Below are 46442 nucleotides of genomic sequence, written 5' to 3'. Positions count from 1 at the left end.
CGAGCCGTACCGGTGGCCAGGTCCCACACCCGCACCGTCCCGTCACCACCTGCGGTGACAACAACCGACTCGCCGTCGAAGGTCGCGCACGCCACCGCCGCCACCGGCCCGTCGTGGCCGGTCAGGGTTGCGCGAGCCGTACCGGTGGCCAGGTCCCACACCCGCACCGTCCCGTCACCACCTGCGGTGACAACAACCGACTCGCCGTCGAAGGTCGCGCACGCCACTGCCGCCACGTCGTCGCTCAGGACGGCACGAGACGCGCCGGTAGTCAGGTTCGACACCCGGACTGCCCGGCCAAGGCCGACTGTGACGGCGACCGGCTGGCCGTTGAGGGTGGTACACGCCACCGCGTCCACCGCCTTGTTGTGACCGGTCGGGATGGCACGGACCGTGCCGGCGGCGAGATCCCACACCCGCAGCGTCCGGTCGTAGCGCCCGGCTGTGACGGCCACCGGCCGGCTACCGATCGTCGTGCAGCCCACCCACACCGCCCATCCCCCCTTGTGGCCGGTCAGGGTGCCGCGAGCCGTGCCGGTGGCCAGATCCCATACCCGCACAGTCCCGTGATCGTCGGCGGTGATGACGACCGACCGGCCATCAACGATCGTGCACGCCGCCCCGGTTATATCGGCAGAGTGGCCGGCGTCCGACATTTGCTGTCCGTACGCAAAAGCGACGTCCCAAAGCCGCACGGCCCGGTCGTCACCACCAACGGTGACAACGATTGGCTGCCCGTCGATGGTCGTGCACGCCAGCGCGTTGACCTTCCCGTTGTGGCCGGTCAAGGTGGCACGGACCGTGCGAGTCGCCAGATCCCATACCCGCACCGCGTGGTCGTAGCGGCCGGCGGTGACGGCGACCGGTGTGCCGTCGATAGTCGTGCACGCCACGGCCTGCAAGGTTCCTCTTTGACTGGTGAAGGTGGCAACGACCGCGGCGGTGGTCAGATCCCACACCCACAAAGTCTTGTCGACGGCGGTGACAGCGACCGGCCGACTGTCGACGGTTGTGCATGCCACCTCAGCCATCCGGCTTTTATCGCCGGTCAGGACGGCACGGACTGTGCCGGTGGCCAGATCCCACACCCTCAACGTCTTGTCGACAGTGCTGACGGTGACGGCAACAGGGCAGCCGTCGATGGCCGTGCACGCCACCGCGTCCACAGTTCCCTTGTGGCCGGTCAAGGTGGCACGGACCGTGGCGGTGGCCAGATCCCACACCAACACCGTCTCCTCCTCGCGGCCGACAGTGACGGCGATTGGTTGGCCGTCAACTGCCGTGCACGCCACCGCGGCCACCGGCCCGACGTGGCCGGTCAGGGTGGCACGGACCGTGGCGGTGTCCAGATCCCACACCCGCACCGTGATCTCGTCGCCGGCGGTGACGGCGACTGGCCGGCCATCGATGGTCGTGCACGCCACCGCCGCCACCCGCCGGGTGTGGCCGGTCAGGGTGGCACGAGCCGTGGCGGTGGCCAGATCCCACACCCGCACCGTCCCGTCACCGCCGGCGGTGACAGCGACTGGCTCGCCGTCGATGGTCGTGCACGCCACCGTGTGCACCGCCTCCTCGTGGCCGGTCAGGGTGGCACGCAAGGCTGGGCTGGTTTGTTGTCCGGTGGCCCAACGGGGTTTCCAATCCAGGGGCTCGGCGAGCGCGCGATGCTGGCGGGGTGCAGCGAACCGTGCTGCGTCCGTGGCCAAGACCTGACGCCGGCGGGCCGGGCTGAGATGGCGATGCAGGCCAGCGGACGCGCGGTAGATCGCCCGTGTGAGGTGAGCGTCGGCCGCGGTCACGCTGTGCAATGTGGTCAGTAGCTCGTCGGGCTCGGCGTGCACCAGGTAGTCGGTGTCGGTGATGATCTCGTCCAGCAGGCCGCACCGGGCGGCGTGGGTCGCCAAGTGCCGCCGGATGTAGGGGTGAGCGCGGGCCCAGTCCCGTGTGCCATCGGAGTTGCGCGGGACCCGGGACAGCAGCAGATGGCTGAACGCGCGGTGGATCTCGGTGTGGTGCGTGCCGTCGCGCAGGTGCTCGGCCAAGGCCTGGTGGTAGAGGCGGTAGGCCGAGCGGCCTGATTCGGTGGCCTCGATGACGTACGAGCCGGCGTGATGACGCAGCCAGAGCAGGTCGTCGTCGGTGTAGGTCACCGCGGCGATGTGGGAGGCGAGCGGGGCCCAGATGTCTTCCCAGGGCAGTCCTTGGCCTTCGGCGAACGCCAACGGGCGCAACAGATCCCGTGCCCGTTCGGCCTGCGCACCCAACCGAGCCCGCAGGTCGCGGCGCATCGCGTCGCCGGGCATGCGGGGCAGTGCCAGCCGCCAGCTGGGGTCACGCGGGTCGGGGACAGCTGGATCAGCGGCCAAAGTACTGCTGGTGATGCGGGCGACCAGGAACGAGGGCTCGGACGCCGCAGCGACAGCCCGAGCGACGGCGCGGATGGTTCCGGGCTTCTGCTGCCGATAGGGACTATCGGGGGCGGCGTCGAGCAGACCGCGGGCCGCGTAGGCGGTCAGCGCGTCCAGGTCGGCGTACCGAGGGGCATCCAGGTCGATACAGTCCTCGCGCCCCAGGCCGAGGGCGTCCAGCAGATGCGGGCGGGTCCCGACCAACAGACGCAGGCGGCCTTGAGCGTGCTCGGCCAGCGGGCACAGCACACGACGGGTGAGCTCGCCAGGGTCGGCAGCCTCGTCGAGGGCGTCGACCAGCACAGTCAGGGGTGCCGTACGCCCGGCGAGCTGGTCCAGAAGTTCCCCGGGTTTCTCCGCGCGCAGACGAGCAGCCGCCGCGATACCGTGCAGCACCTGCTGGGTAGTGAGGTTCTGGGCGTAGATGACAACATCGACGGTGTTCGGTCCAGGAATGGCCGTATCGGGCACACCAAGACTGTGCAGCGGCACGGTGAGCCGCCGCTCAGGATGGGTCAGGGCCGCGATGAGGCCCAGGACAGCTGTCTTGCCCGATCCTGGGGCCGCGGTCACCGCCAGCAGCGGCCGGTCGGGATCGTGGTGGTTCAGCCAGCTGGTGATATCGGTCAGAGCGGCACGGCGCCCGGAGAACCACCATCCCTGGGCAGGATTGTGGCCGCCCATCGCCCGTACCAGCAGCCGGGTGCGGAACTCGAGGTCACGCCGCTCGGCCTCAGCGTCCCATTGGCTGGCCTGCTGGATGGCCAGATCCACCTCGCTCATGTGCGGGTCGTGGCGTGGATTGGGCAGAAACGGCGGGACCGCACCGTCCAGCAACGCGAGTGTGGCGCTGATGGTCTGAAACCCCGGCCGTTGCGGATTGTCGTTCATCGCCTGAACCACAGCATCGATTGCCAGCGCCGCGGGGGCGTAGCCCGCGGTCGGCAAGCTTTCCACCGCCTGTCGAAGCAGCCGGGGAAATGCGCCGGTCTGTGCCTGTTCTGCGGGCTGGGCCGAGGTGATCACGACCAGGCCGCTGCCGCCGCGTTGGCCCCAGTGCTGTGTCATGCGTGTGAGCGCGGCGCCGGCCAGGTCGTTGCCGCCCTTACCGGAGTAGCAGGCGTCCAGCATCAGCAGCACCCGCCGCGCGGGCGTGCCCAGCAGCATCTTGCGGGCCAGCTCAACCGTGGGCAGAGCGTCGTCAACATCCTCGGGTTCGGTGTCCGCTGTCAGCAGCACGTGGTCTCCGCTGTCGTCGAGCACCTCACCGTGCCCGGCGATGTACACCGCGATCATGTCGCTGGGCTGCCGCTCCGATGAGCGGCAGAAGGCCCGCAATTGGCTGGTCAACTGATCCCTGGTCGGGTCCAGCCCCAGATCGCTGACATGCGAGTAGCCCAAGGAGCCGGTGAACAGATCGATGATCTCCTTGCGCGCCTCGACCAGGCCGGGGCGATCCCACTGCGGTGCGTTGCGGTAGTGCGCTACCGCGGTCGCGATCAGGAACCGCCGACCATCGCCATCATTGTCACCGGTCACCAAGACCGCCTGTGATCGCGCTGCCGGTGAGCTTCTCGGTCAGGTACGCCGTGGCGTCGTGCGCGTGCGCGCCGTTGTGAACGATCGCGTTGCGCACCTGGTCACCGAACCGGACACGCAGATCTTTCTGCAATGCCACCACGTCGCCCCGATCCGCCACGTTGGTCCACACCAGAGCATCCGGACCCGGCCAGCTTCCGAGTCCCTGCTGCGGCGGGGGCTCCAGTCGCTCGAAGATCAGGTTCGAGATCCCCAACGGCGACCCGAGCGTCACCAATGCCCGCACCGGGTGATCAGGCATCGCGCACAGCGCTTCGTATGCCACGACCGACCCCAGCGAATGCGCGACTACCACCCGGGTATCCGGCGTGATCCGTGCCGCGACCCGAGCTCGCGCGGCACGCCGACGATCGGTCTCCTGCAGGTAGCGGCTGACTTGCTTGAGATCGAACACCAACGCCCGCAGCGCGACACCGGCGAAGAACTTCGATCGCGACAGCTGACGCAGAGCCGCCTGTGCCGATCCGGGAATTCGCATCAAGGTGTCCGCGCCTGGCCCGGCTACGGCTTCGTCGACCGCGGCGGCCTCGCGCCACCAGGTAAGCAGCAGATCTTGCTCGATACCGGGCTCGACGTCCTTGGCACTGTAGAGGGGATCGCCGACAGCCAGTAACGTTCCGGCGGGGCGGAACAGGTCACCGTAGAACGCCATCGCCACATCACCAACCGGCACCGGTTCACTGCCAGCGCGGGTCATCCCGTCGGCCATCGCCGGCCACCAATCCCGCAGTAGCGACTGTTCACCCCGCACCTGCTGCGCTATGCCATGCACGCAGACCACCCGAGCCATACCGCCCCCTCATCCACGCCCACATCGCCTGCCGGCCACATCGCCACGCTACTGAGGCCGATCGGACAGCCGACAAGTGATTCGCAGCCCGCCGACCCAAACGGGTGATGTCGGCGCCCATCGGAACCGCGGACCTCGCGGTTGATCGCCACGGCAAACGGGGCACGGGGATCGCGGGTAGCCGGGCTGCTACCGGCAGCGCAGGCATACTCCCCTCCGGGGACGGGGTTGCAATGTCATGCCGCATAGCCTGCGTTCGCGGGGACAGACCCGACAGGGCGAATCGGCCGAGAAAGCTGTCCGCGCTTGATGTCGACTGTCCGCGGGGAGCTCCGGTCGCGTGAATGACGCGCTGTCGGGCGGCTGGGCATTATGCCTGGCTGGATGTCTGGTCGTCGTGTGCAGGCGGGTGAATCATCTGTACGTTCGAGATGCCACCTTGGTTCAGACAGTCCTCGGCGAGGTCGTGCACGTGCCAGTAGAAGTCCTCCGAGGACTCCAGCGCGTTCACAGTCATCTCGACGGGCGTGTACCGGTGAAGAGGAATCGACACACCGTCGTAGTCAAAGCCCGTGTTGTCCGTGGTCAGGATCGTGAGCGGCGTGTCGCCTCTCCAATCGATCCCGACCCGAATGTCATACTCGGTGTCGCTCGTCGCTTCCGCGGTCGTGCGGATGAGAGCCATCAGGTCTGCGATCGCGCACTCGATCGCGGTCGATCTGATCTGTCGGCCTTCGAGCGATTCGCCGCTACGTGCCGGGTGCCCGCCGACGGCGGCTGCGAGAGTAACCGAGCCGTCGTGGTGGATGCTGATCCACGACTCCTTCCAGGCAGAACGACCTTCCGTCGCCGTGTTCACTGCGACCCATCGGCGCAGACCGGGGCGAGGGTTGAGTCGGTCCACGCTCTCCAGTGGATGAGTCCCACTTCTCGCTGCATACACCAAGGCCAAACCCTCAGTCTTTGACAGAACCTGCCGAGCGTCGTCTCGAGTGAGGCGCATCCGGAGAGTTGGGACGCGCGGGTGCGCAACCGCGATGAGCCATGCACGAGTCTTGCTGTTGCGGCCGGTAGCAGCGTCAGCGAATAGGGCGTCTAGCGCCTCAGTCGCGTGCCGGCGCTCGTCAAAGCGAGCTCGGTACATGGCCTCGATCTGACGCTCCTTCATCCACACGGTGTCGGAGTCGTTGCGTACCGGCGCACCGAAGTACTCGTTCTTGTAGATCAGATGTGGCCCGTCGACGCTCGCAGGGACCTCGACGATCACAGCCCGTTCGCCCTCAGAGCCAAGGCTGTGCACGTTTAGACCGAAGACCGGCGGAGAAATCGCGGTGATCGCCACGCTACGCAGCGAACGCTCGTAGGTCTCGTCGAAAGCACCCACGTCAACCCGGCTGACCGCGGCCTTCTGCGACTCGCGCACGCCGAACACGATCACACCGCCACCGCTGTTGGCCATCGCCGCAACGTCTTTGGGGAAGTCGGTCTGCGCCAGTCCCTTCGCCGGCGGCAGTTCGGACTTCCAGTCGAGGTCACTCGACTCAGTGACACCCGAGGCCACAGCTCGGTTGAGGAGATCGTCGCTCAGCGGTCCGGGGTCGGCCCCGACCGCCCGATGAAGAGCTGTGAAGGTCATCAGGCAAGAGTAGGGACGAGGCCCTAGGAGAAACCGGTTTGAGCCACGGCGAGTCCGGCGACGGGCGTGGATGGGGGCTGATCCTCGACGCCGAAGATGCCCACTCCCACCGATGCTCGGCGCTGTACGAAGCCGCGCCGGCGAGCCGCTTCACTCCACTAAGCCAGCTCACTTAAGGCGAGACGCGCTACCCTCCGGAGTTGACTGGAAACGCACTGCGGCGGGAGTTCGACGATGGAGCAGGCGGCGGAGATCACGATTCTCGACGGAGTTCAGCTCGACACCGAACGGCGGTTCCTCCATGACTGGTTCCGGACTGCTCCCGGTTTCCGCGGATCGGTACGCACACCGGCGCCGCCTCCGGAGCCGGGAAAGCTCGGTGGCGTCTCCGACGTGCTGGTCGTGGTCTTCGGGGCCGGCGGAACCGCCACGTTGTTCGTCAAGCTCATGGCGGACTGGCTCGTCGCCCGTCGCCCCAAGCTGCGCATCAAGGTCACCGGTCCCGACGGCCGGACCGTCGAGGTCGAAACAGAGAACCTGACCGGAGATCAGCTCGCCGACGTGGTGTCGACGGTCGTGCACCCCGAAGACAGGGCATGAGCGTCCCACATGCCGCCGCGTCCTCGGCTGTGCTGGTCGGGAGTAGCCGCTTCGCCGACCACGAGCTTCTCAACGTGCCCTCGATCCGCACGAACATTCACGACCTCGCCTTCGAGCTCTCGCTCGAAGGGCACGGTTTCCTGGCCTCGAGCAGGATCACGTCGGTGATCGACAAGGAACTGGCCGAGGTCGGCGGCGCGGTGCGGCAGGCCTGTGCCACCGCGACCGATCTCCTCGTCGTGTACTACGCGGGCCACGGCCACCTCGATCACGCTGGCGAGCTGTACTTGAGCCTGCCTGGGACGTCACCGGATCTCCTGGCCTGGACGGCCATGCCGTGTGCGGCGTTGCTCGCGGAGATCGACGCTTCGCCCGCACGGCAACGGATCCTGATCCTGGACTGCTGCTACGCGGGCCGCGCGGCGCTCGGAAGGGAACCTCAGGAAGACCTCATTCAGCAACTGCCCGAACCGGAACGGACCTTTGTGCTCGCCGCGACACCAGCCCACACCCGTGCCGACGCACCCGTCGGTGCCCGGTACACCGCCTTCACCGGCGAGCTGATCGAGCTGCTACGTCACGGCGCGCCCGGAGGCCCTGACCTCCTCGACGCGGAGTACGTCTGCAACCGGCTGCAGACCCGGCTCACCCGTCGTGGACTGCCGGCGCCCTGCCGCAAGGCGACCGGCGGCATCCGGCCGGTCCTGATCGGGCGGAACCCCGCCGTCGGTACCTTCGTGCCGGAAGAACCACAGTCAAGCGTCGAAGACCACGTGGAGCGCGGGACCCCGGTCCCGCCGGCCCGGACAGAGAGGCTGTCATGGGTTCCTGATCCCGCGGGAGACGTAGTCCGGCGGCTGGACTCGATCGTGGAACAGGCACATGCCGCGGACGGGATGGGCGGAGCCGGCCGCCCGGAACGCGCATCCGCGCTCCTCGAAGATCTGATCGCCGACGCTTCCCTGCTCGTGGCCGAGAACGACCACCACGTCGTTCAGTTGAAAATCAAGCGGGCCGGATGGCTGAGGCGAGCAGGCGCAATAGACGACTGCCTCGAGGTGTGCGAAGACGTCCTGTCCGGATACGACGAACTGGATCTCGACAACCGGTGGACACGGGCCGTGGTCATCGACTACGCCCACGTCCTCGGCGAGTCCGGGGACATCACCAAGGCGAACGAGTACGTCGACCTGGTCACAGCCGAGACTGGTGGCCTCGTCAACGACTACGACCTCGAGCCGGTCGTTGAACTTCGCCTGGCACGGATCGAGTGGGAACGCTGCGGTGGCGACCTGGAGCAGGCGGCCCGATTAGCCGCCGACCTTCTGGGCTATATGAGGGTCCGCAACGGCTTCTCCGGCGAGCTGACCTGGCAGGTCGAGAGGGTCTACACGAAACTGATCAAGAAGATCGGCCAGCGCCGCGGGCTAAGGCTTCGGCTGCGTGCGGCGCGCACCACGGCAGGCACCATCCTCAAAGACAACTGGTGACCCTGCTCCACACAGCCCCGGGCGCTGGCACGCATTCCGAGGCGTAGCGAGGAAGTGACTGGACTGCATCGCGCCGGGCGCCTCGCCGATGATGATCACTGTGGCGAGCTCTCGAACCGGCATTACGCGCACGATGAGAGCCCGGGTTCCGCATTGATGTTTCGTCGGCGACGGAGTGCCCTGCTGAAGGTCACCGTGGCGGACACTCCGGCTCCGCTGATGGAACTGGTCCTTGCGCTGATGACGTTGCAGCGCCGCGACCATCGCCACGTCTTCGGTGGCTGGCGAAGACGGACGGCACGTGGTCTGCCCGTGCGGGCCGAGCCGCTACTGCAGTTGTTGTCTCCGACCGGTATCGGACCGCTGTTCCTCGACCCGCCGAGTGCCGGGCTGGAGGATGGCTTGTCTCAGGTTCTCGCTACCGACCGAGCGGTCGTCGAGGCGGAGTTACGACGGATCTGTGCGGTCGACCGGCCGCGGACCGCCTGGATTCGGCAGCTTGCCGCACAGGATCGCCACGCCTGGCGCATTCTCGAGCACGCCGTAAGGGAAGCGCATAGGCATATTTTGGCCGCGGAGTGGCCACGGCTCCAGGTCGCCTTCTACGCCGAAGCCGCCTGGCGCGCGCATTTCCTTGCCCGGCATGGACTCGAGCGCACCTTCACCAGTCTGTCCGCTGGGTTGCGGTGGCGTGACATGAGCCTGGAGATCGATTCGGCCGACGTCGACAGGGAAGTGACGTTGCGCGGCGAAGGCGTGGTGCTCCTGCCGTCACTGCTGTGGGCTGGCCGGGTTCTAGTGGCGCCGCAGCCTGCAGGACCGGCGCTGGTCATTTACCCCGGCCGTCACGCCGCTTCCCTTGCACGATGCCGACACGGTCGGCGATCCTCTCGCAGCACTGCTGGGCGGCACGCGAGCGGACATCTTGCGTGCTTTGACGAAGCCGCACACCACGACCGAACTCGCGCGCACTCTGCACGTCTCCGTGCCCGCGGCATCGATGCAAGCCAGGACTCTGCGTGACGCCCGGCTGATCACCACCCATCGCGACGGCAAAGCCGTCCTGCATTGGTGCACGCCACTCGGCGTCGATTTGATCGCCACTCCAGCAGCCGAGCCCATGAATCACCGCGGCGCGGTCGCGGGGTAGATAACGCAACCGGTCGGTGCGGAGTCGCTGTATGGCTTCGCGTTGGCCCGACGAGAGATCCGGAAGCCTCGACGAGGGTTGCTGGTCGGAGGTGGCCGGGCCGCCGTTCCCGCGTCAGAACTGGTTCGCTGGGCGGCGGCAGTGGGGCCATCTGCGGCCATAGGGGCATGCCGTGCGCGCCACGTCCAAGAGAGAGCCGAATCTGTCCGATGCTATATGCACGGCGCGTCAATTTTTGCAACGGTTTGTGCGCCCTTGAGGCTTTGTCCGGGTGAATCGGAGAAGGGACGTCAAGGGCGCGACCGCGTGGTTCAGGACTTCTTGCGAGGTGCACGCTTGCGCTTGACGGGGGCCTGTTCGGCGACGGGTTCGGCGGGGGCCGACTCGGCGTTGTCGAACGCTTCGTAGATCTCGTTGGGAATGCGGCCGCGTTCGGCGATCGCGTAGCCGTTGGCCGACGCCCAGGCGCGGACCTGCTGGTTGCGTTCGCGGTCGGTGGGCTTCGCCGTACCACCGGCCACGGTGGACTGTCCGGTTGCGACCTTCACCTTGCGTCCGCCGACTCGCCTGCTGGCGTCGATGAAGCGCTCGAGCTCTTCGCGCAGGGCGCCGGCGTTGTCATCGGAGAGATCGATCTCGTAGGTGACGCCGTCGAGCGCGAAGGGCACGGTCTGGGTGGCTTCGCCACCGTCGATGTCGTCGACGATCTGGACGGATACCTTTTGTGCCATCGAAAGTGCCTTCCGCTAGGTCATGCCGCGCCATCTCGGATTGGCGCAGTGTCAATAATCCTAGGCGTACGAAGTGTCCGGCATGGTGACGGCATCGGTACGGTGTTGCGCGGCGTCAGGCGGCAACCGTTGAGTAGCTTCCTGGTTCCGTGAGCAGACTGCGGCAGATTACGTCGTTGATCACGCTGGGCTCGTCTTCGATGTCGAGGAACGCGTCTCCGCCTGCAGTTCCAAGTCGTTGGCGGAAATATGCGCCGTGCAGATTACGGACGTGTCCGAGGAACCGTCGGCGCTGGTTCCCGCATCGGCCCCGCAGGTTGGCGGTAGAAAGTAGTGCATGGTGGAGTCGAACAACGAGATCGGTGGAGAAGTCCCTGGCTTCGCGCTACAAGCGCGGAATGTCTACGTCGCCGGGGCGGTGCCTACCGCGTTGGCCGGACTTCCGCCAGCCAACGCGGACTTCACCGGCCGGACGGCGGATCTCGCCCGGATAGCGGATGTTCTGCGGCCGTCGCCGGAAGGCGCCCCGGTCGTAGTGTCTTCGGTAGCCGGCCTCGCTGGGGTCGGCAAGACCACGCTCGCGGTCAAGTCGGCACACGATGCCGTCAGCGCAGGGTGGTTCCCTGGAGGTGTGCTGTTCGTCGACATGCAGGGCTACTCGGCGGGCAACCGGCTCGATCCCGGTGAGGCGTTGTCGATGCTCCTGCAGGCTCTCGGTGTTGCGGGCGAGCACATCCCACCTGCGTTGTCGGCGCGTGAGGTGCTATACCGGTCCCAGCTCGCGGGGCGGAAGGCCCGGGTGCTCGTCCTGGTGGACAACGCGTCGTCTGCCGACCAGGTTCGGCCGCTGGTGCCGAGTTCCCCTCACCGTGTACTGGTGACCAGCAGGCACACGCTCGGTGACCTGCACGGGGCCAGAAAGGTCGATCTCGACGTCCTGCCCGGGACGGAAGCGGTGGCGATGCTGGACACGGCCGTGCGCACGGCGAATCCGGCGGACCTCCGGGTCATGGAGGAACCCGAAGCGGCCGGCGAGGTCGCCGAATTCTGTGGCTATCTGCCGCTGGCGTTGAGCATTGTCGCCGCGATCCTGGTCAGCGACCCGGACCAGCCGATCAGTGAGATGGCGGCAGCGCTGAGGTCCTCGACCACTCGACTCAACGAACTCAGCTATGACCGCGATCTCGCTGTGCACGCAGCGTTCGAGTTGTCATACGCCCGCCTGGAGCGCGACGACGCTCGACTGTTCCGCCTATTGTCGCTGAACCGGGGGCCGCAGATCAGTGTCGAAGCTGCGGCTGCATTGGCCGATCTGGCGCAACGGGACACCGCGAAGATACTGGGTAGGTTGCGCAGAGCGCACATGATCGAGCAGGGCGAGCCTCGCGGCTGGTTCCGGTTCCACGACTTGCTACGGCTCTACGCGGAGCACTGTGCGGCCGTCGACGAGTCCGGCGATGCGTGCGAGGCCGCTGTGGTCCGCCTACTGGACTACTACGTTGACGCCATGCGGTTGGTCGACGAGGAACTCGTGCCGTCGCCCGAGGCCCTTCCGGAGGCCCGCGCCTGGTTCCGGGCGGAACGGACGAATGTTGTTGACGCCATCACTTTGGCTCACGAGTCAGGTCGATATGAGCAGGTCACGCAGTTGGCTTTTGCGCTCAGCGGGTATCTGCTCTTCCAACGCGACTGGGAGGTTTGGCGCACCGTCTATCAACTCGCGCTCCACGCGGCCCAGCAACTGAAGGATCGACCCGGCGAGGCAACCGCCCTTCTCGGTCTGGGCAGAGCCGCTCGCCACCAGCGCGACTTCGACACAGCCCGCACTCACTACCACACAGCCCTGCTCGTGTACCGCACGCTCGACGACCACCGCGGCGAAGCCCGCGCGCTGCACCACCTCGGCTCGATACTGCGCCTGCAAGGTGACTATGGCACCGCCCGTGTCCACTACGACGACGCGCTCGCTCTCTACCGCAGCCTCGGCAAACGGCACGGTGAAGCCGACATCGCACACAACCTGGGCACAATGGCACGCCGCCAGAAGCACCACGACCAAGCTCGCCCCCACTACCTCGAAGCGTTGGCTATCAGTCGCGAGATCGGCGATCACCGCCGCGAGGCACGCGCTCTGGAACAACTCGGCAAGACAGCTAGGGACCAAGGAGACCTGACGCGAGCCCGCAGTCATTGGCAAGCGGCGATCGTGGCATACGAACGCGCGAACGACCGAGCCTATGCCACAGGGCTGCGCCGACGAATGGCACGTGATCTCCCAGCCGGTTGACGCCTACTTGGACGATGTGGCGCCAGTCGTTGTCGTCGGTGGCGTCCAGGCGGGCACGTCGAGACCGCACTTGATCTACGTTGGCCATCCCGGTCGCCGTGCCCGACACTGGGCTCAGCGTCAAAGTCCAGGTGACGTTCGAGTGTCGCGAAGTAGGAGGGCGCGGCGCACATGGACGAGAAAGAAGGCTGTCGAGTTGAGGCGCCCTCCGAGGGTGACAGCTCTCTAGCCGCTGCCGGAGTGCCTGCCGCGTAACCAGAACTTCGCCGATCCCGCCGGCTCGGACGAGGCCATTCTCGATGAGCCTCCGCATCAGTAGCCCGCTCCGACACGAAGGCCGCAGGGGGCGAGAGATCCCAGATCAGGCTCAAACACACCTCGGCATCGACGTCGGCAGGCCCCAACTGTCGCCAGCCATCGTGACTGCACCACGCGAAGCCGCCCCTGCACATCAACCCGTTACGCGCACTGCCAACGTCCTCTTGTGCCCCCGGGCGGATGTCGTTGCTCCGAAGAGCGTGCGCATCAGCTCAGCTAAGCGATTTCTGGTCTGACTGGACGATGCCACCGCGATCGGCTGGGTTAGTTGGAGGGCGTGGGAGGCGCCGTTGATGAATTCTAAGCCGCTACGAACTCGGCCTCCGCGGACGTCGATGGCCTGCTCGTCCGAATCGGGCCGGTCAACTGGTTGACGTTGCCGCGTGTGTCGTTGGTGCCGATACCTCGGCAGTGGCCTCCAGGAGCTCGGGTGTTCACTGGCCGGAAGACTGCCTCTATCTGCCTGGAAAATACGGACAGATAGAGGCAGTCGAACCGAATTCTTAGGCGTGCGCCTTGGTCAGTCCGACGTTGTTGTCCCAGCCACCCAGATAGGCGCCTTCGGCACCGAAGTCGATGTTGAAGTCATGTGCCGAGTTCAGTGCGCGGTTGGTGACGTGTGCGTATCTGCAGTTGTTGTCGCCGAGAATCGACGACATGTTCGCCTTCCAGTAGGAGTCGGGTTCGACGCGGTAGCCGGCCGAGTCGCACGGTCCTGCGCTTCCGTAGATCGTGGTCATGCTGCCTGCGGCATTGCGGTTGTAGTTCCCGTTCGAGTACCAGTACATCAGGGGAGTGGCCTCGGCGATCGCCGAGATGGCGTGCCCGTCACCCTGGGACGTGAGTCCGGCAGCGGCCGCGGCAGGTGATACCTCGGAGCACGACTTCGCCAGGACGGGCGACACGTCGCCGTTCTGGGCCGGTCCGACCACCCAGGCGCAGTAGCGTCCCGTTGAGTCATCGCTCACGGTGGCCGCCGAAGCGGAGGTGCCGCACAGCGACGCGAACGCAAGCGTCGCCACGCCAACGGTGAACATCTTCGATACGCGCTTCATTTCAACCCTCTCGACATACCTCAATTGGATGCAACCCTCGAAATTGAACGCATAGCGCACCCCTGACAGTTCTTCCACGTTCCGCCGTAGGCGTATGAACATGGTGAAAAAGGAAGAAACCAAGGGCTATTGGTGGTTCAAAGAGCCGAGGAGAAGGCTGTCGTAATTGCGGCAGCTTGAACAGGCTCACTTTTGTTGCTGCTAGCTGAGCTTGAGTATGAGCTGCGGTACGGTTAGAATGCAGACGTGCCTTGCATTGGAAGCCCTCCCCAGTAGAACCGCTTCACGCTAATAATTGCGCTCAATTAACCTTGCCACTAGATCAACATGCGCGAACACCACCGAACGAGTGTGATCGGGGTCACGGGAAACTATTTATCATGTTCTTATGAATGGTGAGTGTTTGTAGCGGATAGCTACGAATTCCTCTAACCTGGATCCGCTGAGCGGAGGTTTCTCGGCGGTGCAGGGATCAAAGGTGTCGAATCGCGACGAGAGGCTGGGCTTCGCGACGGCCTTACCGGTCGTCGACGAGGTGCTTCCTGAGGCGGTAGGAGCTAATGCTGCAGTCTGATCAGGACTTCCTCGAGGATGTCCGGTGCCGACACGACCAGGAAGCCGAGACCTCCCAAGGGGATTGCGTAGGCTGCAACCTGGATGCCTTGGCGCACCGAGCGAATCCCTCGAAAGCCCACGAAGCCGATCGCGACTACCGTCGCGAAAAGCAGGACGCCGATACCTGAGCGGCCGGACTGCCTGACAACGTCAGCGGCCAGCACTCCGACTACCGCCGCGGTCGCCACTGTGCCGCGGATATCGGTTCGCCCGATCGCACTGAGCAGGAACCCGGCGAGCAGGCCGCCGGCGATCGCCAGCGCGCACCACAGCACTGTCGTCGACACGTCGATCTGGTACGGCATGCCCGCATATTTGATGCCGTAAACCAGGGCCTTGCCCCAGTAGAAGGCAAGAACGGCCGCGATCAGCGCTCCAACCGCCCGAATCATCGCGCGTCGACGAGGTGCGCCGGCGGTTACCGCTACAACCAGTACGATCCAGATGGTGAAGCTGTGCGCCAGTGGTCTCAGCAGGTCGCTGTAGTAGGCGTAAGCGCCTACGGCGCCAGATGCCACTCCCGCCAGGATTGCGCCGAGGTCGGAGGCGCGAAAATAGGCCGACCGGGGGGTGCGTGTCGCATCGTCCTCAGTCTCAACCGGCACATTTACCCCCAGCTAGTGCATGTAGCGACGACTTGCGGCCTTCCGCAAGGAGCGACGAGTCGGACACCATCCGTAGTCACCTCTTGGGAAGCATACCGTCATGATCAAAATCTGGACGTGATGCGGCCGTTCGCACGACGCCGCGTCCGCGAGCTGTCCCCATGCCAATGGCGAAGCGGGCGCGCAGCGTTTCGCCGCTGCTCCGGCGAAGGTGGCGAGACCTCGCCGCACGCCTGCATTTCGCTCTTCAGTCGCAAGGTCGCCCGCCGGATATCGGTGGCCGTCCCGGCCACCGGTGAGCCGCACCGGCCACCGTGCCGGATCGGGAGCCCGCGCCCGTCGGTCATGGTGCCGACTTGGGGGTTGCCGACCGTGTGCGCGGAATGACGAGACACGGGTGTGAGGTTCGACTACGCTAGCCGCTCGGCCGGTTACGCTCGTGTGTCGATCACGAGATAACGCGGCCTGGCCGATGGGGCGGCCAGCAGGGGAGATGTCGGGCGACGGGGAGGGCGAGCCGGCGTGTCGTTAAATGTGGCCAAGCTGCGGCAGCAGGCTGGTGAGCTTGATGCTGAACTGGAGCAGGCCCGGTTTACCGGTAGATCGGCTGACGGTATCGCGTCGGCGGTGGTAACTGGTCAGGGCAAGCTGGTGGACTTGACGATCGCGGATCATGTGATCCGGAGTACGCATCCGCAGCGGCTGGGGCCCGCGGTCCTGGAGGCCGTGTCGGCGGCTCGGCGTGAGGCCGCACGAGCCGGTGTTGTCAAGGTGCTTGCGGTGGTGGACAAGGACCAGGAATGGGTTCCCGATCCCGCCCGCGGATCGGCACCTGGACGGCAGGAAGACTCTGTTCCTTCGACTGCTCCCCGAGCCGGCGTGACAGCCGAGCCTCGTGCAGTTCGCCGAGATGCCGAAGAGGTCGAGGAAGAGAGTTTCGATCAGCTCGACTTCTTGGACGACGATCTCGAGGATGAGGGGCGGGATCGCTGGTGAGCTACGAGGACGAGCTGTATCACCTGGCGCGCGAGATCGACGCGACGGTGGCCGCGGTCGAGCAGGCCGCGACGGGTGCGGCGCGGGATCGTGTCACGTGGACGTTGCCGGGTGAGCTGGGGTCGGTGACGGTGACGGGTGCGGGTGAGCTGGTCGATGTGGCGGTGGACGTGGCCGCGATGAAGGCCTACAGCGCGGCGAGCCTGTCTCGTCAGCTGCTGCTGGGCATCCAGCGGGCCGAGGAGACCGCGGCCCAGCGGTATACGGCGGCCATCGCGGCCGTTCGGGATGAGGAGCGGCTGGTATGAGCTTTCCGGATCCGTTCGACCCCGGACCTGGTCAGGGCTATCACGTCTATCCCGAGAAGCTGTGGGCCGCGGCCGACACGATCGCCGAGGCGGCGGGACTGCTGCAGAACTTCGCGATTGTGGACCTGGCGAACGTCGCGCTCGGCCCCTACGACCTCGGTTTGCCGGGGACGGCGACGAACCTGATGCCCGGGCTCAACGGCCTGGGGACGGTGGACCGGTACAACGCGGCCATCAACACGATCCAGCGGATCACGGCCGAGAACTCGACCCAGCTGGCTGTGCTGAGCGCGGCCTTGGGCAAGGCCGCTAACCATTACGAGCAGCTGGATCAGGAAGCGTATGAGCGGATGAAGAAGCTGGAGGGTGAGATCAAGTGACCACCCCCGATCCCGGGCAGGCCGCCGCAGAACTCACCACGATGACCTATCCGGAGGCCGCAGACGCGAAGATCCGGGAGTACGCGGACCTGATCGGCGCGCACGGGATCATCGGGCTGCTCGACAAGCTCCGCGTGTTCGTCGCCGGTGACCTGCAGAAAACGCTGGATCTCGCGGACGTGTTCGCCAGGCAGAACAAGCTGAAGGACGCGGCCGAGAAGGTCAATGATGCCAAGCTGTCGCTCCATGCCGCGTGGCATGGCGATGCGTTCGACCAGTACTCGATGTATTCCGGAATGGTCGTCGACAGCCTGAACAAGGGCCAGGCCTCCGTCACGAGCCTGACCAAAACGGTGAGCACGGTCGCGATTACGGTGATCGACACGTACAAGAACCTGTTGCTCGCGCTCGGGAACTGTGCGGCCAACCTCGCGCAGCTGAGCGGGAAGTTCGCAATCGTTCTCGGGTCCGTGGTCGTCCCGCCGTTGGCGGTGTTGTCGGCTAAGGACTTCGTGGACGCGATCAACTCGGCCTTCGAGAAGTTCTGGCGTGACTGCAACACGCTCCTCGCCAGCATGATCACCAACATCGGGGCGCTGGTCGGGAGCGGTCTCGAGCTGACGGCCATCGAAACCACCTTCCCCAAGATCCCGGATGTCGGCACGAGTGCCGAGGTGGTCGGGGAACCCCGCCGCTGGCGGATCAAACCGGGAGCCGATCCTTCGTGAAGCCACGTCTGTCCCAAAGGCTTGCCATGCTGATCGTCGGCGGGCTGGTGGTGCTGGCCGGCTGCGGCACGAGCCCGCCGCCTCCGCCACCGGAACCGTCGGTGTCGGTCCCGCCGATCCCCGCACAGCTGAACGGCGCCAAGTTCAAGGCGGATCCGTGCACGGCGATCACCGTGGAACAGCTGCAGAGCATCGGCTTCAGTGACAACGGCACCAAGCAACGCGGCAGGGACGGGGAATGCGTTGTCGCGTTCGGCCGGTCGGTCGAGGTGACCGCATCGTGGCATCCGGTGCTGGAGGCCAACATCAGCACGCTGTACCGCGATCACGCTCGGGGCCGCCACAACTCGAAAAACTGGGAAGAAGTCACCATCAACGGCTACCCCGCAGTGATCACGGAAATCGAGGAGAACATCCCGACCAAGAAGGACGAGGGACCTCTGGCGTGCAGGCTGGCTCTCGGCGTTGACGACGCCACACTGGTCTACGTCGGCGCCAACACACGCGGCCGTGCGGAAGCCGGTCCCTGGCGGAACGATCCCTGCGGCGCGGCCAAGAAGATCTCCGAGTTCGTCCTCTACAACCTCCGCAGCTAGGTGCGGTGGCCTGGCTCAGAACCAGGAGGCGGAAGCCAGCCGGGGATGTGCCGCGAAGCTCTCGTGGCTGCTCGTAGATTCCGCGCCGTGAGTGGCTGCCATCATCAGCGTGCTGTCCCGTACGAACGTCTGTACCATCGCGAAAAACGAGTAGCAGGGCAGGTAGTGCATGCCGCGCAGGCTTAGGTCTGCGCGATGGATGGCCAGGTCTGGAGCAGCCATCGCTCGTGTCGATAGTCGAGATCCGGGAAGTCGGCGTTCGCGGTGGGAGTGCTGCTGCGGAACGCGCGTAACTGGAAAGGGCCGGGGACGGGAAGGTCGATGATGACGTCCGCCGGCGAGCCGGTGACGGAGCCGAGGACGACGCGGCCCGTATCCACGGTGAAGGCCCCGTCGAACCGATCTTCGAACGGAGACGTGGGTGGCGCGGGTTCTGCCGTCCAGAGCTCGAAGTCGACCACGACATCCGTCATCTCACCCATGGTGAAGAACTTGCCTCCTCCGTGGCCGCTGACAGCGATGGTCCCGTCTGTCTGCGATGGCAGGTGTGAGGCCCGGGCTTCGGTGGATTCGACGTCGAACAGCATGAACTGGTGGTAGTCGATCCAGGGGCTTCCGGTCTCGCGAAGAAGGAGGACGGGTTCGGTCATTGAGGTCCTTGCTGTGCGTGGGTCGTTGCCAAAGCTTTCCGTGACCTGTCCCCGTTCGGCGGCGATCCGGCGGGCTTCCTCCAGCGACCCGGTCCGAGCAGGCAGCGGCCGTTGTTGCTGCAGGCGCGGCGTCGGTTCGTTGATGCCGGCGAACCCCGCCGACCACGACCACTGCGGAGCCGTCGGTGTCACCGTTGGAGGCAGATGCCGCTCCAGGCGTCACAAGCGACTCAACCACGAAACCCGTCACCGTCAGCGCAAGTAACTACGAAATACGCGTCGTTTCACAACAAGTACTCCCCATAGCTTATGTTCCGATCAGAACGCATGAACATGAAGGGGCAACAAGTTCCCCGGAACTCCCCGACAGTTTCCCCAGGACACTTCTCCTCAGTTCGCCGCCGATGCTAGTGAGAACAGAACAATATGGTCGAGCGCCGTCACCCAGAAGGACGCCCCACGATCAGTAGCTTCTGCCGACGGCGGCTGTTTTCTGAGGCATGCGGATAGACAGATTTTCCGGGAATCGCAGTAATGTGGATCGGATCCACGCTATCTCGTAAAAGTAAGCCGCCGAGTCAGCTATGCCAGCAGGCCTGCGTCGGCGGGGAACCCGGCCGCCGATCGGTGGATTGCCAGCTGCTGCCCATGGTGTTCCCGCTGGCTTGCCCGCTCCAGCTGGCCGACGCGACCTAGGTCCCGAGTGGCGTAGGGCGGTGCGATTCGAATGCTTGGAACACGCTCGGCCAGGCAGGTGAACCGCTGCTTTTTCCCTTGACGGGCGCAGCTGCGATAAGAATACAGTGATCACTGGCGATCGACACCGGGGAGGTGTCAGTGAGCGGGACATTCTTAGATCGCCTGCCCGCATTGACTAGCCATTAATCCGTTTCTTCTTGGGGAATGATGATGCGCAGAAGCGTGAAATCTATAGCAGTCTTAGTCTGCACTTTTTTGACCGTAACACTAGCGAGCGCCACTGCCGCGAATGCCGATACAGTAGGTGAAAGATCTTGCCTGCAAGCCGCCAAGGCGTTAAAACTGCAGGCTCGCACCGACTTTATCTGCTTCGATGGCTTCGCCAACGTGTCCGCAGCAATCGACGGCCAAAAGAAAGAGTTTGTGGTCAACGAGGCGAGTCACGAATACCGCGAAACGACGGGTAAGAATGATCAGGACAGGCAAGCCCTCGTTTCGGAGATCACGAGCAGCAATGAATTGCTCATGGACGACGGCGTCTATGTCGACTCCCCTTATCGCGGGCGTGCGGAGTACACTGCCCACTACGGTCAGTCAAGTGGCGGCCTCCCAAGCTGGTCGACCACCATCTTTGTGCGCCAAATCATCAGCCTTCAGTCGGCGAACCATTGGTACGAGTACTATTGGTCGCAGAACGACAATAGAATGATCGCGATCAGCGCCGTTGTTCAAATGAAGCGCTACATTTACTGGCCGGGCACTGATGTTGTCGCGGACACTGTCCCCCTGGGAAACAGTGTATTTGCAACTAATGACAAGAAGTCCACTTATCTGCAGACCGAGTATTCGGATCGTCAGTTCTTCTACTTCAACATGACAAACGTCAAGGTCAACGACCTGGCTGCTGGGGTAGTATTCAACCTTGGCGGAGATGCTTTCGGTCCGAAATTCGAATGTAAACCACCTGGTGGATGCATCTACCCCAACGGCGAGGAAGCTAAGCCCTGAACTGTCCGGCAATGTTGAAAGTATTCGGCTCGGGTAGCCATGTGGATGACCAATCGACAACTTCAATGGTGATCCATTGTAGATCCATCTCTCGGATGATTTTACTTTCCAGGTCGACAGTAAGAGTTCCCGTAGTTTCAGGTTGATCTATTTTTTCCACTGTCACGACAACAAGCGAATTGCCTGCTTTGTGGGCATTGACGGGTCGCCAGTCGTCAGTGGACCTGCCAAGAATCGGGGCCTTTTCCGGCAATATCGGATAGAGCGGGAAAGGGACGAGGAGGCTCGTCTCGGCAGGACGTGAACTTTGGCTGCCATGCACGGGCACCGTCCACTCGGTGGTCCCGTCATTCACCCGGAGCCCGTGGCTATTTTCCACCCGCCACCGCGCAGGGAAGGGGCGACGCGTAATGGCGACGGCACTGGTGACCTCAGCTCCGGTTTTCTCCCTGTAGACCACAGTTCCGGCGCCGGCAGTTGGCTCATGGTCTAGCAATGCTCCGAACGCTTCACCCAGTGCGCGCACTCTGTCTCCTCATTTTGTTGCTCACTTGTCAGGAACGAGAGTACCGGAAAGGACGTTTGGTTAGCGAACTGGCAGGATGTTGCCACTGCGTACGAGGTGGCAACATCCTGCTTCCTTAGCTATCCAGAAGACGTGGTTGAGCTTGGAGTTTGCCGAAAACTCAGCGGGGCACCACATCTAAGAGGGTGATGGCCTTACTGTCATTATCCGCTCGCTACTTACTATTGTGTCTTAAACTCACTCCGATCTTGAAGGCCGGGTGATCGTGATGGGTAAACGCCGAGCCGGTGCCGCCTATGTGCGGTGGGTCCTTTGACGGAGGTGTCTGCTGCCTGCGCGGCGATCACTTCTGTGTCCAGCGCGCCGTTCACGCGCAGGCGTTCGCCGACGAGTCTGCGTGCACACCAAAGACAGGTGGGCACGGACCCGGTCGCCCTAAGGAACTCCACCCCGGAAACCCTCGTGCCCGCCAGGAGGCACCGCTGCAGCCCGCTGAGACCGCCGGAGACACCCGCTACCGGGCCGTCGAGGGCAGGGAGACTGGCCATGCCGACACCCGATCCGGCACGGCGATCACCGATCCGGGCTCCGCGCTCACCCCCGCCGTTCTCCATGCCGCCCGAGTTGCGGCGTCCACCCGTACCGCCGTTCAACACGGCACAACGTGACCGGCGCTCCTGCATCTTCGGCCTGACCGTCCGCTAGGTCCACCTGGAGAGGGCCGTCGGCTGACAGCACGTGGTCCCGGCACCTTCACCAGATGCCGGGGTCGTCTGCCAGGACCCAAGTCCACGAGGTAAGCCGGCCGTTGAACCGCGGCCCCGTAGGTTTATCGAGAACGGGGTCTCACCTGAGCCCAGGGGCGAGTGGTGAGTTCGTTGATGTGATGTGCGAGTGCGTCGATCTGGCCGAGTAGTTGGTCGAGGTCGACGTTCAGGTCGAGGTGCCGGACGTGGATGCGGATTCCGGCGGTGGGCAGGACGTGGGTTGTGCCGTTACGTGGGCCGTCGGCGTAGATGAGGGTCGCGTCGGGGAGGTTGGCCGCGGTCGCGTAGGCCAGGGTTTGGTAGAGGTGTTGCGCGTCGCCGTGGCCGGTGTCGAGGCGGTATTTGAGTTCGCCGACGAAGCGGCAGTGGCCGTCGATCCAGTGGCTCAAGTCCGGCTGGACGTGCAGTGCTCGCTTGTGGTCGAGGTGAAGTGCCGAGTCAGCGCCTGCCGGGAAGTCGTGTTCGGCCAGGCCGAGCGCCCGCCGCGTGCTTGTGCGGACGAACTTCTCGAATACCTCTGTCATTCTGACGGCGAACCCGGGGACGGTGATCCTTCCTGGGCCGAGCTCGGGCTCGGTGCCGAGGAGAATGAGCCGGGCGAGTTCGACCGCCGGCCTGTAGTGCTCGTTGAGCCGGGTCCATCGGACTACCGGTAACGACCCAAGGTTGCGGGGCACCGGGGTGACCGACTCGAACATGCGCTGTTGCCGGGCGATCGATCGGCGGACCGTGTGTGACTCGACCGGGACCTGCGCGAGCAGGTCGAGTGCTGTGCGCAGCAGCTGGTTCTCGGGGATGTCCTCGTCGTGTGTTTGGTAGGTCACCGCGAGCGGGAGGTCACGTCCGGGTGAGACCCGCAGTTGTTCGGCGAAGTCGATGCGGCCGCGGACGGTGTGGAGCCGTTCTCGATGGTCGCGGTATCCGCGGAGGAGGCCGGTGCGGACGGCCTGGTCGCACATGTGCGTGAAGACCGCTGCCATGGCGTCGGTCAAGGATTCGGCGGTGCCGAGCGCGGCCTCGTGCGTCCACGACGGATCCACGGCATGGGTGATCAGGAACAGCACGCGGGCGATGGGTAGCTTCGGGGCCACGACGATCGCGGTGTCGCCGACGATGACCATGCCGACCCGGTCCTGGGCCCGTACGTTGTACTGTCCGTCGCCGTTGTCGGTGCGTGTGACGAGGCATTTGAACGTCGTGCGCAGGACGGTGACTTCGGCCAGCGTGAGCGGTACGTCGCGCCGCTCACGGTACTCATGAAAGTGGAGTGTCCTCATCGGCGCCGCCTGTCACCTCCTTCCGTAGAGCCGTGAGTGAGAGTTCCTCCAGTTTGTGTGTCCGGCCGTGGAAATGGTCGCGCAGTGTCGGGAGGACGGCGTGGTCCCAGATCAGCTCGAGCCAGGCGTCGTCGATCGGCGTGTCCCGGAAGAAGTGACTCGGGCCGATGGCCGCGTCCGGGTCGGCGATCTTCTCGTTGGCCTTCTCGACAGCGTCGGCGATCCACCGGTACTCGTGCTGATGCTTGTCCAGGTAGCGGCGCAGTACTCCGGCCACGGGTTCGGTGTGGGGAGCGAAGTCCACGAAGTAGAACCGGCGCCGCAGCGCGCTGTCGAGCAGAGCGATCGACCGGTCCGCGGTGTTCATCGTGGCGATCAGCAGCAGGTTGGGCGGCAGGGTGATGGGCTGCTGGCGGTAGATCAGGTGGGCGGTCTGATCGCGGTATTCCAGGAGGAAGTAGAGCTCGCCGAACACGCGGGCGACGTTGGCGCGGTTCAGTTCGTCGATGATCAGGACGTGGTCGTGGTCCGGGTTCTTGCGTGCCTGGTCGGCGATGGTGAGCAGTGGGCCGGGGGTGAGGGTGAAGCCGTTTCCGTCCTGGCGGGGACGGTAGCCCTCGACGAAGTCCTCGTAGGAGTAGGTGGGATGGAACTGCACGAGCCGCACCCGGTCCGCTGAGCCGGCGAGCGACTTCGCGAGTGTGCGGGCAACATGGGTCTTGCCGGTGCCTGGGGTACCTTGGAAGATCACCTGCTTCTTGTCCCTTAGCAGGGCGACGACCTTGTCGAGGAACGCCTCGTCCAGATACAGGTGCTCAGCGACTTCACTCAGCGGGCTGTCAGGCTCCTCGACAGAGACGGGACTGGCCTCGTCACCTGTGGCCGGCGCGGCCGGGAGTTGTGGCGGTACCGCACCGGTGCCGCGGCGCCAGTCGCGGAAAGCGGCGATCTCGTCGTCGGCCCAGGTCTCGGGAGGGTCGTAGGTCATCAACGCCCAGGTGATCGATTGTGCGTCAAGCCGGTCACGCAAGGGGACGCCGTTGCGGCGGAACACGTCTAGGACTTGATCGAGGAAGAGCAGGAACACCTCGTACCGTTCACCATCGGTTGCAGCCGGCTCCGGCTTGGTATAGCCGGTGAGGCGATACGCGCGGTCGATTGCCCGTGCCCGCCACGGGGGATAGCGGATGACATCGTCTGCTCCCAGCAGCACGGATGCCAGGCTGAGCCGCGCACCGGTTCCGTCCGCAGCGGAACGGGGTAGGCCGGCCAGGAAGCGGTCCACCGACTCAGGGCCGGCGTCTACCCAGAGTTCCTCGAGGGCTGTCCACCCGTCCTCGGCAGTGTCGAGCCAGCGGAAAAAGCTGTCGGCGGCACGCCAATCGACCAGATTGTGCCGCCGGAGAAAAGCGAGGTCAGAGGTGGTGCCCGACGCGCGTGCGGCCTGTAACGCCGCGGCACCATCAATTTTGTAGTCACGTTCCTGGCCCGCGAGGTCGATCGACTGGCGTATCCGCTGACCCCACCGGACTAGGGCGTTCCATCGGTCGTTGATTTTCCCCCAGTCCCACACGTAGGGCGACCGGTAAAAATTGACGAACTCGTCAGTGCCCCATCGCCCGTTCGGGGTCAGGCCGTGGGCTATTGACGCGACGCGGAAGGACGCCGGTTCGGAGGCTGGGCCGGCCAGATCGGGCCAGGTTGTCTGGATTTTCTGGCGGTGTTCGCGGCTCACGACCGGGGCGAACACGTCCGGGAAGAGCAGATGTTCCAGGGCGAACCGTTGGATCGCCGCGCTGTTGTCCTCGAGACCGTCCAGAAGCTCAACGAACGCGCGAGGCTCCTCCAGCACGCGGCGACGGTCCGGGATGGACAGTCTCTTGAGTGCCGCGACTGCCTCGATCAGATACGCGTACTGGCGCCACCGGTAGTTGTTGAATCCCTGGCCGGGGTTGATCAGACCGGAGTCGAGCGTGCGGGCGAGATCCTCGGGAACATCGTGGCCGCCGTCGCCGAAACCGAGTACACCGCGGACCAGTTCCAGCTTCTTCTGCCCGCCGATCGCCGAGCTACGTGCGATCAGCAAGTGCACGTACAACAGTTCCGCGGCCAGCCGCACAGCGTCCGGTGGCGACGTCGCGAGCTGCCCGCTCAGCTTGCCGAGGAACGTGCCTGCACCCAGGTCCGGCTGCTGCACGTAGTCCCGGACCAGGATCTCGGCGTTCTCCAGGGTGGAGACATTGTCGTCCTCGAAGAGACTGAGATCGTCGAGCAGGCACCGGTCTCGCCACAGCTGCGCCGCCGCGTAGACCGGTTGAGCGGAGGGGTAAGGAAGCCTCGTCCGGGTCATACCGCCATGAGATCAGAAATGGCGCTCCGCTGCGACCCTGCCAGATTCCGTTCCAGAGCTAGTTCCTGTGCTGCCGCAGGTGCTTTCACCAGCCTCTTCTGGTGTGCCCGGCTCCAGTGGTGTCCCGTGGTTGGGGAAGGTGGTCGAGAGCGCTGCGGTGGCTGGCCGCGTCGGTGACGGCGAGAAGCTGTGCTGATGGTTGCGCTGTCCAAGTGGGTTCGTCGGCGATCTGGTGGGCGTCCTGGGGAGGGAGGCGGCTGGTGGGGGTGAACATCGCGGTTCCGAGGATGATGCGTGTGTCGGCGAGGTCGGTTTCCTCGGCGAGGACTGGGATGTCGAGTTTGCGGGCGGCGTGCAGGAGAAGTTTGAGCGCGGTGTGGCTCGCGGTGTCGTAGTTGCGGTTGCGGAGCAGCTCGAAGGCGGGCTTGGAAAGAGTCACGAGAGACCATGCGGCGCGGGTCAGCGCGTCGGCTGGCGTGTCGTCAACGGCGCGGAGGCTCAGCGCGAGCTGGGCGCCACTGTTGGTGAGCTGGGCGAGTCGTTTGTCGATGTCAGGAATCTGGTTGAGGGCGGCGGCGGGGACGCCGAGCAGGAGCAGGCTCGCGATGCCGCTGTTGTCGATGAGATCGTGCAGGCGGCTGCAGAATCGTTGGCTGCGCACGAGCGGGGCGGGCAGGCTGACGTGGGCGAAAGGTGTCGTTGCGCGGAGTTGCGCGGCCCAGCTCGCCAGCGCGGTGCAGGTATCGGCGACGGTGTTCTCGATCATGACGTGCGCGAGCCCGGTGACACTGGCGAGGTCGCCAAGACCGGCGAGGGATCGGTGTACGCCATCGTCGTCGACCCAGCCTGGGACGGCTTGCACTCCGACGATGCCAGGGGAATCGGTCTGCGAGATGACCTGGTAGCTGACGTTGAGCCGGCCGTCGTCCGCTGCGTCCCAGGCGTTGGGCAGGAGAGTCAGCGGTGACGGCTTGCCCGGATTTGGGGGTAGTTCGTCGATGGGAGTGCGGCGGAGGTGAACGCGGTCGGGAAGCCCGCGGCGGGCTTGCGCGATGAGTTGGGCGGGCGTGGAGACGGGATCTAGCGGTGTCACGCCGATGCTGGCCTCGAGTTCGATGAGCCACCCGGGGACCGGGATCGGTGCCGCGAGCTGCTCGGACAGACTGGTGAGCGTGGCGGCGAGATCAGGGTTCGGGTCGCGAGGGAGCAGCACTGCGAGCAGGTCGGGGCCGTCAGACGTGAGCGTGACATCCCAGAGGTCAGCGAGCGCGGTGGTCACACGGCGGGTGGTGGTCGCTGTGAGCGTGAGTTCAGGTTCTTCAGCGGCGTCGACCAGGTCGCCGCGGTCGTGGAGCCGGATAGCGACCAGAGCCCCATGTGCTTCGCGTGAGGCGGCGAGTGACCCGCCCATGGCCAGGCTGGCGAGGAAACGGGGCGTGAGTCCGCTGCCGATCGGGGGCGGGGCGGCCTGATAGGCCAGGTAGTCGAGTTCCCTGGTAGCGGCCTGAACGGCGTGTATTTCGCGCGGGTTCGGTGGTGCGGTGAAGGCTTGGCTGAGCAGCAGTACAGGATCGTTCCGCATACGCCGAGGTTGGTCGGTGGATGACATCAGGCCTCATTTCCCTGACCAGGAGACGGTGGCGTGGGATGCGGATAGCCACCCCAGTCCCGCATCCGTCGTTGTGCGCGCGCCCGGTACTTGCGGACAGTGTCGGCTTTGACTCCGAGCTGGGTCGCGATTGCAGTGGTGTCTTGCCCGGCTGCGGAGAGGACCAAGGCGATCTGCTCCTGCTTGGGCAGGCGGGGAAGCATCTCGAGTGCGCTGGCAAGATCGAGCCGTTGGTCGGCGGACGCCGGCACGGTCGACCACAGAGGTATGTCGTCGTCGTCAACTGTCGCGGCGGGCTCTCGTCGTCGTTGACGGCGCTGGGTTAGCGCCTTGTTCTTCGCCGCGGTGGTGACCCAGGCGACGCGATCCGCTGTGAGCGCTGGCCAATACCGGAACAGGGAGAGAAGCGCGTCACTGGCCGCGGATTCGTAGTCACCGTCCGGGATGATCGATCGGGCGAGCGCGACGAGACGCGCTCGATGTTCACGCACGATCGCGGTGTAGGCGATGACGTCGTCGGGGGAGTGGGGACGAGGCAGGGGGCCATCACTGCTCACGCCGGCGGAACCCTGTCCGACCGTCGCGTGCGGACCCGGATCTCGATATCAGCCGAACGGATGTGGTAATCCATGTCTTGGCCATCTGCCGTCTCGATGGCCTGGACGACCATTCGCAGGCAGAACAGCCGCGAGGCAGATCTCAGGCACACACGGCCCAGGCCCGACAGAACGCCACGACCTCGGCTGCCCGACAGCGTCGATGCCGTCAAGGCCGCGGCGAACGCTGTGACCACGTAGTACACCGGATCGGCTCCCGATCTTGTTCATCCGCGGGCACCCGGCGTGCCCGCTCTACTGGCTTCACTCCGGGGCCCCTTAAACCGGGACATCAGTTCACCTGATCGGGGAGGATGCGGGCGTCTGCTGTAACGCGCGGTCCGTGGCTGTTCGCTGTCTCAGGGGAGAGCGTCCAGCCAGTTCTTGACGGCGTCTGCGCGGCGGGTATCGCCGCTTTCGTGCAAGGCTGTTAGTGCGCGCTCAGCAGCTAGCTTTGCTTCATTCAAGCGATCCACTTTCGCATACGTCAATGCGAGGTTGTAGAGTGCGGCCCCTTCATTTTGTCGATCTTCGGTTTCGCTGTGGATGGCGGCGGAGGCCTGCAAGCTTTCGATGGCGTCATCAAATCGTTTGAGGTGTACCTGTGTAAGTGCGAGTTCGTGAAGAGCCAAGCCTTCGGTGTGCCGTTCGCCGTTTTTATGGTGAATCTTGGCGGCAGCTCGCAGAGTCGAGACGGCGTCGTCGAGATCATGGAGCTGTATCTGTGTGCGAGCAAGGCTGTTGAGAGTCAGGCCTTCACTGTTTCGGTCACCGGTTTCCCGGTAGATGGCGATGGCCTCCTGTGCGAAAGCGGCTGCATCGCGAAGGTGTCCAGTCATTCGCAAGACGTCTCCAAGTCTCGACAACGACTTGCCTTCGTTGTTTCGATCACCGGTTTCACGGTGGATTGCGATGGCCTCCAGCAACTTATTGACGCCCTCGTCGAACCTTCCCACTTTTCCCAGGGCAACCCCAAGGTTGACGAGAGTCTCTCCTTCTCCGACTCTGTCACCGATCTCACGACAGGTGGCGATTGCGTCTTGCAGGGTGCCGATGGCTTCGTCGAACCGTTGTTGCCCCGCTAGCGCCGCACCTAGGTTGGATAAGGCCACACCCTCGCCCTCTCGATTGTCGGCCTCGCGATAGCGGGTGATAACGTTCCGCAGGAGGGTAATGCCCTCGTCGAATCGACCCATTTCTATGAGCGCGCCGGCAAGGTGGTCCAGTGCGCGCGTGTGCAGCTGCCGTGAGCTAAGTTTTACAGCAGCTGTGGCTTCCTGTTGGCAGACCGCGACCAAGTCGGCGATATGACGTCGCCATGACAGATATGGACGAAGACACTGTACGAACCTGCTGATGTACGCGCCTCGGCCGGATTCAAGGGCCAGAGTCAGGACGCTAAGAAGATTAACGCGTTCGTCGTCAAACCACGCAAGCGCCGCGTCACGGCCGCTGAACGGCGCGGGCTTTGGATCGTCTCGCCGAGCCAGAAGGTGCGCGTTGGCCGCCTCAGCGGTCTTCCCAAGGTATGCGAGCAGCCGATTGAGCGCGGGGTCTCTGTGATCCGGATCAAGGCGGCAGCCCGCGTGTAGGCGGATTAAGTCGTGCATTGACCAACGCCCGTCTTGCTGGCGCAGCAGACTCGCCTGACGCAACGTTCGTAGCCAGGGCATGGCTCGGGCAGGTGAGTGTCCGCACAGTGCGGCGGCAGTGGCGGTTGAGAAGTCTGGGCCAGGATTGAGCGTCAGCAGGAGAAGGAGGTTGGCTGCTTCTGGCTCGCGGATATGGAGACGCCTCCATGACACGTCGAAGCTGCTGGCAAGATTCAGTTCACCGTGCTGGAGCGTGTGTGCCCCTGGGCTGTCGACCGCGGTGAGTTCGGTGACCAGTTCGACGATTCGAAGCTCTGGGTCGTCGGCGAGGATGGAAGCGGCGATTGTCACGGCCAGCGGCAGTGAGCCACATGCTTTTATCAGCTCTTTCACCGGCTCCGGCTCCTGCGTGACACGGCTGTCACCAGGGGATCGTTGGTCGAGGATTTCTGTGAGCAGTTGCAGTCCTTCATTGCCGGCGAGCACGTCGAGATCTAGCCGGTGTGCCGTCGGCAGGTTGAGGACATCGCGAGTGGTGACTATCGCTCGATGCGCAGCCTGTCGCGGTATCAAGTCCGCTACCTGCTTTCCGGCTGCGGCGTTGTCCAGGACCAGCAGCACTCGTTGGCCGCTACTTGCGAGTTTGTCGAGGAGCTGGTGGTACATAGCGGCTTGCTCGTCGACAGTGGCCGGAACTTCGCCACTGGGCACGCCGAGGAGACGTAGCGCAGGCGCGAACACCTGTCTGGGTATGACTTGTTCGTCGTCGGGGCTGTAGCCGCGCAGGTCCACAAACAGGACCCCACCAGGGAACCAGTCTCTGTCGGCCGCGAGAGCAGCGCAATGACGTGCGAGCACGGTCTTACCTATGCCGCCCATCCCGGCCACTGCTGACACCACTACAGCCCGCCTGTCACCGTCAGCGGGTGCCAGCAGCTCCAGCAATCGCTCGACCTGCTCGTGCCGTCCGACGAACAATTCCCGGATGTCGCGGGACGTACCGGCGAGGGTGGTGACAATTGCTGCGGCGCCGATCCTGAAGGCCTGGTGGATGACGAGGTCGCCGTTCACGGTGCCTGTTGCTATGCCGCCGTCTGCGGCTTGTACCTGTGCAGGGCTGGGAAGATGTGGGGCCGATCCGGATACAGGGTGCCCTAGGCCTGTTCCGGGTGACGAGGGTCCGGTGCCGGCCGCATGTTCGCGTCGCGGCCGACCGCGCCGATCGCGATACCGTGCCCACTCGCAGTCACTGGGCCATTGACGACTGTCCCGCCGAAACTGGCCACCGCTCCGCTCTTCTTAGCCTCCGCGATTGCTGCTTTGAGATCAGTGGCGAAGTCGGCGTCCTGCTCGACTGCGTCCTCCAAGGCCAACGTCACCCGCTGAGTCGTTCGCTCGCTGACTCCTTCTGGCTGGCCAGCTTCCAACTGCAGCCGCTCGAAGGCGGAGTCCGCGCCGAGCTTGCGCAGCACCACATCCCGTAGCCGCGCCGCGGATGCGTCCACGACTTGATCGGCAACCCCGTCCAGTTGCTGGCCTGCCCGCCGTGCTTTCCCGACCGCCCATGCGATCAAGAACCCAACGACTACTTCCAAACCCATATTCGCTCCTCCCCGGAGCAGAGATCCTGCTTGTTCCTGACTATGGTCCGACGGCGGCGTCGGACGTTTGGGGTTCTACCGTGACGAGTGCGTTCTGGCTTTCCGACGTTCGCTGGCAGGCCGCGCATTTCTGTGCCACGTTGTGCTATGGCTGGAGCTGGATGATGCCTGCCCAGCGCTCAGCCGCGTTCTCGTCGCCGAGCGCGCTTGCTGCACGATGCGCGAGGCGGGCGAGTTCGTGTTGCGTGTCGACGGTTTCACGTAGCTTCAGCCCGTGTGGGCCAGGGCGCCACAGTGAGGCTCGTTTCCCTTCTCCCAGTGGCCACGCCGCGGTGATCATGTCGAGGCAGGCTTTGAGGTCGCCGAGGAGCATTTTGCACAGGGCGCGGTTGTAGAGGTTGATGGCTCCGTGTTCGTAGTTTCGTCGCGCGGCTTCCTCGAGTTTGTTCAATGCGTTGCGCGGGTCGTCGGGGATCAGGCAGAAGCCCAGGTTGTTGAGAAGTTCTGCGTCGTCGGGTGATCCGTGCAAGGCGAACTCGAATAAGGCCGCTGCTTCGCTTGTGCGGCCGATGCGAAGCAGGTCAAGGGCGCTCATGCCGAGCTTGGCGAGCATGGTGCGGTTGAGACCCGTAGGCCCGCCGGCCGGCTCTCGTGACGATTCGACGTTCACGGCACGCCGCGCGATCTCTGCGTTGAGTTCGTGATCGATGACCTCGCGGTCGTTCATCAGCGCTTCCGGGCAGGGGGCCGGGCAGTTTCCCGAGCGCCACCTGTGCTCGTGATGCAGGGAGGTGGTGCTCCAGTCGCTGAGATGGGTCTCGGCGAACCGGTTGATGATCCATCGGTACTGCTCGAGCACCACTGTCTCGGGGCGCGGTTCCAGCCGGGCGGCCTGCAACTGCTCGATGGACGGTGGTTTGAGAACGAGCAGGTCGTCGAGCGGAGCTGACAGCGCCCACGGGTATACCGCGTTCATGATGGCGCCGACGACCTGCTCGATATTTGCCTGAGAAACGTCGAGGTTGGGTGTCAGGCCATTCTCCGCCTCAAGCAGCGGGCCCAGCACATCTTCCCATGTCTGCGGGTGGGGCCACGGCGGCGCGGGTTCTGGGTCGGGATCGTGCTCGCTGGCTGGTCCGGGCAGTACTCGGAGCGTGGGTAGCCAGTACGGCATTGCCTGGCCGACGACTGCGGCAGCCAGCTCCGGCCCCAGGCCGTAGCGGACGAGGGTCGCCCCATCCATTCCGCGGTTGGTGAGCTCGTGAGTGATCTGTCGCAGGTAGGTGGCCTGATCATGAGCCTCAGCACTGGTGGAGACCCCTTCGCGCAGCAAGGCGACGCGGAGCGCGGTAATGAGGCTGACGGTCCGCCGGTTCGCGAGGGGGTACTCGCGGTCACTGAACATGACCTTGCGTGCATCGAACGGGTCGTCCACCAGCACCTCCGAGTGCGTCTTGTTACAATCATACCTAAGATTCTGGCTTGTCGGCAGCTACGATGATGAGTACGATAATTTCAGGTGATGCAACTATGACTAGGCCCGACGAGATCTTCCAGGCCAGCGACCTGGCCAATAAACGATTGCTTGTGCTGGAAGCTGCTCGCGCTGGCGGCGCGCGAGTGCGTGACAAAGATGGCACCGGGCTGGTTATGCTCCCGGAAGGTGACCTGGACGTACTGAAAGAACTCTCACGCTGGAGTTCCGCTCATCTGCGACTCGAGTCCTTGCTGCGGCGCAGTGATCGCCCCACGGTTGCCGAACTGGGTGACCTGGCATGGCTGCGAGTGTTCGATCGCGACGACCTCGACGAATTTCTCGTCGAACTACATGAGGTCCTGATCGCCGCGCACGCCGACGGTTCGGTGAACGCGCTGAAGGAATGTATTCATGCCTGGCGCGTCACAGCCTCCCAGCTGGAGGACCCACTGCGCCGCGAAGTGCTGCTCCGCGGTCGACTCGAGGCGCGCGATCTGGTGGAGGCTGAGAGGCCGGCAGAGATGGCATCGCCGGATGCCCCCTGACAGTGCTTACCAGCCGTTGGAACCAGCCCGGCGGCCTGGCGGCAAACCGCAGCAGGCGCCGCTATACCGGGTTCTCGTGCACCGCAGGTACCGCGACCACTGGAACGAGATGGTGACCAGAGTCGGCCTGCAACAAGCAGAGCAACTCTGGGACCACCTGGCCCACAATCCCGGGCGCCCTCCCGCGGTTGGGTCGTCCTGCTTCTTGCGAGGAAGGGCGGGCAAGCCACAAGGTGACGGGTGGTCGCGAACAGTTCACTATGAACTCAGCTCGATGGCACGAGTCGACTTCCAGTTCCATGACAAGTTCGACCAGGGCGCCGACGGCGATGAACACCCTGTCGTAGCGATCCTGACCATCAACTACAGCAGTCATTGAGCTGCAGCTCAGCCTGCAGGGTGATGACTCTGCGGCGAGCATCGCTGTACATTGAGTGAGCTCTCCCTGGGGATTGAGAGGATCACATGTACGTTGAATCGATTGTCGAGCTGGCATCCCAGTTCGGAGCTGGTCAGCTGTCGGGCGACGAGTACCTGCGCCGTGTGGACCTTGAATGCACTGACAGCTTGCCTGCGGGGACAGCCTCCCCGGCCTAGACATCGCTCCCGGTGTCTCCGGCAGGGACAATGAACTGAAGCAACCAGGACGTCCTTGCGGATACATGCTGAAGCCGAGCTCGTAACGGGCTCCTGCCGGCGTATCGCTAGATGCCGTCTGCTATTGCATGTCGTGCCCGCCAGTGACGTACGAGGCTGCAAGGTGGCCGGATGCAGTGGCGGGCCCTAACAGCGGCCTGAGGCCGGGGTGCATGCGCTGGGCCATCCCGGCGTGTGGCGCTCGGTTGCAGCTAGGTGCTTGGCTGTCGGTTTGGATGTCGCGTCGTTGTGGACTGCTGGGTTCAGCTCTGACGACGAGGCTCGGCAGGGGCGGGCGAGTTTAGCTATTGCTTGCCTACTGGGCTGGTGGAGTGTCGCGAGGCTCGATGGGGCAGCAGTGGGGCCGATAGCTCAGCTGCCGCGCGCTGACCATCACTTACCTGTGGTGACGGTCGGATAGTGCCCGGCTCGGCGCAGGATGTGATTCGAGTGGCATATGGGTCGTGTGGTTAGCGAGTAGGCAGCAGTGGGGTAGGCACGGGCCTGCCGGCCATAGCGTGTGCAGTTCTGATCTGCCTAAGGGACGAGCCAAAAAGCCTGCGGCAGTGTCTCCGAGCGGGCTTACGGGGCCCATCGCAGCATGGTGTCCGCATGTGACAGGCAGCTCGCCACACCTGAGTGTGTTCGTCGTAGGGCCTGCTGATCGCCTGGTGTCGGGCATGTTTGCGCTGGCTATCTCTTCGTGCGGCAGGTGCGGCAAAGCAGAGCCCCGAGAGTCAGCTAGCTAGCACTAGGGTAGCGACTGCGCTAGTCTTGTGTATGTGAGCGAGGTCAGCGTGACGATGGCTGCTGAACGGCTGGGAGTGAATACCAGCCGTGTTCGCAGCTTGCTCAGCTCGGGGCGGCTGGCGGGGCGCCGTGTTGGCTCGGTGTGGCTGGTCGATAGCTCTGATGTGGAGCGTCGCCGCGCAGCGACGAAGGGCGTGAAAGGGCGGCCTTTGTCTGCGCGGGTGACGTGGACATCCGCAGCACTCTTCGACGGCCTGGACACTGACTGGCTGTCCTCGGCTGAACGCTCACGTCTGAGTGCACGATGGCGCACCAACGGTGATGCTCAGGTGTGCCGGTGGTGGATGCAGTCCCGAGCGACGGTGACTAGGTACAGGATCGCGCCGGGTGACATCGCTGAGCTGCTGAAGTTCGAGGGTGTGGTGGCCGGCGGGGTCAGTGCTGCCAGCAACTATGGGACCGGGTTGGGGCATGGCGCCGAGGCGGAAATCTATGCCAGTACGACGACGGTCAAACGCCTGGTCGACGAGTTCTTCTTGCTTGCTGACCCCCAGGGCAATCTGACTGTGCATGAGGTCACCGCGGACACGCACTGGCACTGCAGGACAGCCAGGGTCGTCGAGGGTGTGCAGGTCGCTCCGCGGTTGATAGTCGCGGCTGATCTGCTCGACAGTGATGACACCCGCAGCCGCAGCGCAGGTGCAGCGCTCCTGACGGATGTCCTGTCCAGCGATCGAGAGCGGCGAGGGCAGCTGGTTGCCAGCTGAGTCACCGCACGACCTGCTTGCGGCCGCATTGGCAGCGTATGCCGGTCGCACGATCGCGGACATAGTCCAGCTCCACGAGGAAGCGATGGCACCCTCGGCTGCTGTCGCTTCCTCGAGGGAGTGTGAGGGCCCGGAAGCTGTCGACACTGTGGTGCGGCGACTGCGCATGGCCCCGATAGATCACTCAGTCAAGCAATCGCATCTCCGCGCACTGAGTGACCTGGTAGCTGCGCCGCCCTTGATGACCACGGCTGAAGGCACTGCATGGCAAACGGTCGCGCGCGGTCTGATGCCGGCGATACCTACTCTTGACATGCCTCCGGTTCCGATGCCGGACATGCCTGAACCGCAGGTGATTGCCTGGCACGCCGTTCTCGACCTGGACGAGTACCTCAGTACCCCGTGGGTACTAGTCGGAGGGCAGATGGTTGCGCTGTGGTGCGCCGAGGGCGAGGTCGCTGTGTTCCGCCCTACTGAAGATGCCGACGTTGTACTTGACGTGTGGGTTCACCGGGGCGCCCTCAAGTACGCCTCTCGGCTGCTCAGTGAGCGTGGTTTCACTGAAACAAAAACAGAAGATGGCTACGGGTACCGGTACCAGCGCGGTAAGGCCAGTGTTGACCTCATGATCCCGGATCACATGGAGCGGCAGGTCAAGCAGCCGGCGACCACCACGGGGCGCTTAGGGTTCCAGGCCGCGGGTGGTAACCAAGCCCTGATCCGAGCTGAACGAATCCCGGTGACCGTCCGCGGCAGAAACGGTCATGTACGGCGACCGAACTTATTGGGCGCGCTCGTCGCCAAGGCGGCCGCCGCAGTGGCTGACACCCGCGAGCCTGACCGTCATAGAGACGATATCGCCGTCTTGGCGAAGATCGCGCTCAACGCATCGGCTCATCGAACTATGAGAGATTCGTGCAATCCGAAAGACCGCAGGCGCTTGCGTCTTGCCTTGGATGCGATGCCGCCTACCCACCCGGCGTGGCAGAGGATCACCCAAGCCGAACTTGCTCGGGAGGCATTGCACAGGCTCGCGCACAATAGCGGCAGTTGAGTGGCGACATGGTGAAGCCGGCAGTGAGCGCTACATCTTGTGGGGTTGAGGAGGCCATGCTGCATCTGCGGGCTTTGGTGAGGAAGACCGGTTGCAGGCCATTGGCGGGTACGAGAGCGTCGATCTTCGGTCGGCGCAACGTGGTGATTATCGTGAGCAACGCGGGGCCCTGCTGGCAACGCCTGACTTGTTTCCTCTGCGTTGAAGAGGTTAGTTAGCACTTGTAGTACTGCTCAGCGATACCAGTCTTCACGAACTGCCAATTTTCCCCATCTGTAGACGCTGGTGCGTAGACTGGAACGTCGCCGGACGAAGCGTTCGATCTGAACGGCCCGAACGTCTGCACGTGGACAGTCGTTTCGCCGGCGATCGCATAGCTGATGTTAAGGCTGAAGGTATAGTTCGCTTTGCAGCCATGAGCATCGATTCGGATGAGCCCCGGCTTATCTTGGCTCACTCCGAACCCTGGCCCGAGAGGCTCGTCTCGTACGAGCTTGGCGTCGGGGTTGTTATTTGGGTCGAGAGAACCGTCGACTCCGCTAACAACCCCCTTGTCAACAAGCTTCTTCGCGTCCAGGTCAAAGTCGAACACTCGATTGCCCAGGCCGCCGCAGCCCCCTTGGGGTGAATAGATCCAGGCGGCTTTCTCATGAGTGGGGGGCTTGAAGGACGGTGTGATATCGAGGATGTCTACTGTTTTCCCAGAGATTGCAGATAAGAAAAGGTAGATGTATCCCGATAGGTAGAAGGCTCCGCCGCGCGCTGTAGCCTGTTCGCGCATGTCGGCGGCGCCGGCGGGAAAGGACTCTATCGAGGGCCCTTTGGGGGGCATGGCGACGGCGGTTCCACCGTCGCAAACGCGGGCGGTCGGCCACGTTGACCGCACCACGAGGGTCGAATCAGGTGCCTGCTTGTTCGGGGCGGAGGTTATCGTGGGGCTCGGTGTTGGGCTGACTTCGGCCGCGTTGGACGCGGAAGAGCCGGCCACTGGCGGTGCCGAGGTGCCTGCGGCTGGTGTCTGCGAAGGTGTGTCAGTCCGCTCAGCGAGCGTGTAGATGATGCCCGAGCCGAGTGCGACAACAACTGTTATGGCCAGTGCTATTCGCATACCGCGGGAGAGCCGTCGAGGCTTCGACTGATCGTGGTGTGGAGACGGGTTGAGGAAATGTCTGGCTTGGTCGCCTTCGCAGCCGCCAGCTGCTGTGTTGTGGAACATCGGCACGTTATAAGTATGTCCAGTGTCCAGATGTTGTGGTAGTGGCAGCCCTTGCTCGTTGAGCGCTGTCCAAAGGTGGCTGTAGATATGGCCGAGCGTGAGTTCTTCGCGGCCGCCAGGGATTCCATTGCGTAAAAGGTGTAGTAGCGCGCCGGTGAAGGCGGTGTTTCGCTGGCCTGGTGGAGCTAGCGCCATTTCGGTCGATGGCGTCGCGGCCAGAACGTACGTTCCGGCGATGTTGAGGCTGGGGGAGTTGCTCAGCGTCTCCGTTGCGCGGCCGCTGAAGCAGCAGTCCAGTATGAGGATTCGGTGCGTCGCGGGGCTGTTGGCGAGGATCTCGCGTAAAAGCTGGTAGCGAAATGCGCTCGTCTGCAGTTCATCGGGATCGGTGCCGCTGAGGCTGAGATAAAGCTCGTTGTTGTGCGCAAGTAGACCATGGCCTGCGAAGTAGACGACCAGTGTGTCTGTGGTAGCCATCGCATACTGCCGCAGGGCGCGGGCGACCGAGAGGGCGTCGGGCGCATTGCGTACGGGCACGCACCGCGCACCCTGAAGGCCGAAGATAGTTGGGTCGGTCAAGACGGTAGCGAGGTCTGTGAGATTGTTGTCTACAGCTGGCAGGCTGTGTAAATAGGTTTCATGCGCGTATACGCTTGTTCCTACGAGCACCGCGGCCGATCGTTGGAGGTCTGGTTCTGGCACTTCGGTGAACTCCCGCCCTGGTGACCCATGTGGGCGGAATGTCGTCCAAGGGCAGGGACGGTGTTACATCGGTGCTAACGCTGACGTCCTACTAGGCGACTGATAGTTGACGGGGGCCAGCGTGTTGGGAGCGAGGGGCGATGCGAGCTCGGATCAGCTGCGGTGGCTCAGACCGGGGTGCGCGAAGCCTCATGGACTGGCTCAGGCGGGTCGAGGAGTTGCGTGGCCGTGTCGACCTCGTTGCCGCACCAGTACCGCCAGGTCGGATGGGTGGGATCTCTGATGTTGTGGGCATTGCTTTGAGCGGTGGAGGCGCCGCGACCGTGCTGATCCGTTCCGTTTTCACATGGTTGAGGCAGCGACCGCGAGGCACTCACTTGCTAGTGGACCTAGAGGAAACCGATGGTCGCAAGGTGCACCTCGAGCTGAGCAGTGCCGACAACTGTGATGAAGCCATCAGGAAGGTCTTGACCGTTCTAGAAGACCCTGTCTCGGAACTTGAGACTGACTGATCAATGACTACCTCTTGCCCTGCTCGAGCCGCAGGACCACACCACGTTGCTACGTGACCATGGCTTGGCCGAGTTCGGAACGGCCTGGGAGACGGCGACGACAGTCTCTCTCCCAGGCCTCGGGCGGCACCGGCTTACGGATTCCAAGGAACTTTCTCGATCTGTCCGGTGAAATGCACTTTCACCGCAGGGTCGCGGTGGGTGCCCTGGTAACCGAGGTAGCCGAGGATGCTGAGCTGGAGGTAATGGCGGGCCAGGCACCAGGCGTCGTACCATTCGCCGGTACTGAACTTTGGCTTGGCCCGGCTCGGGTGCATGACCCCGTTTCGCATGCGAGTGAGTACTTCGGGGCCGTCACCCACTGCAAGGCCGGTGAGCTTCGCGGCCACCGACGCGAGCTCGGTGAGTCCCGGCGGAAACTTCTCGCTGATCGAGTGCAGGGCTAGCAGTTCGCGCATGGACTCGTGAGCTTTCAACGGCCCATAGGCCTTTGCGGTATAGATGTGGCGGTCTTCGACGAGCTCCGACCACGCCAGCAGTTCCAGTCCGGACTGAGCCGACGAGACGGCAAGTTCGAGTGGATGGGGATCGTTCGCGTCGATCAGGTAGTAGATGGCCCGCTGAACGACTTCTTGCTTCAGCGGATCTGCCCAAGCTGCTGCTATGCGTTCGAAAATCTCCTGGAGTTGTTCGGGATGAAAGCCGTCGACAAGGCCGAGCGAGGGACGCCACGGTGAGATAAGCGGAGACGTCCATTCTGACCAGGCTGGCTCGGCAGCGTTGTTGTAGGCCACCGGCAGAACGGGAGAGGTCCAGCGACCGCAAGCGAGGCTCAATACGTACCGCAGGACGTGGAGGACGTCCTGTAGGTCTTCGGTACTGAAGTCGGTGCTGTCCTCCCGCTCGACCCGGCCCGTATGAGTGACCGCATGGCCGCCGTTGTCACGCAGGTCAACTTCGATCTCACGGTAGTTCCGGGGAGAGTCGAGCGTGACCTTCCAGCCGGCACCGGTCAGTACGGTACGGCCTAGGTACCACGTTGTTTCGTGTCGCAGTTTCGCGCCAACCTGCATCGTGGGCAGGTTGGCCAGGATGAAGGTAGCGTGCGCGAGGTCTTTAGCCTTAGGGTTGCCCGCCACAACCCGGCCCAGCGGCCCGCCGCCCTTCCATCGAATGTTGTCGGGCGGACCTTCGTCGCCGGATGCGATCCTGAGCGAGTGTTTGCTGAGAACCTCGATCGAAGGTTCTTCGAGTGTCAAGCTTCCAGTCGTGAGGTCGATTCCGACGTCGACATCTTTGGATACTCCTGACCATTGCAGCATCGGCGACGGGTTCCAGCGCAACGTGATGGAACCGGTGGCATCGAATTGGCGCGCGCCGGAGCGGCCGACGAGTGGGCCGCGGTAGACGGTCAGTTCGCTTCGCGGCGTCTCCGGGGAGTAGAAGTGCGTGATGGGTGCCGGAGTGGTGTCGGCGGAATCGGTCACAGCGACCATTGTGCCTTGTGCACGCGGAGTTTCATTCCTTTTCCAGGGTGGGAAGAAGCGGAGAAGTTCCGACGCCACGGAAGTTCAGTTAGTACTGGCGCAACGCTTCGGTTCCTCGATCGTGTACACCGCGGTGACGAAGACTGTAGCCGGTTCATGGAAGAGCTAGCCCGGATCGCCTTGCGGGCGGTCTTGACGCTTCAACGCGGGGATACCGGTCCACCACAGGCGTCTGCCCTAGGGACTGCCCGGGACGAAGTCCCGCGTTGTAGAAGCGCACCCGCGTCGCGGTTTGCTCTGTCCCATGCCCCGCCATTCCGGACCTGGCAACGCCACCTGGCGAGGGAACGGTGAACCTCGAGCGAGGTTGTGCGGCGGGGCAGCGCCAACGGATCGTGTTGCATCGGAGTTCGCCCCTATGGCATGGCACGGGGGGGCAGGTATGGACTATCCAACATCCTGGTGTGCGGCTCTCCACATTGCGAGGACGTTGAGCGCGTTCAGGGTGTCCGGGTGCTGCTTGCCTATAGTTCGTAGGCGGTCGCTTGCGACCTGCTCCAGGATGGTGATCGCCTCACCCCTGCGCCCTGCCTGCCAGTAGGCGGTGGCCAGGTTTCGCCGGAGTGTCAGTGTGTGTGGGTGCTTCGCTCCTGACGTACGCGCTTTATCGGTGACGGCTTGTTCCATGATGGAGATCGTCTCGGTCGTGCGCCCGGCCCGCCAGTAGGAACCGGCCAGGTAGGTTCGCGCTGTCTGCGTGTCTGGATGGTCCTCGCCCAGTACCCGGGCCGTATCGGAGACGACCTGCTCCAGCAGGGAGATCGCCTTGCCTGTGAGTCCGGCCTGCTGATACGAGACCGCGAGGTCGGCTCGTGCTGCCAAGGTTTCCGGATGGTCCTTGCCCCGCAACTGTTCGGAGTGGGTGACGATCTGCTCCTCGATGGTGATCGCGTCGGTCGTGCGCCTGGCTTTCCAGTATGCGTTGGCTAAGCGAGACCTCGCAGTCAGTGTGTTTGGGTGCAGCTCGCCGAACAGGCGCTCGGAGTCGATGACGACCTGCTCGAGCATGGTGATCGTCTTGGCTGCGCGCCCGGTCCGTAGATACGACACAGCTAGGTTGGTTCGCGCGGTCAGTGTGTCTGGGTGGTCCTTGCCCCACAGTCGTATGGAATCGGTAACCACCCGTTCCTGGATGGCGATCGCGTCTTCCGTACGGCCCGTCTCGTGGAGCACGTGGGCGAGAACTGCCCATGCGGCCAGTGTGCGCGGGTGGTCCTGGCCCAGCACGCGGACGAAGTCGGGAACCACCTGCTCTTGGATGGCGAGTGCGTCTGCCGGGCGACCCGCCTGCCGGTATGCGCTCGCCAGGTTTCCTCGTGCTACCAAGGAGTCTGTGTGGTCGTGGCCGAGGAGGCGTTGGGCTTGTGCCGCGGTCTCGCGCCAGTGGTCGATGGCTGCCGTGTCGAGGCGGCACTGGAGCAGGCTGAGCCCTGCTGTGTAGAGGAGCGTGCTGCCGCCGGATTGCCACAGAGAGTCGCCGGCGAGTTTGGCCAAGGTGGTTGTGTTGGCGAGGAGGGTGGTGAGCAAGTCGGTGGCGATGTGGTCGTTGACTGGCCATAGCTGCCGAAGCGCGTCCGCGGCGGTGTAGGCGACGGTGGCGAGAGCGGACGGGGTGACTTCGCGGGCGGCGCGGGCGGTGAGGGCATGGATGCGCACTGCGCGGTGGTCGTCGCGGGGGGTGTGGGTGATCAGGCCGAAGCGATGGAGTGTGCGCAGTGCGGCGCGGGCCTGGGGCGAGGTGACGGGGTCGTCGTTGGGGGAAGTGCGGTGTGTGGTGAGGTAGTCGGTGACCGTCGCGGTAGTCCAGAGAGTGTCCGGGTGGCCGTCGGGGTCGAGGACCGCGGCCAGTGCGAGAGCGGGGCGTGCCAGGCCAGCGGGTGCTGTGGAGTCGGCGGCGTCGAGCGCGAGCAGGAGCGCCACGGTCACGGGTCTGCCGTAGGCGTCAGGGTCGGTGTCCTCGGGCATCAGCTCCACGAGCCGGCTGTCTCCAGCGGTGTAGCGGGCGAGGTAGGCGCCGCACGTTTCGTGCTGGTCGATCATGTACGCGGCGGCGTGCGACAGGGCCAGGGGCAGGTTTCCCAGCGTGGCAGCAAGTGCCGGGACGTGCTCGTCGAGTAGGCGGGAGTAGCCGTCGCCGGTGAGCCGGTCTCGCAGGTAGCGGGCGGACTCTTCGGCGGTGAAGGTGTCGATGTCGATGCGCTGTCGTCCTGACCCGGTCAGTGTGGCGCCTCGCAGCCGGGTCGTGGCCAGCGTCCAGCCGCCTGGGCGGTGTGGGGGCCACAGGCCGGCGAGGTGGGCGGGGTCGGTCACGTCGTCCAGCACGATCAGCCAGGTGCGGTCGGTGGTGTGCAGCCACTGCACCAGAGCTGTGGCCTCGGCCGCCAGGTCGGTGTCGTCGGCGCCGGGTACTCCGGCCCGTTTCGCCGCCCTGGCGAAGGTCGCTATCACCTGTTCCTGGGTGGAGGCGTTGACCCACACCACCAGGTCTGTGCGGTCTTCCATGGCTTGTTTGGCGAACCATGCCGCGATCTGAGTCTTGCCGACACCGCCTCCGCCCGCCAGCACCTGGGTGCCTCCATCGGAAGACGCCTCGTCCTGCTGCGCAAGAACCACGTCCTCGCCTCGGTGGCGTGCGGCCGCCACCTGCTTGCGTACCTCGGAGCGTGGCTGGAAAGCCGAAGCCAGCGGCGGGGGAATCCCTTCCGAGAGCGGCCATTTCTGCGGGGATGAAGCGTGGTGGTGATGGGCGACGTGGACGTCGCCCATCACGCCAGAGTTGGCCACACCGCCGTGCGCTGCGGTGGCGTCCCCCGAGTTCTGGACTTCGGGCAGGTTGTGTGCCTCGGTTGGCGGCGGTTCGTTGTCGGTCATTTTCCGGGAACGCGCCGAATGCCGGTGTTGGCCACTGAACCCGGCCCTTCGGCGACTGCGTTGCCTGATCTGCTGACACGCGTGACACCGGGGTTGTCGTCGACGGCCTCCGCGCCGGTGTTCGCCGTGCCACCGCCTGCAGCTTGGGCGTCCCCCGAGTCCTCCACCGCTGTGTCCGATGCGTGTGGGTCGTCCGGCATCGGGTTCTCCCTTCGCGGTTGCGGCAGCAAGTATGGCGCTACCAGTGCGATCAACGCCAGGACTCCGCCGATGCTGCTGCCCACTTTGTCGGCCTTGTCCAGGCCGACTGCGAACAGGTACACCACCAACCCGGCGACCGTGACGCCGCACACAACACGTCCCAGCCATACCCATCGCGCTCTGTGTCGAACGACCACGACCGACCTCCTCTCGGCTGATGAAACTTCGCCCCAGCTCTAGAACATCGGCTCAGCACAAGTCGTGCCCGACACTTCGTCCAGTCGTCGGTCAGCGTTACTGCCAGGCGGTGCACCGACGTCCCTGGACACACCAAACGAGTTTCAATGCTTCCCGCCGAGCGCGTCGGGCAGAGGGGGTTCCACAGTGAGACGTCACCGGGACGTCTGGTCGGATCATCCACAGGTCGCAGCGTCCCCAGGTACGACACTGAGCAGACGCGGTCTGCTTGCGGCCCGCGCTCTCTTCGGCACGCGCGGACGTTCCCGTTCAGCGACTGGTGTGGTCGATACGGAAACGTAAAGGATGCTTGCTGCGACCACATGACCATGGGTAGGGAGAACCGAGACACTCTGGTCCTGCAGGCACGAGCTGCGCTGGTCATGGCCGCGTTACGCCGGTCGATCGTGACGTACAAGGAACTCGGGCTTGCGATCGGGCTAAAGGACATCGAGCTGCGCAACGAGATGCCTCGTGTGCTGGAAAAGCTGGCCAACGATTGCCACAACGCCAGAGAGCCTCCGATGACGGCGCTGGTCGTGAACTCTCAGAGCGGGCCCCCGGCGCAGGCTGGCACGGCAACGGCGAGCCATGGCACACAGATGTCCAACGAGTGTTCCGACATTGGGCTAACCGATCCTGATCAGCCGGTCCTGTTCTGTTGGCCTGTTGAACCTGGGGAGCCAGTGCTCCATCAGCGGCAAGAGAGTGCGTTGCAGGTCTAGAAGTGACGGTTCCAAGCACGTCCGACGACTGTTCGTGTCGCACTGCCGCCTGGTGGCAGGTCGAGGACATCGATCAGCGTTCGGTCTTCGTCGATGGCGTGGTGCAAGTGTCCGATCTTGCCGGTGCCGCCGTCCGCGTCGGAAGCACCGATCAGCTGCCACATGCCGTCATCGGCGTCGTGCTGGACAAGGAGGATCGGCTCGCTGCGCTCGAAGACCTCAAGGGTCTGGATACAGGTAGTGCGCAGAAGCCAGTGCTTCATCCACCATGCCCGTCGATCGCGCTGCATGATCTGGTCGGCGACCCACCAGATGAACGGCAGGTCCTCATGGGCACGTGCCTCGTCCGCGGTCAGGTCCGGGCCGCCCTGCGGCACCCGCTCGAACGGGTCGTCGGTCAGCGAGAACGCATGTCCGTCCTCGTGTTCGAAGATGACGGCATGGAAGGTTCCGCCGCCGGGGTTGCCCGCGCCGATCCCGACCGACAAGCGAGCGACGTGCGGGTCCGACCCGGTCGTCCAACCGAACGCGTACGACGCCAGCTCCCCCTGCGGTCCGACGAACTCTCCGAACGCCCGCCGGTCCATTCCCGTCACCGTGTCTGTCGGCACCTCGACCAGCGCACCCTCTAACACCTGGATATCCACCGCCGCAAGATAACTCACCAAGAACCCACACTCGCAGGTACGCGCCATTCGCCTGCCGGACTTTCTCATCGCGGCATGAGCGGACGTCTGCGTTCTGGAAAAGGAGAGGAGGTACGATTCGCTGTCTGCCACCATGGGTACGTGGATGTCGCATGGCCGGAACGGCGCGAGGATGGGGTCTCGGCACTCAGAGTTCTCGTCGCGGCGCCGCCTGCGCTGGACGGTGCGGCCGGGACACGCGTTTTCCTGACCTTACGAACGCCGTTCACTGGCTGGTGGACGACACTTGCTGGGATTCGGAGGAACCGGTCTCGCCGGTCGGAACAATTCTCCGCAACGGTGATGAGGCCGACGTGATCCGTGCGGTCGTGGTCGCACTCGTGGCCGTGTCGGATCGCGAAGGCGCCGCGGCTTCGGATGCGGCCTGGTTCGCTGACAGTGGCTGGTGCGAGGGCAGGCGGTTCGCCGCCGACGCACTGAGCTGTCTGGCATCGTGAACTCCGAAAGCTGGCTTCCTTGGCTCGTGGGCAGGCGTGTGCGCCGTGACCGCGCGACCAGCGGCAGAAGCAGACGTTCGTACTGCTGGCGCGGTAATGCCGATGGGCGAGTGTTCGCAGGGTAGTGGACTGGGTGTTGTGCATGCTACGCACTGAGTGACGGACTTGGCCACGCAGAGCGACTCGCCGTGACCGACCACCACCGAAACGTACCCGTCGCTGTGATTACCGCTGGCAGCACCGGAGCTAGTCGACGTTTAGCTCTGGGTCGGACAGGATGTCGTCGACCTCGAGGGTTTGACTGATCAGTAGTAGCTGCATGCGCTTGCGGTCACACCAGTTCGGCAAGTTGAGTTGGAATTCCACGGGATCGGGGTTTGAGAACTGGACCTTCAGGCCGAGGTTCCGCACGCCATCGGCCTTCTCCGGAATCTGGAGGAGGATTACCGAGAAGCCGTCCTCCGAGGTCTGCAACGCAATCACGGCCAGCCGCCATGACGGCTGGCTGGCCGCGGTGAGGAAATGACCGAGGGCCTGGCTGTAGTGGTAAAGGTGCTCCGCCAGGCTGCCGCCGTTCTTCCACGGGTCCAGAAACGTTGTTCTGAGGTGGATGATGAGCGGACTGCACATGCGTACGAAGTCCAGGAGGGGCATGTCGGGATGGTCAGCGCGCAGGAGACGGACCAGTGCGAGCAGACTCGCGCGGGATCGCTCAGCTGTTTGCGCGCCGCTGTCGTGCGTGCTGTCGATCACGAGTGCCCTCGTGATGGCTGGCACGGTGACCTGGTCGTTGACGATTCTGATCAGGTAGTGGTCTCGCAACGCGCGCAAGGCCGAGCGCGCCAACATTCGCACGTGGACGACGTTGGCGTCCTGAAGACCTCGGTAGTCGGCGATGGCCCGTACTACGAACGCGGTGGGAATGGGGCTCGGGTCAAGGTACACCAGCATTTCCAGCATCGCGCGAGCGTCCTGGCTGAGGCGATCGATCGCCGTCCGGTGCACGCTCGGCAGCGACGGAAACCCGGCCGCCGCGTCGAGAAGCCCAGTGACGGTGCGACGCAGACCGCGGCGGAACTCGCTCACGTCGG

Annotated in this window: 39 protein-coding genes (1 of these 39 only partly in view); 17 read left to right on the top strand and 22 right to left on the bottom strand. The window is 64.4% G+C overall.

All coding sequences use genetic code 11. The features are described from left to right. The 3 genes from ACIHAO_RS24510 to ACIHAO_RS24500 all read right to left on the bottom strand — a co-directional run. Positions 1-3947 (bottom strand): caspase family protein (locus ACIHAO_RS24510; RefSeq protein ID WP_396561442.1); only part of this gene is annotated, 3947 nt, incomplete at its 3' end. Next, positions 3937-4797 carry a hypothetical protein gene (locus ACIHAO_RS24505; protein ID WP_396561440.1) on the bottom strand — a complete coding sequence of 287 codons (861 nt, stop codon included), beginning with the start codon at positions 4795-4797 and terminating at the stop codon, positions 3937-3939. The genes ACIHAO_RS24510 and ACIHAO_RS24505, both read right to left, overlap by 11 nt. 370 nt (positions 4798-5167) lie before the next feature. Beyond that, positions 5168-6433: a helix-turn-helix domain-containing protein gene (locus ACIHAO_RS24500; protein WP_396561438.1), complete on the bottom strand. Its 1266-nt coding sequence runs from the start codon at positions 6431-6433 to the stop codon at positions 5168-5170. A 234-nt stretch (positions 6434-6667) separates the two neighbouring features. Here ACIHAO_RS24500 and ACIHAO_RS24495 point away from each other — a divergent pair, with 234 nt between their 5' ends. Genes ACIHAO_RS24495 through ACIHAO_RS24480 form a run of 4 tightly spaced genes read left to right on the top strand, consistent with a single transcriptional unit; the run spans position 6668 to position 9673 of the window. Further along, on the top strand, positions 6668-7033 hold the full coding sequence (locus ACIHAO_RS24495; RefSeq protein ID WP_396561436.1) for a hypothetical protein: 366 nt from the start codon (positions 6668-6670) through the stop codon (positions 7031-7033). Further along, positions 7030-8523, top strand: a complete 1494-nt coding sequence (locus tag ACIHAO_RS24490) for a caspase domain-containing protein (protein WP_396561434.1) — start codon at positions 7030-7032, stop codon at positions 8521-8523. Before ACIHAO_RS24495 ends, ACIHAO_RS24490 begins: the two co-directional genes overlap by 4 nt. A 54-nt stretch (positions 8524-8577) precedes the next feature. Next, positions 8578-9546, top strand: coding sequence for a DUF5937 family protein (locus tag ACIHAO_RS24485; protein ID WP_396561432.1), 969 nt, complete (start codon positions 8578-8580; stop codon positions 9544-9546). Beyond that, positions 9449-9673, top strand: coding sequence for a winged helix-turn-helix domain-containing protein (locus ACIHAO_RS24480; RefSeq protein WP_396561430.1), 225 nt, complete (start codon positions 9449-9451; stop codon positions 9671-9673). The genes ACIHAO_RS24485 and ACIHAO_RS24480 overlap by 98 nt, the downstream gene beginning before the upstream one ends. A 311-nt stretch (positions 9674-9984) precedes the next feature. Here the strand turns inward: ACIHAO_RS24480 and ACIHAO_RS24475 are convergent, their stop codons facing one another. Next, entirely contained in the window at positions 9985-10404 is a 420-nt protein-coding gene (locus tag ACIHAO_RS24475) for an Lsr2 family protein (protein WP_396561428.1), read from the bottom strand. Positions 10405-10741: 337 nt separating this feature from the next. On the opposite strand from ACIHAO_RS24475, the gene ACIHAO_RS24470 reads away from it, so the two are divergent. Further along, positions 10742-12691 carry a tetratricopeptide repeat protein gene (locus ACIHAO_RS24470; RefSeq protein ID WP_396561426.1) on the top strand — a complete coding sequence of 650 codons (1950 nt, stop codon included), beginning with the start codon at positions 10742-10744 and terminating at the stop codon, positions 12689-12691. Positions 12692-13512: 821 nt separating this feature from the next. On the opposite strand, the gene ACIHAO_RS24465 is transcribed toward ACIHAO_RS24470, so the two are convergent. Both ACIHAO_RS24465 and ACIHAO_RS24460 read right to left on the bottom strand, forming a co-directional pair. Continuing rightward, the gene (locus ACIHAO_RS24465) at positions 13513-14124 is read right to left on the bottom strand and encodes a hypothetical protein (protein ID WP_396561424.1); all 612 of its coding nucleotides are present in this window, start codon (positions 14122-14124) and stop codon (positions 13513-13515) included. Positions 14125-14621: 497 nt separating this feature from the next. Beyond that, positions 14622-15197 (bottom strand): hypothetical protein, encoded by a 576-nt coding sequence (locus ACIHAO_RS24460; protein WP_396561422.1) that lies wholly within the window; start codon positions 15195-15197, stop codon positions 14622-14624. A 609-nt stretch (positions 15198-15806) separates the two neighbouring features. On the opposite strand from ACIHAO_RS24460, the gene ACIHAO_RS24455 reads away from it, so the two are divergent. From ACIHAO_RS24455 to ACIHAO_RS24435, 5 genes are read left to right on the top strand one after another with little or no spacing between them, the layout of a single operon-like run. Then, the gene (locus ACIHAO_RS24455; protein ID WP_396561420.1) at positions 15807-16280 is read left to right on the top strand and encodes a YbaB/EbfC family nucleoid-associated protein; all 474 of its coding nucleotides are present in this window, start codon (positions 15807-15809) and stop codon (positions 16278-16280) included. Then, positions 16277-16588, top strand: coding sequence for a hypothetical protein (locus ACIHAO_RS24450; protein ID WP_396561418.1), 312 nt, complete (start codon positions 16277-16279; stop codon positions 16586-16588). Before ACIHAO_RS24455 ends, ACIHAO_RS24450 begins: the two co-directional genes overlap by 4 nt. After that, positions 16585-16968 carry a hypothetical protein gene (locus ACIHAO_RS24445; protein WP_396561416.1) on the top strand — a complete coding sequence of 128 codons (384 nt, stop codon included), beginning with the start codon at positions 16585-16587 and terminating at the stop codon, positions 16966-16968. The genes ACIHAO_RS24450 and ACIHAO_RS24445 overlap by 4 nt, the downstream gene beginning before the upstream one ends. Next, a complete protein-coding gene (locus ACIHAO_RS24440) occupies positions 16965-17696 on the top strand; it encodes a hypothetical protein (protein ID WP_396561414.1) in 732 nt (243 codons plus the stop codon). Before ACIHAO_RS24445 ends, ACIHAO_RS24440 begins: the two co-directional genes overlap by 4 nt. Continuing rightward, entirely contained in the window at positions 17693-18292 is a 600-nt protein-coding gene (locus tag ACIHAO_RS24435) for a DUF3558 domain-containing protein (RefSeq protein ID WP_396561412.1), read from the top strand. Before ACIHAO_RS24440 ends, ACIHAO_RS24435 begins: the two co-directional genes overlap by 4 nt. 182 nt (positions 18293-18474) lie before the next feature. Here ACIHAO_RS24435 and ACIHAO_RS24430 read toward each other — a convergent pair whose 3' ends face one another. After that, on the bottom strand, positions 18475-19134 hold the full coding sequence (locus ACIHAO_RS24430; RefSeq protein ID WP_396561410.1) for a hypothetical protein: 660 nt from the start codon (positions 19132-19134) through the stop codon (positions 18475-18477). A 762-nt stretch (positions 19135-19896) separates the two neighbouring features. Between ACIHAO_RS24430 and ACIHAO_RS24425 the strand changes: the two genes are divergently transcribed. After that, positions 19897-20649: a hypothetical protein gene (locus ACIHAO_RS24425; protein WP_396561408.1), complete on the top strand. Its 753-nt coding sequence runs from the start codon at positions 19897-19899 to the stop codon at positions 20647-20649. Here ACIHAO_RS24425 and ACIHAO_RS24420 read toward each other — a convergent pair. After that, entirely contained in the window at positions 20639-21175 is a 537-nt protein-coding gene (locus ACIHAO_RS24420) for a hypothetical protein (RefSeq protein WP_396561406.1), read from the bottom strand. The genes ACIHAO_RS24425 and ACIHAO_RS24420 overlap by 11 nt on opposite strands. Positions 21176-21721: 546 nt before the next feature. Here ACIHAO_RS24420 and ACIHAO_RS24415 point away from each other — a divergent pair. Then, positions 21722-21880 (top strand): hypothetical protein, encoded by a 159-nt coding sequence (locus ACIHAO_RS24415; RefSeq protein WP_396561404.1) that lies wholly within the window; start codon positions 21722-21724, stop codon positions 21878-21880. 124 nt (positions 21881-22004) lie between these two features. On the opposite strand, the gene ACIHAO_RS24410 is transcribed toward ACIHAO_RS24415, so the two are convergent. From ACIHAO_RS24410 to ACIHAO_RS24375, 8 genes are all read right to left on the bottom strand, one after another. Further along, positions 22005-23219 carry an McrC family protein gene (locus ACIHAO_RS24410; RefSeq protein ID WP_396561402.1) on the bottom strand — a complete coding sequence of 405 codons (1215 nt, stop codon included), beginning with the start codon at positions 23217-23219 and terminating at the stop codon, positions 22005-22007. Then, positions 23197-25311: an McrB family protein gene (locus ACIHAO_RS24405; RefSeq protein WP_396561400.1), complete on the bottom strand. Its 2115-nt coding sequence runs from the start codon at positions 25309-25311 to the stop codon at positions 23197-23199. Before ACIHAO_RS24405 ends, ACIHAO_RS24410 begins: the two co-directional genes overlap by 23 nt. 343 nt (positions 25312-25654) lie before the next feature. Continuing rightward, positions 25655-27151: an EAL domain-containing protein gene (locus ACIHAO_RS24400; RefSeq protein WP_396561398.1), complete on the bottom strand. Its 1497-nt coding sequence runs from the start codon at positions 27149-27151 to the stop codon at positions 25655-25657. Between the two features lie 26 nt (positions 27152-27177). Next, positions 27178-27735, bottom strand: coding sequence for an RNA polymerase sigma factor (locus tag ACIHAO_RS24395; RefSeq protein WP_396561396.1), 558 nt, complete (start codon positions 27733-27735; stop codon positions 27178-27180). Then, positions 27732-27980, bottom strand: coding sequence for a hypothetical protein (locus ACIHAO_RS24390; RefSeq protein ID WP_396561394.1), 249 nt, complete (start codon positions 27978-27980; stop codon positions 27732-27734). The genes ACIHAO_RS24395 and ACIHAO_RS24390 overlap by 4 nt, the downstream gene beginning before the upstream one ends. Before the next feature lie 153 nt (positions 27981-28133). Then, positions 28134-30437 carry a tetratricopeptide repeat protein gene (locus ACIHAO_RS24385; RefSeq protein ID WP_396561392.1) on the bottom strand — a complete coding sequence of 768 codons (2304 nt, stop codon included), beginning with the start codon at positions 30435-30437 and terminating at the stop codon, positions 28134-28136. Between the two features lie 83 nt (positions 30438-30520). Next, positions 30521-30967 carry a hypothetical protein gene (locus ACIHAO_RS24380; protein WP_396561390.1) on the bottom strand — a complete coding sequence of 149 codons (447 nt, stop codon included), beginning with the start codon at positions 30965-30967 and terminating at the stop codon, positions 30521-30523. A gap of 145 nt (positions 30968-31112) precedes the next feature. After that, positions 31113-32402: a type IV pilus biogenesis/stability protein PilW gene (locus tag ACIHAO_RS24375; protein ID WP_396561388.1), complete on the bottom strand. Its 1290-nt coding sequence runs from the start codon at positions 32400-32402 to the stop codon at positions 31113-31115. 95 nt (positions 32403-32497) lie between these two features. Here ACIHAO_RS24375 and ACIHAO_RS24370 point away from each other — a divergent pair, with 95 nt between their 5' ends. The 3 genes from ACIHAO_RS24370 to ACIHAO_RS24360 all read left to right on the top strand — a co-directional run bounded on the left by ACIHAO_RS24370 (position 32498) and on the right by ACIHAO_RS24360 (position 36196). Beyond that, entirely contained in the window at positions 32498-32989 is a 492-nt protein-coding gene (locus ACIHAO_RS24370) for a hypothetical protein (RefSeq protein ID WP_396561386.1), read from the top strand. A 1418-nt stretch (positions 32990-34407) separates the two neighbouring features. Further along, positions 34408-35142 carry a type IV toxin-antitoxin system AbiEi family antitoxin gene (locus ACIHAO_RS24365; protein ID WP_396561384.1) on the top strand — a complete coding sequence of 245 codons (735 nt, stop codon included), beginning with the start codon at positions 34408-34410 and terminating at the stop codon, positions 35140-35142. A 337-nt stretch (positions 35143-35479) separates the two neighbouring features. Then, the gene (locus ACIHAO_RS24360; RefSeq protein ID WP_396561382.1) at positions 35480-36196 is read left to right on the top strand and encodes a hypothetical protein; all 717 of its coding nucleotides are present in this window, start codon (positions 35480-35482) and stop codon (positions 36194-36196) included. Between the two features lie 214 nt (positions 36197-36410). On the opposite strand, the gene ACIHAO_RS24355 is transcribed toward ACIHAO_RS24360, so the two are convergent. Further along, positions 36411-38081, bottom strand: a complete 1671-nt coding sequence (locus tag ACIHAO_RS24355) for a caspase domain-containing protein (protein WP_396561569.1) — start codon at positions 38079-38081, stop codon at positions 36411-36413. A gap of 173 nt (positions 38082-38254) precedes the next feature. On the opposite strand from ACIHAO_RS24355, the gene ACIHAO_RS24350 reads away from it, so the two are divergent. Further along, entirely contained in the window at positions 38255-38626 is a 372-nt protein-coding gene (locus ACIHAO_RS24350) for a hypothetical protein (protein WP_396561380.1), read from the top strand. A gap of 134 nt (positions 38627-38760) precedes the next feature. Here the strand turns inward: ACIHAO_RS24350 and ACIHAO_RS24345 are convergent, their stop codons facing one another. From ACIHAO_RS24345 to ACIHAO_RS24335, 3 genes are all read right to left on the bottom strand, one after another. Further along, positions 38761-40113 (bottom strand): hypothetical protein, encoded by a 1353-nt coding sequence (locus ACIHAO_RS24345; RefSeq protein ID WP_396561378.1) that lies wholly within the window; start codon positions 40111-40113, stop codon positions 38761-38763. A 447-nt stretch (positions 40114-40560) separates the two neighbouring features. After that, complete coding sequence (locus ACIHAO_RS24340; RefSeq protein WP_396561376.1) at positions 40561-43044, bottom strand: tetratricopeptide repeat protein; 2484 nt, start codon at positions 43042-43044, stop codon at positions 40561-40563. Continuing rightward, positions 43041-43373 carry a hypothetical protein gene (locus ACIHAO_RS24335; RefSeq protein WP_396561374.1) on the bottom strand — a complete coding sequence of 111 codons (333 nt, stop codon included), beginning with the start codon at positions 43371-43373 and terminating at the stop codon, positions 43041-43043. Before ACIHAO_RS24335 ends, ACIHAO_RS24340 begins: the two co-directional genes overlap by 4 nt. Before the next feature lie 516 nt (positions 43374-43889). Between ACIHAO_RS24335 and ACIHAO_RS24330 the strand changes: the two genes are divergently transcribed. Beyond that, entirely contained in the window at positions 43890-44207 is a 318-nt protein-coding gene (locus tag ACIHAO_RS24330) for a hypothetical protein (RefSeq protein ID WP_396561372.1), read from the top strand. Here ACIHAO_RS24330 and ACIHAO_RS24325 read toward each other — a convergent pair. Both ACIHAO_RS24325 and ACIHAO_RS24320 read right to left on the bottom strand, forming a co-directional pair. Further along, on the bottom strand, positions 44204-44989 hold the full coding sequence (locus tag ACIHAO_RS24325) for a hypothetical protein (protein ID WP_396561370.1): 786 nt from the start codon (positions 44987-44989) through the stop codon (positions 44204-44206). The two genes, ACIHAO_RS24330 and ACIHAO_RS24325, sit on opposite strands and share 4 nt — an antisense overlap. A gap of 608 nt (positions 44990-45597) precedes the next feature. Next, positions 45598-46442 carry the 3' end of a hypothetical protein gene (locus ACIHAO_RS24320; protein ID WP_396561368.1) on the bottom strand. Its footprint extends 1006 nt past the window's final position, so the window shows 845 of its 1851 coding nt (coding positions 1007-1851); the start codon falls outside the window, past its right edge — the gene reads right to left on this strand; the stop codon is at positions 45598-45600.

The sequence above is a fragment of the Amycolatopsis sp. NPDC052450 genome (genome assembly GCF_044547565.1).
Lineage (GTDB): Bacteria > Actinomycetota > Actinomycetes > Mycobacteriales > Pseudonocardiaceae > Amycolatopsis.
The sequence above is the reverse complement of the archived record's forward strand: the minus strand, read 5'-3'. Positions and strand labels throughout refer to the sequence as shown.

Bases quoted from the DNA above. Each gene is read 5' to 3' on its own strand.
- ACIHAO_RS24505 (WP_396561440.1), bottom strand. From the start codon at position 4,797: ATGGCTCGGGTGGTCTGCGTGCATGGCATAGCGCAGCAGGTGCGGGGT.
- ACIHAO_RS24500 (WP_396561438.1), bottom strand. From the start codon at position 6,433: ATGACCTTCACAGCTCTTCATCGGGCGGTCGGGGCCGACCCCGGACCG.
- ACIHAO_RS24495 (WP_396561436.1), top strand. From the start codon at position 6,668: ATGGAGCAGGCGGCGGAGATCACGATTCTCGACGGAGTTCAGCTCGAC.
- ACIHAO_RS24490 (WP_396561434.1), top strand. From the start codon at position 7,030: ATGAGCGTCCCACATGCCGCCGCGTCCTCGGCTGTGCTGGTCGGGAGT.
- ACIHAO_RS24475 (WP_396561428.1), bottom strand. From the start codon at position 10,404: ATGGCACAAAAGGTATCCGTCCAGATCGTCGACGACATCGACGGTGGC.
- ACIHAO_RS24470 (WP_396561426.1), top strand. From the start codon at position 10,742: ATGGTGGAGTCGAACAACGAGATCGGTGGAGAAGTCCCTGGCTTCGCG.
- ACIHAO_RS24445 (WP_396561416.1), top strand. From the start codon at position 16,585: ATGAGCTTTCCGGATCCGTTCGACCCCGGACCTGGTCAGGGCTATCAC.
- ACIHAO_RS24415 (WP_396561404.1), top strand. From the start codon at position 21,722: ATGCCGACACCCGATCCGGCACGGCGATCACCGATCCGGGCTCCGCGC.
- ACIHAO_RS24410 (WP_396561402.1), bottom strand. From the start codon at position 23,219: ATGAGGACACTCCACTTTCATGAGTACCGTGAGCGGCGCGACGTACCG.
- ACIHAO_RS24400 (WP_396561398.1), bottom strand. From the start codon at position 27,151: ATGCGGAACGATCCTGTACTGCTGCTCAGCCAAGCCTTCACCGCACCA.
- ACIHAO_RS24380 (WP_396561390.1), bottom strand. From the start codon at position 30,967: ATGGGTTTGGAAGTAGTCGTTGGGTTCTTGATCGCATGGGCGGTCGGG.
- ACIHAO_RS24370 (WP_396561386.1), top strand. From the start codon at position 32,498: ATGACTAGGCCCGACGAGATCTTCCAGGCCAGCGACCTGGCCAATAAA.
- ACIHAO_RS24360 (WP_396561382.1), top strand. From the start codon at position 35,480: ATGCCTGAACCGCAGGTGATTGCCTGGCACGCCGTTCTCGACCTGGAC.
- ACIHAO_RS24350 (WP_396561380.1), top strand. From the start codon at position 38,255: ATGCGAGCTCGGATCAGCTGCGGTGGCTCAGACCGGGGTGCGCGAAGC.
- ACIHAO_RS24340 (WP_396561376.1), bottom strand. From the start codon at position 43,044: ATGACCGACAACGAACCGCCGCCAACCGAGGCACACAACCTGCCCGAA.
- ACIHAO_RS24325 (WP_396561370.1), bottom strand. From the start codon at position 44,989: ATGGTGGCAGACAGCGAATCGTACCTCCTCTCCTTTTCCAGAACGCAG.